42 protein-coding genes (1 of these 42 running past the window's edge) are annotated in these 57,671 nt (G+C 72.1%); 26 read left to right on the top strand and 16 right to left on the bottom strand.

Annotation, left to right across the window (positions count from 1 at the left end; translation table 11 throughout):
- Together ACFVYL_RS27475 and ACFVYL_RS27480 are read left to right on the top strand one after the other, a co-directional pair.
- The coding region (locus ACFVYL_RS27475; protein ID WP_389720354.1) for an oligopeptide/dipeptide ABC transporter ATP-binding protein at positions 1-246 on the top strand (246 nt) is incomplete at its 5' end.
- The gene (locus ACFVYL_RS27480) at positions 239-1,435 is read left to right on the top strand and encodes an ABC transporter ATP-binding protein (protein ID WP_389720356.1); all 1,197 of its coding nucleotides are present in this window, start codon (positions 239-241) and stop codon (positions 1,433-1,435) included. The genes ACFVYL_RS27475 and ACFVYL_RS27480, both read left to right, overlap by 8 nt.
- Before the next feature lie 101 nt (positions 1,436-1,536).
- Here ACFVYL_RS27480 and ACFVYL_RS27485 read toward each other — a convergent pair whose 3' ends face one another.
- From ACFVYL_RS27485 to ACFVYL_RS27510, 6 genes are all read right to left on the bottom strand, one after another.
- Positions 1,537-2,214 carry a response regulator gene (locus ACFVYL_RS27485; RefSeq protein WP_389720358.1) on the bottom strand — a complete coding sequence of 226 codons (678 nt, stop codon included), beginning with the start codon at positions 2,212-2,214 and terminating at the stop codon, positions 1,537-1,539.
- 320 nt (positions 2,215-2,534) lie between these two features.
- Positions 2,535-3,872, bottom strand: coding sequence for an MFS transporter (locus tag ACFVYL_RS27490; RefSeq protein ID WP_389720361.1), 1,338 nt, complete (start codon positions 3,870-3,872; stop codon positions 2,535-2,537).
- A complete protein-coding gene (locus tag ACFVYL_RS27495) occupies positions 3,869-5,821 on the bottom strand; it encodes an amino acid adenylation domain-containing protein (RefSeq protein ID WP_389720363.1) in 1,953 nt (650 codons plus the stop codon). Before ACFVYL_RS27495 ends, ACFVYL_RS27490 begins: the two co-directional genes overlap by 4 nt.
- Before the next feature lie 32 nt (positions 5,822-5,853).
- A complete protein-coding gene (locus ACFVYL_RS27500) occupies positions 5,854-6,639 on the bottom strand; it encodes a class I SAM-dependent methyltransferase (protein WP_389720365.1) in 786 nt (261 codons plus the stop codon).
- Complete coding sequence (locus tag ACFVYL_RS27505; RefSeq protein ID WP_389720368.1) at positions 6,636-7,616, bottom strand: thioesterase domain-containing protein; 981 nt, start codon at positions 7,614-7,616, stop codon at positions 6,636-6,638. The genes ACFVYL_RS27500 and ACFVYL_RS27505 overlap by 4 nt, the downstream gene beginning before the upstream one ends.
- Positions 7,617-7,691: 75 nt before the next feature.
- The gene (locus ACFVYL_RS27510) at positions 7,692-8,456 is read right to left on the bottom strand and encodes a sulfotransferase family protein (RefSeq protein ID WP_389720370.1); all 765 of its coding nucleotides are present in this window, start codon (positions 8,454-8,456) and stop codon (positions 7,692-7,694) included.
- A gap of 255 nt (positions 8,457-8,711) precedes the next feature.
- On the opposite strand from ACFVYL_RS27510, the gene ACFVYL_RS27515 reads away from it, so the two are divergent.
- Genes ACFVYL_RS27515 through ACFVYL_RS27545 form a run of 7 tightly spaced genes read left to right on the top strand, consistent with a single transcriptional unit; the run spans position 8,712 to position 21,209 of the window.
- Positions 8,712-12,041, top strand: coding sequence for an amino acid adenylation domain-containing protein (locus tag ACFVYL_RS27515; protein WP_389720371.1), 3,330 nt, complete (start codon positions 8,712-8,714; stop codon positions 12,039-12,041).
- A 41-nt stretch (positions 12,042-12,082) separates the two neighbouring features.
- Complete coding sequence (locus ACFVYL_RS27520; protein WP_389720374.1) at positions 12,083-14,308, top strand: acyl-CoA dehydrogenase family protein; 2,226 nt, start codon at positions 12,083-12,085, stop codon at positions 14,306-14,308.
- A gap of 47 nt (positions 14,309-14,355) precedes the next feature.
- A complete protein-coding gene (locus ACFVYL_RS27525; protein WP_389720376.1) occupies positions 14,356-14,616 on the top strand; it encodes an MbtH family protein in 261 nt (86 codons plus the stop codon).
- On the top strand, positions 14,613-15,422 hold the full coding sequence (locus ACFVYL_RS27530; RefSeq protein ID WP_389720379.1) for a thioesterase II family protein: 810 nt from the start codon (positions 14,613-14,615) through the stop codon (positions 15,420-15,422). Before ACFVYL_RS27525 ends, ACFVYL_RS27530 begins: the two co-directional genes overlap by 4 nt.
- A complete protein-coding gene (locus ACFVYL_RS27535) occupies positions 15,419-18,571 on the top strand; it encodes an amino acid adenylation domain-containing protein (protein ID WP_389720381.1) in 3,153 nt (1,050 codons plus the stop codon). Before ACFVYL_RS27530 ends, ACFVYL_RS27535 begins: the two co-directional genes overlap by 4 nt.
- Complete coding sequence (locus ACFVYL_RS27540) at positions 18,568-20,178, top strand: condensation domain-containing protein (RefSeq protein WP_389720383.1); 1,611 nt, start codon at positions 18,568-18,570, stop codon at positions 20,176-20,178. The genes ACFVYL_RS27535 and ACFVYL_RS27540 overlap by 4 nt, the downstream gene beginning before the upstream one ends.
- A gap of 47 nt (positions 20,179-20,225) precedes the next feature.
- Complete coding sequence (locus ACFVYL_RS27545; protein WP_389720386.1) at positions 20,226-21,209, top strand: aldo/keto reductase; 984 nt, start codon at positions 20,226-20,228, stop codon at positions 21,207-21,209.
- Positions 21,210-21,303: 94 nt separating this feature from the next.
- Here the strand turns inward: ACFVYL_RS27545 and ACFVYL_RS27550 are convergent, their stop codons facing one another.
- A complete protein-coding gene (locus tag ACFVYL_RS27550) occupies positions 21,304-22,467 on the bottom strand; it encodes an argininosuccinate synthase domain-containing protein (RefSeq protein ID WP_389720389.1) in 1,164 nt (387 codons plus the stop codon).
- 347 nt (positions 22,468-22,814) lie between these two features.
- On the opposite strand from ACFVYL_RS27550, the gene ACFVYL_RS27555 reads away from it, so the two are divergent.
- The 4 genes from ACFVYL_RS27555 to ACFVYL_RS27570 are packed head-to-tail and all read left to right on the top strand — an operon-like array spanning position 22,815 to position 28,777.
- Positions 22,815-25,943: an amino acid adenylation domain-containing protein gene (locus ACFVYL_RS27555; protein ID WP_389720391.1), complete on the top strand. Its 3,129-nt coding sequence runs from the start codon at positions 22,815-22,817 to the stop codon at positions 25,941-25,943.
- A gap of 4 nt (positions 25,944-25,947) precedes the next feature.
- Complete coding sequence (gene cysC / locus ACFVYL_RS27560; RefSeq protein ID WP_389720393.1) at positions 25,948-26,493, top strand: adenylyl-sulfate kinase; 546 nt, start codon at positions 25,948-25,950, stop codon at positions 26,491-26,493.
- A 26-nt stretch (positions 26,494-26,519) separates the two neighbouring features.
- A complete protein-coding gene (cysD, locus tag ACFVYL_RS27565) occupies positions 26,520-27,428 on the top strand; it encodes a sulfate adenylyltransferase subunit CysD (RefSeq protein ID WP_389720396.1) in 909 nt (302 codons plus the stop codon).
- 2 nt (positions 27,429-27,430) lie between these two features.
- Positions 27,431-28,777 (top strand): sulfate adenylyltransferase subunit 1, encoded by a 1,347-nt coding sequence (locus ACFVYL_RS27570; RefSeq protein ID WP_389720399.1) that lies wholly within the window; start codon positions 27,431-27,433, stop codon positions 28,775-28,777.
- Positions 28,778-28,822: 45 nt separating this feature from the next.
- Here the strand turns inward: ACFVYL_RS27570 and ACFVYL_RS27575 are convergent, their stop codons facing one another.
- On the bottom strand, positions 28,823-29,239 hold the full coding sequence (locus tag ACFVYL_RS27575) for a Fur family transcriptional regulator (protein WP_389720402.1): 417 nt from the start codon (positions 29,237-29,239) through the stop codon (positions 28,823-28,825).
- A 325-nt stretch (positions 29,240-29,564) separates the two neighbouring features.
- On the opposite strand from ACFVYL_RS27575, the gene katG reads away from it, so the two are divergent.
- Positions 29,565-31,790 (top strand): catalase/peroxidase HPI, encoded by a 2,226-nt coding sequence (gene katG / locus ACFVYL_RS27580; protein ID WP_389720405.1) that lies wholly within the window; start codon positions 29,565-29,567, stop codon positions 31,788-31,790.
- Positions 31,791-31,926: 136 nt separating this feature from the next.
- Here katG and ACFVYL_RS27585 read toward each other — a convergent pair whose 3' ends face one another.
- The 3 genes from ACFVYL_RS27585 to ACFVYL_RS27595 all read right to left on the bottom strand — a co-directional run bounded on the left by ACFVYL_RS27585 (position 31,927) and on the right by ACFVYL_RS27595 (position 35,984).
- Positions 31,927-33,171: a VWA-like domain-containing protein gene (locus tag ACFVYL_RS27585; protein ID WP_389720408.1), complete on the bottom strand. Its 1,245-nt coding sequence runs from the start codon at positions 33,169-33,171 to the stop codon at positions 31,927-31,929.
- On the bottom strand, positions 33,168-34,424 hold the full coding sequence (locus tag ACFVYL_RS27590) for an AAA family ATPase (RefSeq protein ID WP_389720411.1): 1,257 nt from the start codon (positions 34,422-34,424) through the stop codon (positions 33,168-33,170). Before ACFVYL_RS27590 ends, ACFVYL_RS27585 begins: the two co-directional genes overlap by 4 nt.
- 99 nt (positions 34,425-34,523) lie before the next feature.
- A complete protein-coding gene (locus tag ACFVYL_RS27595; protein WP_389720413.1) occupies positions 34,524-35,984 on the bottom strand; it encodes a hypothetical protein in 1,461 nt (486 codons plus the stop codon).
- A gap of 295 nt (positions 35,985-36,279) precedes the next feature.
- Between ACFVYL_RS27595 and ACFVYL_RS27600 the strand changes: the two genes are divergently transcribed.
- The 3 genes from ACFVYL_RS27600 to ACFVYL_RS27610 all read left to right on the top strand — a co-directional run bounded on the left by ACFVYL_RS27600 (position 36,280) and on the right by ACFVYL_RS27610 (position 42,318).
- Positions 36,280-37,644, top strand: coding sequence for an FAD-dependent oxidoreductase (locus ACFVYL_RS27600; protein ID WP_389720415.1), 1,365 nt, complete (start codon positions 36,280-36,282; stop codon positions 37,642-37,644).
- A gap of 542 nt (positions 37,645-38,186) precedes the next feature.
- A complete protein-coding gene (locus ACFVYL_RS27605; RefSeq protein WP_389720417.1) occupies positions 38,187-41,369 on the top strand; it encodes a BTAD domain-containing putative transcriptional regulator in 3,183 nt (1,060 codons plus the stop codon).
- Between the two features lie 286 nt (positions 41,370-41,655).
- The gene (locus tag ACFVYL_RS27610; protein ID WP_389720419.1) at positions 41,656-42,318 is read left to right on the top strand and encodes a M15 family metallopeptidase; all 663 of its coding nucleotides are present in this window, start codon (positions 41,656-41,658) and stop codon (positions 42,316-42,318) included.
- A 23-nt stretch (positions 42,319-42,341) separates the two neighbouring features.
- Here the strand turns inward: ACFVYL_RS27610 and ACFVYL_RS27615 are convergent, their stop codons facing one another.
- Positions 42,342-43,037, bottom strand: a complete 696-nt coding sequence (locus tag ACFVYL_RS27615) for a type 1 glutamine amidotransferase domain-containing protein (RefSeq protein ID WP_389720422.1) — start codon at positions 43,035-43,037, stop codon at positions 42,342-42,344.
- A gap of 180 nt (positions 43,038-43,217) precedes the next feature.
- Here ACFVYL_RS27615 and ACFVYL_RS27620 point away from each other — a divergent pair, with 180 nt between their 5' ends.
- Positions 43,218-44,192 (top strand): DNA-binding protein, encoded by a 975-nt coding sequence (locus ACFVYL_RS27620; protein ID WP_389720424.1) that lies wholly within the window; start codon positions 43,218-43,220, stop codon positions 44,190-44,192.
- Here the strand turns inward: ACFVYL_RS27620 and ACFVYL_RS27625 are convergent.
- Complete coding sequence (locus ACFVYL_RS27625) at positions 44,155-44,733, bottom strand: TetR/AcrR family transcriptional regulator (protein WP_389720427.1); 579 nt, start codon at positions 44,731-44,733, stop codon at positions 44,155-44,157. The genes ACFVYL_RS27620 and ACFVYL_RS27625 overlap by 38 nt on opposite strands.
- Before the next feature lie 243 nt (positions 44,734-44,976).
- Here ACFVYL_RS27625 and ACFVYL_RS27630 point away from each other — a divergent pair, with 243 nt between their 5' ends.
- From ACFVYL_RS27630 to ACFVYL_RS27650, 5 genes are read left to right on the top strand one after another with little or no spacing between them, the layout of a single operon-like run.
- Positions 44,977-45,519 (top strand): 2Fe-2S iron-sulfur cluster-binding protein, encoded by a 543-nt coding sequence (locus ACFVYL_RS27630; protein WP_389720430.1) that lies wholly within the window; start codon positions 44,977-44,979, stop codon positions 45,517-45,519.
- Positions 45,516-46,508: an FAD binding domain-containing protein gene (locus tag ACFVYL_RS27635; protein ID WP_389720433.1), complete on the top strand. Its 993-nt coding sequence runs from the start codon at positions 45,516-45,518 to the stop codon at positions 46,506-46,508. The genes ACFVYL_RS27630 and ACFVYL_RS27635 overlap by 4 nt, the downstream gene beginning before the upstream one ends.
- On the top strand, positions 46,505-48,643 hold the full coding sequence (locus tag ACFVYL_RS27640) for a xanthine dehydrogenase family protein molybdopterin-binding subunit (protein WP_389720435.1): 2,139 nt from the start codon (positions 46,505-46,507) through the stop codon (positions 48,641-48,643). The genes ACFVYL_RS27635 and ACFVYL_RS27640 overlap by 4 nt, the downstream gene beginning before the upstream one ends.
- Complete coding sequence (locus tag ACFVYL_RS27645; RefSeq protein WP_389720438.1) at positions 48,636-49,799, top strand: XdhC family protein; 1,164 nt, start codon at positions 48,636-48,638, stop codon at positions 49,797-49,799. The genes ACFVYL_RS27640 and ACFVYL_RS27645 overlap by 8 nt, the downstream gene beginning before the upstream one ends.
- 33 nt (positions 49,800-49,832) lie before the next feature.
- Positions 49,833-50,207: a VOC family protein gene (locus ACFVYL_RS27650; RefSeq protein WP_389720441.1), complete on the top strand. Its 375-nt coding sequence runs from the start codon at positions 49,833-49,835 to the stop codon at positions 50,205-50,207.
- Positions 50,208-50,228: 21 nt separating this feature from the next.
- On the opposite strand, the gene ACFVYL_RS27655 is transcribed toward ACFVYL_RS27650, so the two are convergent.
- Complete coding sequence (locus ACFVYL_RS27655) at positions 50,229-50,693, bottom strand: GNAT family N-acetyltransferase (RefSeq protein WP_389720444.1); 465 nt, start codon at positions 50,691-50,693, stop codon at positions 50,229-50,231.
- A gap of 183 nt (positions 50,694-50,876) precedes the next feature.
- Between ACFVYL_RS27655 and ACFVYL_RS27660 the strand changes: the two genes are divergently transcribed.
- From ACFVYL_RS27660 to ACFVYL_RS27670, 3 genes are all read left to right on the top strand, one after another.
- Positions 50,877-51,770: an MEDS domain-containing protein gene (locus ACFVYL_RS27660; RefSeq protein ID WP_389720447.1), complete on the top strand. Its 894-nt coding sequence runs from the start codon at positions 50,877-50,879 to the stop codon at positions 51,768-51,770.
- The gene (locus ACFVYL_RS27665) at positions 51,767-52,738 is read left to right on the top strand and encodes an anti-sigma factor RsbA family regulatory protein (RefSeq protein WP_389720450.1); all 972 of its coding nucleotides are present in this window, start codon (positions 51,767-51,769) and stop codon (positions 52,736-52,738) included. Before ACFVYL_RS27660 ends, ACFVYL_RS27665 begins: the two co-directional genes overlap by 4 nt.
- Before the next feature lie 87 nt (positions 52,739-52,825).
- A complete protein-coding gene (locus ACFVYL_RS27670; RefSeq protein ID WP_389720452.1) occupies positions 52,826-54,073 on the top strand; it encodes a carboxylesterase family protein in 1,248 nt (415 codons plus the stop codon).
- A 3-nt stretch (positions 54,074-54,076) separates the two neighbouring features.
- On the opposite strand, the gene ACFVYL_RS27675 is transcribed toward ACFVYL_RS27670, so the two are convergent.
- Together ACFVYL_RS27675 and ACFVYL_RS27680 are read right to left on the bottom strand one after the other, a co-directional pair.
- Complete coding sequence (locus tag ACFVYL_RS27675) at positions 54,077-55,630, bottom strand: FAD-dependent oxidoreductase (RefSeq protein WP_389720455.1); 1,554 nt, start codon at positions 55,628-55,630, stop codon at positions 54,077-54,079.
- 173 nt (positions 55,631-55,803) lie between these two features.
- Positions 55,804-57,671 carry the 3' portion of a CocE/NonD family hydrolase gene (locus ACFVYL_RS27680; RefSeq protein WP_389720457.1) on the bottom strand. It continues 181 nt past the right edge of the window, so only the last 1,868 of its 2,049 coding nucleotides appear in the window; its start codon lies beyond the right edge, outside the window; it ends in the stop codon at positions 55,804-55,806.

Raw genomic sequence — 57,671 nt, forward strand, 5'->3', positions numbered from 1 at the left:
CGGGGCCTGCTGGACTCCATCCCGCGCCTGGACCAGAAGGGCCACGAGCTCTATGCGATCAAGGGGCTGCCGCCCAACCTGCTGAAGGTGCCCGGTGGCTGTGCGTTCAACCCGCGCTGTCCCAAGGCGCAGGACATCTGCCGCACTAAGGTCCCCGCGCTGGTGCCGGTGAGCGAGCCCGACGGCAGTGACCTGCCGGGCCGCGGCAGCGCGTGCCACTTCTGGAAGGAGACGATCCATGGCTGAGCCGGCCAAGGTCGCAAAGACGGCGAAACCCTCCACCGCCCCGGCGGGCAAGGAGGTGGTGGATGCCACCCCCAACGTCTCCGCGGTGGAGACGGTGGACGCGGCCAGCGAGACCGCCGCGGTCGCCGCGATCGAGGCGCCCGTCGAGCGCGGCGAGCCGATCCTGCAGGTCCGCAACCTGGTCAAGCACTTCCCGCTGACCCAGGGCGTGCTGTTCAAAAAGCAGGTCGGCGCGGTCAAGGCGGTCGACGGGATCTCCTTCGACCTCTACCAGGGCGAGACGCTGGGCATCGTGGGCGAGTCGGGCTGTGGCAAGTCCACCGTCGCCAAGCTCCTGATGACGCTGGAGCGGGCCACGGCCGGCGAGGTGTTCTACAAGGGCCAGGACATCACCAAGCTGTCGGGGCGCGCGCTGAAGGCGGTGCGCCGCAACATCCAGATGGTCTTCCAGGACCCCTACACCTCGCTCAACCCCCGTATGACGGTGGGTGACATCATCGGCGAGCCGTACGAGATCCACCCCGAGGTCGCGCCGAAGGGCTCGCGCCGCCAGAAGGTCCAGGACCTCCTGGACGTGGTGGGCCTCAACCCGGAGTACATCAACCGCTATCCGCACCAGTTCTCCGGCGGTCAGCGCCAGCGCATCGGCATCGCCCGCGGCCTGGCCCTCAACCCCGAGATCATCATCTGCGACGAACCGGTCTCGGCCCTGGACGTCTCCGTCCAGGCCCAGGTCATCAACCTGATGGAACAGCTGCAGGACGAGTTCAACCTCTCCTACCTCTTCATCGCCCACGACCTGTCCATCGTCCGGCACATCTCCGACCGCGTCGGCGTGATGTACCTGGGCAAGATGGCCGAGATCGGCTCCGACGAGCAGATCTACGAACACCCCACCCACCCCTACACCCAGGCCCTGCTCTCCGCGGTCCCGGTACCCGACCCCCAGGCCCGCGAAGGCCGCGAACGCATCATCCTCACCGGCGACGTCCCCTCCCCCGCCAACCCACCCTCCGGCTGCCGCTTCCGCACCCGCTGCTGGAAAGCCCAGGACAAATGCGCCCAGGAAATCCCGCTGCTCGCGGTCCCCGAGCGCTTCAAGGGCCAGGACACCCCGGCCGCCCACGAATCGGCCTGCCACTTCGCCGAGGAGAAAGCGGTACTGGTCGGCGAGCAGCGAGTCGAGTAGGGGAGAACGGCTAGTACGGCAGAGGGACATGAGGCTCCGTCGAACCGCTGAGGGTCGGCCGGTCAATCGCCGATGGATGAACCGGCCGAACAGCCGAGGGATCAGCCGTCGGCTGTCGCCATCTGCATCACCCCTGAGCGGTAGGCGAACGAGACCAATTGGGCCCGATCCCTGAGCTCGAGCTTGTTCCGCAGCCGGTACACGTGCGTGCGTACCGTGGCGATGCCGATGGCGAGATCCACCGCGACCTGTTCCGTCGACCTGCCGCGCGCGATGAGCGAAAGGACCTGACGCTCCCGCGGAGTCAGGGCGGCCGCCACGGGTTGCAGACTTCCTTCCGGGCGGCTGTCCTGCCGGCGGAACCAGCCGACGAGACGCTCGGCGACCCGAGGCGCCAGCATCATTTGTCCCCGCGCCGCGGCGTGTACTGCCGAAACCATTTCCGCATGGTCGACCTCTTTGACCAGAAGTCCGGTCACGCCTGCGTGCAGCAGGGCGGAGATGACGTCGTCGCTGTCGTCCATGGTGAAGGCGACAATGCGCGGAGCAGGGGAGATGTCCTCCTTGCGGAGCCTTTTGATCATTTCAAGGCCGGAAAGGCCGTCCAGCGCGAGGCTGGTGATGATGACGTGCGGACGGCGTGTCCTGGCAATCATCATCGCGTGGATCCCGGAATCCGTGGAATCGATGACGCGAATGTCTTCTTCGGGCGCCAGAATCGCACTGATTCCGTTTCGCACAATGGGCAGTTGATCGCAGATGAGTACGTCGATCGGCATGGTCCCCGTTTCGCTTCCCGTGTCTGGGGACATGAGAAGGCGTACGGTATTGATGCCGAAATCACGCACGCATGCTCGTACGGCGTCCGGGCAGACAACTGCCTCTGGACGCGACGGCGTACGGCTTGATTTCCCCCCGGTTGGTCTTCCCCGTCCCGCATCCGCCTCAGCTCGTGACCGAGGCGGTTTGGTTGGTGTAGACCCTGCCGACTCTCGCTGTGCAGGTCAAGGCTTGAGTTTCCCTGCACCGTGTGCTTTTGAGGCCGCTCAAGCGGAATTCCTCGAAGCTTCGAGGCTGTTGTGATCATCAAGTCACCACGTCAGGACGGAGAACTGGCCTCGGTCTGGGGCCGGAACTCGACGGGCTCGCTGTCCGATTCCTGATCCTCGTGTACCGCTTCCAGATTGCGGGCATCTCGGACCACGAACAACAGTGCGGGCGTAAGGAACATCCACATGGCTCCCATAATGAGTACGGTCGTCGTGGACGTCAGACCGCCGGCGGGGCCGACGAGGGCCTGACCCACGGGCAGCAGCCCGATGCTGCCCAGCCACTCGTACGAACTGACCCTGCTCATCGAGCCGATGGGGACGTTCTGCTGCATCGCGGTCAGCGAGAAGACGTTGAACATCGAGAGGCCGATGTTGCTGATGATCGCGGCGACGGCGATCACGGGCACCGGCGCGAGCAGCGCGATGGCCAGGAGCTGCAGACCGTAGAGACCGAGCGGCATGAAGGACGCGCGCATGATGAAGCGCGGCCGCATGCGGAGCGCGATCACGCCGCCCAGGACCGAACCGAGCCCGGTGCAGGCGCTGATGATCGCCCAGGCGGACGCGCCGCCGAGGTCGTCACGGGCCAGGGCGGGGCCGAACACCTGCCAGGCGGGCAGCACGAGGAGATGGAAGGAGGCGGCCCACGCCACCATGGTCCACAGCCACGTCCGGGACTTGAACTCGCCCCAGCCCAGCTTGAGGTCGTTGATGATCGACGAAGCCTTCTCCGTCTCCTCCTTGTCCGTGGCGGACACGGGCGCGAGACGGATGAGGTACAGGGCGGCCGCGCTGACGGCGAAGGTCGCCGCGTCGAAGATCAGAGCGGCGCCGGGGGAGAACACCACGACCAGGACACCGGCGATGGCCGGGCCGACGGTGTACGCCGTGTTCTCGCTGAGCCCCATCAGCCCGTTCGCTCTTTGCAGTTGCGCGGGCTTGACGACCTCGGGCAGCAGGCCCGTGGCGGCCGGATGGAAGAAGGCTCCCGCGGTGCCCGCGATGAACTGCAGCGCGACCATCGAAGGCAGTGAGGCGGTTCCCGTGAGCAGCATGACGCCCTGCGCCAACTGGGACAGGAAGCAGGCCGCGTCACACAGGAGCATCAGGCGCCGACGGGACATGCGGTCGGCGATCACTCCCCCGAGCAGGAGCAGCAGCACGGTGGGTATCACCCGCGCGGCGAGCACCAGGCCGAGGGCCGTGACGGAGTCGGTCAGCTCAAGGACGGCGAAGGCGAGGGCGACCGGCACGATCGCGTCGCCGATGATCGAACTCGTCTGGCCTATGTAGAGAAGCCTGAACTCGCGCAGGCCGACCAGTTCGCGCAGTTCCCCCCTGCGGGCCTTTCGTCGTTTCGTCGGCCCGTCTGCGGAACTGTTCATGTCGTCCTTTCGTGAGTGGGTGCCTGCGCGGCCGAACCGTCCGGCTCTGTTTCCTGCGCGGCCAGGAGGGCGTCCAGTCGATCGGGGTCCATCGCCGCCATCAGCTCCGCGGTCACGGCCTGCGCGAGCTGCGCGACCGTGGGCCCTTCGAGGAGTACGCGAACTTGCAGTCGCACACCGAAGTCACGCCGCACCCTTGCCATCAGGCGGATGGCGAGCAGCGAGTCCCCGCCGACGTCGAAGAAGTCGTCGTGGATGCCGACGCGCCGACGGGAAAGCACTTGGGCGAAGGTGTCCGCGATGCCCTCCTCGATGTCGTCGCGCGGCTCGTCGGCCGGCTCGGCATCGTCCCATGTTCGTACCGCCGGCGGGAGTTGAGCGGGGTCGAGCTTTCCGTTCGGGGTGGTGGGGAGGGCGGTGAGAGGGGTGATGGTGGCGGGGACCATGTGCGGCGGCAAGTGCTGCGCGAGGTGGCCGTGGAGGGCTTTGAGAGTGACCGAGGTGGCCGGGACGCCCGAGGCCAGGACCGTGTAGGCAGCGAGCTGAGGGTGCGTGGGGTCGCTGCGGTCGAGCGTGACCGCGGCGGCGTGGATGCCCGGGTGCGCGAGGAGGGTCCGCTCGATCTCGCCGGGTTCGATGCGGAAACCGCGGAGCTTGATCTGGTGATCGCTGCGGCCGTGGTGGTGGAGCCTGCCGTCGGGGGTGCGGTGGGCCAGGTCGCCGGTGCGGTAGAGGCGCCCGCCGGACCCGTGGGGGTCGGGCAGGAAGCGGTTGGCGGTCAGGTCGGGGCGGTTGAGGTAGCCCTTCGTGACGCCGGGCCCGGAGACGTACATCTCGGCGATCGCGTCGTCGGCGACGGGACGGAGCTGCTCGTCCAGGAGGTGGACGGTCAGGTCCGGCAGCGGAGTGCCGATGGGAGTGCCGTGGGGCCGTGGATCGCTCAGGTCGGCCCGGGTGAGGCGGTGATGGGTGACATGCACGGTGGTCTCGGTGATGCCGTACATGTTGACCAGGAAGGGGGCGTCGGTGCCGTAGTGGGCGGCCCAGTCGGCGAGTTGGGCGGGCTGGAGGGCCTCACCGCCGAAGACGATGTGCCGCAGGCCCGTGGGGCCGTATCCGGCGCGGGCCGCCGCGCGGGCCAGGTGCGCGAACGCGGTGGGGGTCTGCGAGAGCATGGTGACCTGCTGCTCGCCGATCAGGCGCCACATGGCGTCCGGGTCGCGGGTGGTGGCGTAGGGCACGACGTGGACGCGGCCGCCGTGCAGCAGCGCGCCGTAGATCTCCCACACCGAGAAGTCGAACGCGGCCGAGTGGAACATCGTCCACACATCGGACTCGTCGAAGCCGAAGAGGTCCTTCGACGTGGAGAAGAGCCGCAGCAGGTTGTCGTGGCTGACCGCCACCCCCTTGGGGCGGCCCGTGGAGCCCGAGGTGTAGATGACGTACGCGGTGTCCAGCGCCGATACCGGCGTCCACCCGCCGTCGGCGCCCTCCGTGCCGTCATCGGGGGCGGTCGTGCCGTCATCGGGGGCGGCCGCGCCGTCGAGGTCGACGAACGCGCCTGCGACCCCGGCGAACGTCTCCGCAAGGCGTCCCGGAGCCGCCACCGCCACACATCCGGCGTCCGCCACCGTCATCCGCAGCCGCTCACTCGGATAGCCCGGGTCCAGGGGCACATAGCCCGCCCCCGTCCGCAGCGCCGCCACGAGCGCGACGATCAGGTCCACACCGCGGTCCGTGCACACCGCCACCAGGGAGCCGCGCCCCACGCCCGCCGCCCGCAGGCGCCGGGCAAGCGCCTGCGACCTGCGGTCCAACTCCGCGTACGACAACGACTGCGCGCCGTCGGAGACCGCTGTGCGCTCCGGCCACCGGCCCACCACTTCCGCCAGCACCCCGCACACGCCCGTGGCGCTCTGCCCTGCCGGATTCTCGGACGCGTTCAACACGGCTGTTCCCCTTTTTCTGACGGTTGGGTCGTTCACTCGGAAGCGGTGGCGACCCAGACGAAGTCCTCGGATTCCGGCGCGTAAGGGCTGCGCTCGTAGTCCCCGTACTCGTGCTCGATGCGGAAGCCCGCCTGCTCCAGCAACGTGCGGATCTCCGGCGGGAACCGATAGATGTTCTTGCGGATGTCGTGGCGGCGTTCCAGGACGAGGCCCTGCTCGTCGAGGATTTCGCTCACCCGTCGACGCGTGATGCTCTGCTTCTCGAAGTCGAAGGTGCTGTAGTCCCACAGCGCGATCCGGCGGCCCGTACGCGGGTGACGGATCTCGTCGACGAAAAGCTGACGATTGTGGTAATTGGTGAAGTCCGCTTCCTGGAAGACCGGGACTCCTGCGACGAAACGCGCCCCCGGCAGCATGTGCCGGCGAATGGTGGTCAGAGCCGCCAGCCAGTCCTCGTCGGTTTCCAGGTGGAACATGGTCTGACCGCCCGCGAGGACGAGGTTGAACCGCTCACCGAGGTCGAAGTCGCGCAGGTCGCCTTCAACCAGCCGGACCCGCTCCTCGGGCACGCCGGACTCCGACAGATTGACCCGTCCCTGCTCCAGCATCGACGGGGAGCGGTCCACGCCCACCGCGCGGTCCACGTGTTCCATGCAGGGCAGCAATACCCGGCCCGTGCCGCAGCCGATTTCGAGCAGCGGGCCGCCGAATTCCTTGGCCTCGGTCAGCAGGAAGGGCAGATCGAAGCTGTTCAGATCGGCCCAGAGAACGTCGTAGATTTCCGCTTCGTGGAGGTAGTCGTCCTTGATCCCGGTCACCGGTACTCCTGAGTTTCGTTGACGGTGTGAAGCAGAATGCGGGCGATGTCGTGCACGGTCTTCCCGGTCAGCAGGCTGAAGTGGTCGCCGGGGAGGGGATGCCGCCGCAGCGGAACCCCCGTGCACAGGAGCTGCCAGGTGTCAGGACGGACGTCCGAGGCGTCGGCGTGGAACAGCGTCACCTGGCCGTGATGGGCGCCCGGCGTGTGCCGCTGCATGGCCTTGGTGGCATGGGCGAACACCGTGTACCGGCTCCGGAGTTCCGCGGTGCCGAGGCCGAGGCCGAGCCCCTGATCCTCCAGGCCGCGGGCCGCCCGCTCCAGCGCCTCGGGCACCGGTGCGTGCCAGACGGCGTCCGGCAGCGGGACACCGTCGGTCTCGGCACCGCTCGAACCGAGCAGGTCCTCGACGAACGCCCGCAGCGTCTGGGCCCGGGACCACGGGCCGGTCGCGGCCGGCCACGGCGCGCTGTCGATGAGCGCGACCGGGACGGTCCGCCCGGTCGCGGCGGCGTGGCGGCGCGCCATTTCGTGCGCGACCAGGCCACCGAAGGACCAGCCGCCGAGCAGTGCGGGGTGCGCCGCTCCACGCTCGCCGAGCAGGTCCACATAGTGCTGGGCCAACTCGGGGACGGTCGGCGGGTGTTCGCCGGAGAGGGTCTCGTCGGCGGCGACCGCCCAGACCGGATGCGGTCCGTCGAGGAGCCGGGCGAGCATCCCGTAGCAGAAGACCCCGCCACCGATGGGATGGATGAGCACGATCGGATCGGTGCGCCCGATCGCGCCCTCCCGCAGGACGATCACGCCGCCCGACGAAGTGACCGCCCGGGACGGCGAAGTGGCCGCCCCGCCCGGCGAAGTGGCCGTCCCGGACGGCGAGGTGGCCGCGCCCGACGGCCGGGCCTGCTCCCGCTCCCGGAGCATGCGCAGATACAGCTCGCGCTGGGCCGGGGACAGCGCCTTGATGCGCTCGTCCACGGAAGGCGTACTACCGTCTCGCGTCACTGATCCACTTTCGTTCGCCCCGGCTCTCCTGTCCCCCTTCGCGTGCCGCTACGGCTGCGCGGGCGCCTCTTGGGGCCGCAGGCGCCGCTCGTACAGGTAGGTGTAGAAGGGGAGTTCTTCCCGGTGGTAGTCGGCGAGCAGCGGGTTGCTCTCGACCGTGTCCGCGTACTTCCTGGTGCTTTTGACGAAGCCGTCGGTGGCGCTGGCGTCCTGGTGCCAGCGCGCCGTCAGCTTCCACTCCGCGGGCATGCCGGGGGACCAGGAGAGCGTGGTGGGGTCGAACGGCAGCCCGACCCGCTCGCAGTACGCGCGCACGGTCGCCTCCGGCCGTTCGATGAGGTCGTCGGAGTCGACCACGACGGGCTCGGCTCCCTGAGCCTTAGCCACCGCCACGTAGATCTCCTGCAGCCGGGCGAACCCGACCTCCTCGCGGCGCAGTTCGGGATTGAGCGCGTAGTGCGAAGCGATGACCTCGGCAGGGTCTCGGATGATGAAGGTGTGGCACACCTCGCGCAGGAATTGCTGATCCCCGAGCACGCCCGGGTAGTGGAAATCGGTGGTGTCCTTGAAGAACAGTCTCGATTTCGCTCCCATATCCCCGATGGCGGCGATGAGTTCGGCCTCGGAGTGCACCACCCGGTCTCCGACCTCCGCGGAACCGAAGTCCGCGAGACGGGAAAAGGGCTCGTGCAGGGCGAGCACGTCGTCCCGCCCCATCATCATGCGCAGGAACGCGGTCGAGCGGGAGCGGGGCGCACTCCACAAGGCGATGACCTGCGCCCCCGAACCTCCGCCGCGCAGCGAGTCGTTCATGTCCGGCTCCTCTTGTTGACGGCACGGTCACCGTGGTGCGCCGCTGCACATGGGTCAGCCGCGGCCAGCAAGCAGACTAATCCAGAGGCCGGATCGCGGAATAGCGAATGGCTTTACGCGGTCGTTCATCGCTGGGCCACAGTGGGGTAAGCGTCACGCTTACCCGGAACAAGCGCCGATGGTGAGGACAGTCCCCGGAGCCTCTCTTTATCGTTCCGAATCGGTACCCGAAGTCCGGCCGAATGGAGATCTGCCATGAGCGAGCTGGTCAAGAGACTGGCCAAACTGCCCGAGAGCCGCCGGGCAGAGTTCCTCGCGCAGCTCCGCTCGGGAGCCGAGGTCCGGCGAAGCCAGGAACTGACTGCCAGGGACACACAGGAGCCAGCGCCGCTGTCCCCTGCGCAGGAGACCCTCTGGTTCATCGACCGGCTCGCACCCGGCCGGGCCACGTACAACGTCGCCAGCACCTTCCGCATCAGGGGGGCCCTCGACGTCCCCGCCCTTCGCCGGGCGCTGCGGACCGTGGTCGGCCGCCACGAGACCCTGCGCACGTCGCTGGTCGACACGCACTCCGGCCTGGTGCAGCGCGTGCTGCCCGTGGACGACCCCCGGGCCGGGGCCCCGCTCACGGTGCGGGACTTCTCCGCCGCCCCGGAGGGTGCCGAGGCGGCCCGGAGCTTCGCCACCGAGCTGGCCCGCACCCCCTTCGACCTCACCGAAGCGCCCCTGTGGCGGGCGGAGCTCGCGCTCATCGGCGAGGAGGACCACCTCTTCGTCTTCGTGGTCCACCACGTCGTCTTCGACGGCTGGTCGGCCGGCGTCTTCGCGGACGAACTCTCGGCCGCCTATACGGCCGAAGACCTGGCCCCCCTCACCGTCCAGTACGGCGACTACGCGGACTGGCAGCGGCGCCGCCTCACCGGCGACACCTACGAAGAGCTGACCGCGTACTGGCGCGACCGGCTCACCGGCGCCCCCACCCTGGAACTTCCCACCGACCGGGCCCGGCCCCCGGAGACGACCTACGACGGCACCTACCTGCGCCGGGTCCTCGCCCCGGGCTTGGTGGGGCCCGTGGCGCGGCTCGCCCGCTCCTGCGGCGTCACCCCCTACGTCGTTCACCTCTCGGCCTTCCTGCTGCTCATGCACCGCTACAGCGGCCAGGACGACGTCGTCATCGGTACGCCCACGGCCAACCGCGACCAGGTCGAGGCCGAGCGGATGATCGGCTTCTTCGTCAACATGCTGCCGCTGCGCGCCGACCTGTCGGGCGCCCCGAGCTTCCGCGAGCTCGTCGAACGCGTCGGCGCGCTGGTGCGCGAGGACTTCGCGCACGGCGAGCTGCCCTTCGAGAAGATCGTGGAGGTGGCGCGGCCCCGCCGCGACCCCTCGCGTTCCCCGCTGTTCCAGGTCGTGTTCGCCTTCCACAACACCGTCGACAAGGGCCTTGGACTGCCGGGGCTCGACGTCCGCCAGGAGTACCTCGACGCCGGCACCTCCCGCTTCGACCTGAGCTGGAACGTCACCGAGCGCCCCGAAGGCAGCACCGTGGAGGCCGAGTTCAACACCGACCTCCTCGACCCCGAGACCGTCGAGGGGCTGCTCTCCCACTACGAGCGCGCCCTCACCGCGGTCCTCGCCGACCCCGGTCTGACGCTCTCCAGGACTCCGCTGCTCACGTCGGTGGCCCGCAAGGAGCTGGTGACGAAGTGGCGCGGCCCCGCCCTCGCCGTGCCCGACCTCTCGGTCCCGGCGCGGTTCGAGGAGCGGGTACGGGCCACCCCGCACGCCGTGGCCCTGGTCGTCGGCACGGAACGGCTCACCTACGACGAGCTCAACCAGCGGGCGAACCGGCTGGCCCGGGTGTTGCGGGCACGCGGCGCGGCGCCCGGTGAGCGGGTGGCGCTGTGCCTGCGCCGTACGCCCGACCTGATCGCTGGTGTCCTCGCGGTGCTCAAGTCCGGTGCCGCGTACGTGCCGGTCGACCCCGGCTATCCGTCGGCCCGGATGGCCTCCATCCTCGACGACGCCGCGCCCGTCGCCGTGCTCGCCCACGAGGAGTGTGCCAAGAGCCTGCCCGGCGGTCATGACGTGCTCGTCCTTGAGCGGCTTGCGGACGAGCTGGCCGTTCAGGGCGGCGACGATCCGGCGTACGAGGTCTCCCCTTCGGACGTCGCGTACGTCCTGTACACCTCCGGCACGACCGGGCGGCCCAAGGGCGTGCTCATCGAGCACCACTCGGTGACCGGCTTCGTCGAGGCCATGCGGTACCTCTTCGAGATCACCCCCGACGACCATGTACTGGGCTACGCCTCGGCGAACTTCGACGTCTCCGTCGGCGAGATGTTCAACGCGCTGCTCACCGGCGCGCAGTTGCACCTGGTGCCGGACGACGTGCGGCTGGACGTGGGCCTGCTGCAGGAGCTGCTGGAGAAGGAGCGCATCTCCCTCGTCGATCTGCCGCCCGCGGTCCTGGCCCTCCTCGACCCCGACCGCCTGCCCGGCCTGCGCATCGTCTTCGTCGGCGGTGAGGCCTTCCCCGGCGAGCTGGTGAACCGCTGGAACCGGGACGGCCACCGCTTCTTCAACGGCTACGGGCCGACGGAGTGCACGGTCACCATGGTCGTCCACGAGTGCCCCGGACACTGGGACGCCTCCCCGCCCATCGGTCTGCCCATCGCCAACCATGTCGCGCACGTCCTGGACGAGCACCTGGAGCCGGTGCCCTACGGCGTGATCGGCGAACTGCTCGTGGGCGGCGAGGGACTGACGCGCGGATACCTCGGCGCGCCCGAGCTCACACGCGAGAAGGTGATCGCCGACCCGTTCGACAGCACCGCGGACGGCCGCCTCTACCACACCGGTGACCTGGTGCGCAGGCGCCGTGACGGCAGCCTCGTCTTCGTCGGGCGCAAGGACCAGCAGGTGAAGATCCGCGGCCTGCGCATCGAACTCGGCGATGTGGAAGCCGCGTTGGCGACCTGCCCCGGCGTCAGCCAGGTGGCCGTCGTGCCGTGGGCGGACCCGCACGGCGAGCGGCACCTGGTGGCCTACACCGCCTCCACGGGCGCCACCGTGGAAGCGGCGGAGCTGCGGACCCACGCGGCCGCCCGGCTGCCCGGCTACATGGTGCCGTCCTTCTTCGTCACGCTGGAGGCGCTGCCACTCACGGTCAGCGGCAAGGTCGACCAGCGGGCCCTGCCGGATCCGGATCCGGACCACCTCGCCGCACGGGAGACCAGCGGCGCCCTTCCCCGCACGGAGACCGAGCGCATCCTCGCCGAGGAGATCTTCGCCAAGGCCCTGCGGCAGGAGCGGGTCGGCGTGCACGACGACTTCTTCGTGATCGGGGGCAACAGCCTCCAGGCCGCGTCGCTGATGTCGCTGCTCTCCGAGCGCTTCCAGGTACGGGTCGCCCTCGCGGAGTTCTTCCGCTCGCCCACGGTGGCCCACCTCGCGGAGACCGTCGACCGGCTGCGCGCCCGGGCCGACGGCAGCGACGACCTGCTCGCCCTGATCGAGGCCATGTCCGACGAGGACGCGACCCGCCTCATGGACGAGAACGCCGGGGACAGGCAGAGCTGACCCGGTGACACGGACCGTACGAGCGAGAAGAGACCAGCACCATGCACTTCGGCTTCACTCGGGACCAGGAAGCGTTCCGCGGCCGCGTACGCGAGGAGCTCGGCGCCGGGGACATCCGAGCTGAGCTGGACCGGCTCCTGGCCGACACCGGCCGGGAACCGGACGTCCGCCCGCTGTACCGGGCACTCGGCCGCCGGCGCCTGCTGGCCGCCAACTGGCCCGAGGAGTACGGAGGCCAGGGCGCCACGCTGACCGAGGCCTCGATCGTCGCCGAGGAACTGGCCCGCGCGGGCGTGCCGGACACGCTGCACGTCAACACCGTGCAGATCGTCGGGATGTTCCTGCTGCACGCCGGATCCGAACAGCTCAAGGCGCGTTACCTGCCCGCCGTCGGCGAGGGGCGGAGCTTCGCGAGCGTGCTGTACACGGAGCCGGAGGCCGGGTCCGACCTGGCCGGGCTGCGCACCACGGCGGTACGCGACGGCGACGATTTCGTCATCAGCGGCGTGAAGGCGTACAACCTCAAGAGCGACATCACCGATGTCGCCCTGTGCGCCGCGCGGACGGGCGACCCCGACGGGCGCTACCAGGGCATCACCCTCTTCATGGTCGCCATGGACGCCCCCGGCGTGCGCCGGGAGACGATCGCGGGGATCGCCGACGAGCAGTTCCACCGGGTGGTGCTCGACGAGGTACGCGTGCCCGCCGCCGACGTCGTCGGCGAGGTCGGCCAGGGATGGCAGCTGCTGACCCAGGCGCTCGCCGTGGAACGCACCGGTCTCGACTACTCGCTCAAGGCCGAGTCGTGGTACGCGGCCGTGGTCGCCGGCGGGCTCGAAGCGGCGGAACTGGAGCGCGGCGGCCGCTTCGGCGCAGAGGTCGAGGCCGCGCGGCTGCACACCTGGTGGGTGCTCGGGCAGCTCGACCGGGGGCTCGACGAGGCCGACACCACCAGCGCGGCCGTGGCCAAGTACGTCACCAGTGAACTGGCCCGTGAGGTGGCCGCGTGGGCGAACACCCTCCCGCCGTCCTCCCCGCCGGCCGCCGCGACCTCGACCCTGGAGGCCGCGTACCGGGAGGCGCCCGGTCTGACCTTCTCGGCCGGCACCTCCGAGATGATGCTCCAGATCGTCGCCGCGGGTGAAGGCGGCGGCACAGGGGCCGCCTCGGAAGCGGTGGAGGACACCCTGACCCGCCACCTGCGGCAGGCGATCCGCACCCGCTTCGCTTCGGTGGCGGCGCGCAAACTCGGGGTGGACGCCGTCCACGGCGCCCCGGCGGTGGACGGCGCGTCCTGCCCGAGCTGGCCCGCCCTCGTCGAGATCGGCGCGCCCGGATTCGAGGTGCCCGCGGACGCGGGCGGACTCGGACTGGGGCTGCCCGGCTCCCTGGTGGTGTGCGAGGAACTCGGACGCGCCGCCCTGGGCGGTCCGTACCGCGCCACGGCACTCACCGCCGACGTGGTGGGTCTCTGCGCCGCCGACGGCGCGCACGAGGCCGTACTGAACGGCTTGAGTTCGGGTGAACTCACCGTGTCCGCCGACGCGTTCGGAGCTGGGAAGCCGCTCGCGGCGCAGCCGGCCGACGGGGGCTGGACCGTCTCACTCAAGGCCGTCGACGGTACGCGTGCCGGTGCGCACGAGCCGGACACCACGCACCGACTGCTCTTCCTGGAGACCGCGGACGGCGTGGTCGTGGCCCTGCTCCCCACGGACGACGTGGGTGCTCACGGCGACGTGTTCGTCCCGCACGGCTGCGCGCTCGGCCGGCCGTCACCGGCGCGGTGGCCGGAGCTGACGGCCCGCGCCCGCATCCGGCAGGCCGCCTACCTGCTCGGCCTGGCCGAGGGCGCGCACGCCGCGGCCCGCGCGCACACGCTGCGCCGCGAGCAGTTCGGCTCCGTCCTCCACGACTTCCAGGGCGTCTCCTTCGCGCTGGCGCGCGCGGCGACCCGGGTGGAGACGGTGCGCCTGGCGGTGCTCCGGGCGGGCGAGCTCGCGGACGAGGACCGGCCCGCCGCCCGCGCCGCGCTGGACGCGCTGGCGCTGGCCGCGGAGACGGCGGCCGACGTCACGGCGACCGCCGTGCACGTGTGCGGGGTGCGCGGTCTGACGGCGGAGCTGCCGGTGCAGCGTCACTACCGGCTGGCCCGTACGGAGACCGTCCGCATGGGGGCGCCCGCCGGGCTGTTCCGCGAGGCAGGACGGCTGCGGCTGTCCGGCGGGGACGACCTGGAGCTGCTGACCGCACCGACCGGAACGCCATGACCGAGCACCACCGAACCAGAACACGACCGAGAACCGAGGAGACGTCCATGGCCGCATCCGAACAGCCCGAGGCCGCGGAGCAGGAGAGCGAGCTCCAGTACCGCGTGGTCGCCAACGACGAGGAGCAGTTCTCCATCTGGCCGCTGGGCCGCGAAGTGCCCGCGGGCTGGCGCGACATGGGGGTCAGCGGGCCGGAGGCGCGGTGCCTGGAGCACATCGCCGAGGTGTGGACCGACCTGCGGCCGCTGAGCCTGCGCCAGGACATGGCGGCCGGCACCTCCGCGCCCTCGTCGGCGCTGCCCCGATGACCACGGACACCACGGTGGACCGGTGGCTCTCGGGCGAGCGGCTGCCGCAGGCCCGGGCCCGGCTGATCGCCTTCCCGCACGCCGGGGGAGCGGCCAGTGCTTACCGCCAGTGGTCGACGTGGGCGGGCCCGGACCTGGAGCTGCGCGCGGTGCAGTACCCGGGCCGCGCCGGGCGGTTCACGGAACCGGCACACACCCGGTGCGAGCCCCTGGCGCACGACATAGCCGCCCGCCTCCAGGCGTTCACGGACCTTCCGCTGGTCCTCTTCGGCCACAGCATGGGCGCCCTGGTGGCGTTCGAGGTGGCGGTGGAGCTGGAGCGGACCTACGGCATCCGGCCCGCCCACCTCGTCGTGTCCGGGGCTCCGGCCCCCTCCGTGCCCTCCCGCACCACCGCGATGCGCTCCGACGTCCCCGACGAGACGCTGGTCGCCGCGATGCGCGCCCTGGGCGGCAGCAAGGAGGAAGTGCTCGCCGACCCGGAACTGCTGCCCCTGATCCTGCCGGTGATGCGCGCGGACCTGGCGATCGGCGAGAGCTACCGGCCGCGCGCCCGGACGCGGATCGGCGCTCCCGTCACCGTCATGTCGGGCGTCGACGACGCCTCCGCCACGGCCGCGGACATCCGGGGCTGGCAGGAATACACCACCGGAGAGTTCCAGCAGCTCTCCTTCCCCGGCGATCACTTCTATCTGCACGCCGAGCAGGCGCAGCAGGTCTTCGGCCGCGTACGCGACCTGGTCGGGCAGTGCGCGGCCGACGGAACGCGGCGGCCGGACGGACGATGGAGCGAGCACACCCAGTGACGTACGCGGAACCGCTGGTCCACCAGCTCTTCGAGGCTCAGGCCGCCGCCGCGCCGGACGCCGTGGCCGTGGTCCACGGCGCGGTCTCGGTGAGTTACCGGCAACTGGACGAGCGCGCCGACGCGCTGGCGCGGCACCTGCGCGCGCGGTGCGCCGGCACGGTGGACGAGGGTCCCGCCGCAGAGCCGGTGGTCGCCGTCCGGATGCCGCGCGGCCCTGAGCTCGTCACGGCGCTGCTCGCCGCCGCCAAGGCAGGGGCCGCCTATCTGCCGCTCGATCCCGGACTCCCCGCGGACCGCACGCGGTATCTGCTGCGGTCCGCGGGGGCACGGCTGCTGCTCACCGACGGGCGGCGCGTGCCGGACGCCTGCGCCGCGGCCGTCGCCGGGGACCTGCCCGTGCTTGACGTGTGCGCCGCGCCGGAGAACGGCGCGGGCGCGGGTGCGGGCGGCGCCGTACGCGACGACCCGCGACGCCTCGCCTACCTCATCCACACCTCCGGCTCCACCGGCCTCCCCAAGCCCGTGGCCGTCGAGCACCGCTCCCTCGCGAACCACGCGCAGGCCATCCGCGCGCTCTTCGGGCTGTCCCGGACGGACCGCGTGCTCCAGTTCACCAACCCCGGGTTCGACGTACTCGGCGAGGAGGTCTACCCGACTCTGGCCGCGGGCGGCACCCTCGTCGTCCTGGACGACACCGCGCTGCCGCCCGCCGCGATGGAGGACTTCCTCCGTACGCACCAGGTGACGGTCGCCAACCTCCCGACGCCGTACTGGGCACAGTGGTGCGCCGACCTCGACCGGACACCGCGCCCCCTGCCGCAGAGCCTGCGGCTCCTCGTCGTCGGCAGCGACACCACGCACACCCGCACCCTTGCCGCCTGGCGCAGGCACAGCGCCGTACCCGTGATCAACGCCTACGGGCTCACCGAGACCACGATCACGGCCACCGCCGCGGTCTATCCGGACCGTGCCCCGCTCCCCGGCGGCAGTACGCTGCCCATCGGCACGGCACTCGACGGCGTCGAGGCGTACGTCCTCGACCACGCGATGGTGCCCTGCGCTCCCGGTGAGACCGGTGAGCTGTACATCGGCGGACGTGCGGTGGCGCGTGGCTATCAGGGCAGGGCCGACCTCACCGCCCGGCGTTTCGTGCCGGACCCGTTCGCCGGGAGCCCCGGCGGCCGCCTGTACCGCACCGGCGACCTGGCGCGCCGGGACGCGGACGGCGCGATCGAGTTCCTGGGCCGCGACGACCACCAGGTGAAGATCCGCGGCCACCGCGTCGAGCCGGCCGAGGCCGAAGCGGCACTCGCGCAGGACGCCCTGGTACGGGAGTGCGCCGTGGTGGCCATGACCGCGGAGTCCGGGCACACCCAACTCGTCGCCTACATCGTCGGGGACGCCGATCCGCAGCGGCTGCGCGCACTCGCCGCCCGGTCCCTGCCCGACTACGCGATCCCCTCGGCGTATGTCGCACTGCCCGCCCTGCCGGTCACCGCCCAGGGAAAGCTGGACCGCAAAGCCCTGCCCGCGCCCGCACCTGAGGAGCGCCACACCCCCTACGTCCGCCCGGTGGGGCCGGACGAGGAACGCCTCGCGGCACTGTGGAGCGAGGTGCTCGGCGTGCGCCGCGTGGGGCGGACCGACGAGTTCATCGGGCTCGGCGGCGACTCCCTGCACATGGCACGGGTGCTTGGCCGGATGGCGCAGGAGTACGGAACGCGGGTGACCGCACGCGAGTTCCTGGCGGCCGGCACGGTCAAGGACCTCGCCGTCCTGGTCCGCGGCGGCGCCCCCGTACCGCCCCCGGCGCGGGAAACCGCCCCTGCGGACGCGGTCTCGCCCGGCGAGCAACGCCTGTGGATCCTCGGGCAGTTCAGGCAGGCGGCCGGCACCGCGTACAACGTGCCGAGCGCGCTGCGGCTGCACGGCGACCTCGACGTCGCCGCCCTCCGGCTCGCCCTGGGGGACGTCGTCGAGCGCCACGAGCGGCTGCGGACCTCCTTCCACTTCCGGGACGGCCGCCTGACGGCCCAGATAGCGCGGGACGTGACGGTGCCTTTGCCGGTCATCGACCTGAGCGCGGGCGACCAGGGCGCGGCCGCCCCGCTCGTACGGGCCGAGCAGCTCGCGCGGCAGCCGTTCGACCTGGCGAGCGCCCCGCTGCTGCGCGCCGCGCTCATCCGGGTGGCACCCGACGACCACCTGCTCGTCGTGGTCACCCACCACATCGTCTCGGACGGGGTGAGCAGCGACGTGCTCGACCGGGACCTCGCAGCGGCCTACGCGGCGCGGCTGGCCGGCGGGACGTCGCCGTGGCGGGAACCCTCCACCGGATACCGCGACTTCATCCGCACGCAGCACGACCTGGACGGCTCCGCCTCGGCGGACGCCCTCGTCGCACACGTGGTGGAACGGCTGCGCGGAGCGCCCACGGTGCTGGAACTCCCGGCCGACCACCCACGGCCCAAGGCCATGAGCTACCGCGGCCACCGCCTCTCGCGGAACACTCCGGACGGCCTCCTCGCCGCGGTCACCCGGCTCGCCCGCGAGGAAGGAACCACCCCGTACTGCGTGGTCCTGACCGCGCTCGGCGCCGCGCTGCGTGAACTCTGCGGGCAGGACGACCTGTTGATCGGCTCGCCCGCGGCGGGCCGGCCGGGGCCGGACTTCGAGGACGTCCTCGGGTTCTTCGTGAACACGGTCGTCCTGCGGCTCGACTTCCGGGGCACCCGCTCCTTCCGCGACGCGCTGCGCCTGGCACACGGGCAGGTGCTCGACGCCATCGAGCACGAGTACGTCCCCTTCGACCGGCTGGTGCAGGAACTCGTCACCGAACGGGTGCTGTCCGTGCCGCCGCTCGTCCAGGCGGCCCTCGCCTACCAGGGGCCGCGCCGCCCCGAGGCCCGCCTCGCGGGACTGCGGGCGACGCCGGTACCGCTGCACAACGGCAGCGCGAAGTTCGATCTCACACTGGAGATCGAGGAAGTGGCCGGGGAGATAGTGGCCACCGTCGAGTACAGCACCGACCTCTTCGCGCGCGGCACGGTGGAGGACCTGCTCGACCGCTGGACAGCGGTGATTTCAGAGGCAGTCGCACGGCCGGATGCGGTCCTGTGCGGCGCAAGGGGAGGGGCGAGGACATGACGGACACAGGTGTGCTGGGGACGCCGGCGGGAGCGGGGCCGGGGTTCGAGCGGCTGCGCGAGGTGTGGTCGCAGGTGCTGGGGCGTGACTCCATCGCGGCGGACGACAACTTCTTCTCCCTCGGCGGGGACTCGATCACGGCGATCCGGCTGGTGGCGCAGGCGCGCTCGGCGGGCCTCGACATCAGCGTGGAAGAGGTGTTCCTCCATCCCACGCTCGGTGAACTCGCCCGCGAGGCCGCGGGGCTCGGCGACGATCCCGTGGCCGAGCAGCCCTCGACGGGTGCCACGCTCACGACGACGCTCGCCGACCTCGACCCGGCACTCGTGCCCGCGGGCGTGGCGGCCGCCTACCCGCTCTCCTCGCTCCAGCTGGGCATCCTGTACCACTGCGAACTCAGCGACGACCCGGCGCTCTACCACGACCTGACCCGGGTGCGCGTGAGCGGCCCGTGGGACGAGGGGGCGCTGCGGGACGCCGTGGCGGCGCTCGTCGACCGGCACGAGATGCTCCGCACCTCCTTCGAACTCGCCGAGTTCCGCGAGCCCCTGCAGCTGGTCCACGGCACGGCCACGGTCCCCCTGGAGACGCAGGACCTGAGCGGACTCACCGACGAGGAGCAGCAGAGGGCCCTGGACGACTGGTGGGAGCGGGAATCCGCGACCGCCTTCGACGAGACGAAGGCCCCGCTGCTCCGCATCCACGTGGGTGTCCTCTCCCAGGACTCCTTCCACCTCTCCCTGTCGGTGCATCACATCCTCCTCGACGGCTGGAGCTTCGCCCGCCTCGCGACCGAGATCCTGGTCGAGTACGAGCGGCGGCTCGGGTACGACGGCCCGGGACTCGAACCGATGCCGCAGGTCCGCTACCGCGACTTCGTGGCGGCCGAGCAGAGCGCCATCCGGAACGCCGCGTCGCGCACGTACTGGGGCGAGCTCCTCAAGGGCATGGAGCCGCTGTCCCTTCCGGTGGCCTCCGGTGCGGACGAGCCCGGAGCCGCCGAGCTGGTGCGGGAGCTGCCCGACGAACTCGCCGCGCGGGTACAGGAGTTCTCGGCGGCTCTGGGAGTACCGGCCAAGAGCGTCTTCCTGGCCGCGCACCTCTGGGCGATGGGCGAGCTCTGCGGAGCCGAGGACGTGGTGACCGGGCTGTGCGGGAACGGCCGCCCCGAGTCGGAGGGGGCGGACCTGGTGCTCGGTGTGTTCCTCAACGTGCTGCCAGTGCGCGTACGTCTGGAGCACGGCAACTGGACGGAGCTGGTCCAGGCCGCGTTCGAGGCGGAGCGCGAGCATCTCGCCCACCGCGGTTACCCGTTGGCCCGGATCCAGAAGGACCTGGGGCACGCCCCCTTCGAGGCGATGTTCAATTACACGGACTTCCACGTCTTCGACAAGGTCGACTCGCTGCGCCGCATCAGCACCGACCGGTGGAGCTTCGCCGACCGCACGAACTTCCCGGTGCTCGTCGAGGTGAACCGGCTCCCGCAGCGGAAGACCTACGAGCTGAGCATCCGGGTGGACCCCGCACAGGCGTCGGGGACCCTCGCGCCGAGGATCGGGGAGTCGATGGTGCGGGCCCTGTCCGCCATCGTGCGCAAGGCGGACTGACATCAATGCGGCAGTGAATCAGTGACAAGCGGAAACGAGGTTGAATCGTGGAGTACCGACGCTTCGGCAGGCTCGGGTGGCAGGTCAGCGAAGTCGGCTATGGGATGTGGGGAATAGCCGGAGGTGAAGGCGGCTGGTCAGGCGCCGACGACGCCACGGGCCAGGAGGCTCTGGAGGAGAGCATTCGGGGCGGCTGCAACTTCTTCGACACCGCGTGGATTTACGGGCGCGGCCACAGTGAGGAATTGCTCGGAAAACTGCTTGAGCAGCACCCGGAAGAACGGCTCTACATCGCCACGAAGATCCCGCCGAAGGACCGTAAGTGGCCGTCGACGCGGGACTCCAGGCTCGCCGATGTATTTCCCGAGGACCACATCATCGAATACACCCGCAAGAGCCTTCAGGGGCTCGGCACGGAATCGATCGACCTGCTGCAGTTCCATGTGTGGGAGGACAGCTGGGCCGACGACCGGAGCTGGCAGGACCCCATCCGCCGGCTGAAGGACGAGGGAGCCGTCAAGGGCGTGGGCATCAGCGTCAACCGCTGGGAGCCGACCAACGTCCTGAAGACGCTCGACACCGGGCTCGTCGACTCGGTTCAGGTGATCTACAACATCTTCGACCAAGCGCCGGAGGACGAGCTGTTCGCCGCCTGCCAGGAGCGGGACATCGCCGTCATCGCCCGGGTCCCCTTCGACGAGGGCACCCTGACCGGCACCCTCACGCACGAGACGACCTGGCCCGAGGACGACTGGCGCAGCTCGTACTTCGTGCCGGAGAACCTGCACGCCAGCGTCGACCACGCGGACGAGCTCAAGAAGGTCGTGCCCGCGGACATGACGATGCCCGAGCTTGCGCTGCGGTTCATCCTGCAGCACCCGGCAGTGAGCACCGTGATCCCGGGCATGCGCAGCGTCCGCCACGTCGCGGCGAACCTCGGGGTGAGCGGAGCGGAGCCGCTGTCGGCGGAGCTGTACGCCGAGCTGCGCCGCCACCGCTGGGACCGTACGCCGACGGCCTGGTCCCAGTGACGGCCCGGCCCCGGTAGGGGCAGCCGAAGAAAGCCGGGGGCGGGGAGGTGAACTCCCCGCCCCCGGCTTTTCGGGCGGTCCGGCCGGTGAGGTGCTAGCCCGCCTGCGTGATCCAGTGGTGGCCGCCGTGCGTGAAGCGGGTCTGGCGCGCCGTCCCGGGCGCGTCCGCGAGGTCGAGCAACCGCTGGACCTGGACGTTCCCCCGGTACAGCGTCGCCTCCACGGTCCCGCTCACGCCGGCCGCGAGGAGGTCGGCGCCGCCCGCCGCCGCCCGTCCGGACGCGTCGTGGAAGCGCCCCTCGTACACGGCGGTGCCGAGCGTGGCGGACAGCTGGCGCAGCAGCGCCGCCGAGGGCTTGTCGAGGCACGCCTGGTACAGCGCGTCGAGGCAGGGGCCGAGGACGTCGAGCCCCGGCGCCTCGTACACGCCACGGCACTTGGTCCCGTTCACCCGGTTCTCGACCACGGTGCGCAGCGATATCCCGTGCCGGGCGCCGAGGGCGTTGGCCCGCTCCATCGCTTCGAGCGGGGTGACCGCGGTGCCGTCCACCGCGACGGGACGTCCGCCCTCGAAGCGGACGGTGAACGTCTCGGGCTCGGCGGCCGCGTCCTGCGGCCACACCGTCATCAGCGGCTCCACCGACGCGGGCGCGGTGGTCAGGGACTCCAGCGCGTCGCTCTCGTGCGAGAAGCCGGCGAGCCCGCCGTCGACCGAGTACGCCACCCAGTCCGTGAGCTCCTTGGCGTAGCCCAGGCCGGACAGGTAGGTGCTCATGTCCGTGCGGGTCGGGAACCGCTCCAGCATCCACGCCCTGGTCCACGGCGTGAACACCGTGAGGTCGGGCGTGAAGCGTGCCGCGTAACGGGCGAACCTGGACTGGTCGTTGCCGCCGCCCACGCAGCCGTGGGCGAGCACGTCGCACCCGTCGGCGCGCAGGACCGGGCCGAGCCCGCCGACCAGGACCGCACGCGAGGCGCCGGTGGTGTTCCAGTAACCGCCCTCGTAGGTCGCCTGGTACGTCACGAGGTCGAGCGCGGTGCCGGCCATCTCGGCGCGGAGGTCGACGGCCTTGGACTTCAGGCCGTACTGGGAGAGGCGTGCGGCGAGTTCCCCTGCGGGCAGCGGCGCCTGCTGGCCGATGTCGGCGACGTAGCAGGTCACGTCGACATCATTTTCCGCCAGCCACGCGGCGACGGCGGTGCTGGAAAGCCCGCCCGAGGTGAACAGGCCCACGCGCAGGCCCTTGAGTTGTTTCAAATCCATCTGCGTATTACCCCCGGGACCGTGCGTCGACATAGTGGATACCGAATTTCATGACGGACCGAGCCGTGACATTAGTATCCCCGTTCTCACCGCGTCAACGCTCACTCCACCTGCGACGGGCAGGTCGCCAACGGAGCCACGACTGTAATTGCGATGCTTACGGACGTGGTAATCACGCAGCGGTATCGCTGCTGCTGGCGGCGGCCTTACCTTGTTCCGGAATATTAGGGGAATCACGATTCGTTTTCCCGGTTCGGAACTTCCGGTTCAGTCCGAACAAGTCCGAACAGTCGGGGCACAGTAGGCCGCCCACGAAGCGGCCCGTCAAGGGGGCGTCCGGTATGTCCGAGCGGTATCGAGTCGGGTCACGCAGTGACGTCGCGGAGCCATCCGCCGACGATCCGGGAGACCGCACCGTCCTGCAGCTGTTCGAGGCCAGGGCGGCCGCGACGCCGCAGGCGCCCGCCGTCACCCACGGTTCGCTGACGCTCTCCTACCGGGACCTCGACGAGCGGGCCAACGCCCTCGCCCGGCAGCTCGCCGAACTCGGCGTCGGCCGCGGCGACTTCGTTCCGCTCGTCGTCGACGGGGGAGCGGAGCTGCCCCTCGCGATGATCGCGGCGATGAAGCTCGCTGCGCCGTTCGTCCCGGTCGACGACTCGGGCCCCGCGGACCGCCTCGTCCGGATGATCGAGACCCTCGACGCCAAGGTGGTGCTGACCTCCGGGGGCGGTCGCCGGCCCCCGCTCGCCGTCCCCGTCCTGCCGGTGCGGCCCGCGGAACCGGCGCGCGACGTCGCGCCGCCGCCCGTGCCCCCGGCCACCTTGAACGACATCGTCTACGGCTTCTACACCTCCGGTTCCACCGGCCTGCCCAAGTGCACGCTCAACGTGCACCGGGGTCTGCTCAACCGCTTCGCCTACATGAGCCGCCGGCTCAGCAGCCGCGTGGACGAGGTCGTGCTGCAGAACAGCAGGCACCAATTCGACTCGTCCCTCTGGCAGTTGCTGTGGCCCCTCACCACAGGTAGCCAGGTCGTGATACCCGAGCGCTCGGGCATCCTCGACCTCGAGGCGACGGTGGACGTCATCCACCGGCACGCCGTCACCACCACCGACTTCGTGCCCTCGATCTTCAACACGCTGGTGGAGCTGCTCACCACGGAACCCGGCCTGATCCACCGCCTCGGCTCCCTGCGCCGACTGCTCATCGGCGGCGAGGAGATGACCGCGGACGCCGTCCGCACCTTCCGGTCCTATCTCCCGGACGTGGACATCATCAACACCTACGGCCCGACCGAGGCGTCGATCGGCAGCGTCTTCCACACCGTGAGCGACGCCGACCGCGATCCCATGCCTATCGGCCGCCCCATCGACAACACCTACGCGGTGATCGTGAACGACCGCGCGGAGCTCGTGGAGAACGGGGAGACCGGCGAGATCTGGATCGGCGGCGAGTGCCTCGGCCTCGGGTACGTGAAGGACCCCCGCAAGACCGCGGCCGTGTTCGTGCCCAACCCCTTCCCGGAGATCCCGGGCGACCGGCTGTACCGCACGGGTGACCTCGGCTACCGGCGGCCGGACGGGCTCCTGCAGTTCGTCGGGCGCCTCGACCACCAGGTCAAGATCGGCGGCGTGCGCATCGAGCTGTCGGAGGTCGAGGCGGGGCTGCTGAGCCACCCGCAGGTGCGGGAAGCCAAGGTGATCGTGCACGAGGAGGGCGACAGCCGGGCGCTCGTCGCCTTCGTGACCGTGCGCTCCGCCGAACTCGGCACCGCCCTGCTCAGGGAGCACGCCGCCGCGAGCCTGCCGCCCGCGCTGACACCGCGCCGCTTCGTCGTCCTGGACGCCATGCCGCTCACCCCCAACGGCAAGGCCGACCGCAAGGCGCTCAAACAGCTTGCCCAGTCCGGCCCGGGACCGGACCGGACCGACCTGCCGGAGCCGACCGTCCCCGGCGGCACGGCAGGGGCGGAGCACGCCCCGGAGTCCGTCGAGGTCGTGGTCCGCGCCACCTGGCTGGGCTTCCTGCCCGTCGGACAGGTCGACCCGGGCGCCGACTTCTTCGAGCTGGGCGGTGACTCGCTCGGTGCTCAGCGCCTCGCCGTGGCCCTGAGCGAGCGGTTCGGCACCCGCGTGTCGGTTCGGGACGTGTACGAGCGCCCGACCGTGGCCCGGCAGGTCGCCCTCCTGACCGGACACGACGCCCCCCGGCCGGCGCCGGACGGCGCCGCCGACGAGGCCGCGGCCCGCGAGCTCAGGGAACTCCTCAACGCCGACGCGGCGTTGCCCGAGGACATCGTCCCGCCGTCCGTCGTCACCGCGCCCGCGTCCCCGTGCGACGTGCTGCTGACCGGCGCCACCGGCTTCATCGGCGGTCAGCTGCTGCACGACCTGCTGGTGAATACGGAGGCGGTCGTGCACTGCCTGGTACGGGCGGACGACGCGGCGACCGCCCGGCAGCGGGTCGTCGCGAACCTGCGGGAGTACCGCCTCTGGGACGAGACCCACGCGGACCGGATCGAGGGAGTGCCGGGAGACCTGCGCCTGCCCCGACTCGGACTCGGCGATGCGGAGTTCACCACCCTGGCCGAGCGCGTCGACACGGTCGTCCACAACGGCGCGATGGTCAACCTCGCCCGCGGCTACCACGCCCACCGGGGCGCCAACGTCCACGGCACCGTGGAGATCCTCCGCCTCGCCACCACCCACCGCGCCAAGCAGCTGCACTTCGTCTCGACCCTGGGAGTGTTTCCCACCGGGGAGGACGGCGCCGGGGTCATCCCCGAGGGCCCCGTGTCGGCCGACGCGGTGCCCGCCGACGGATACAGCCAGTCGAAGTGGGTCGCCGAACGGCTGCTCGCCGAGGCCGCCGAGCGAGGACTGCCCGTCACCGTCCACCGCTTCGGCGAAGTCACCCCGCACTCCGTCACCGGTGTCCCCAGCCGCTGGGGACTGCACGACCTGCTCGTCAAGGCCTGTCTGCAGACGGGGATGTGGTTCTCCAGCCCCATCGTCACCGACTACACGCCGGTGGACCACGTCAGCGCGCTGGTGGTCGCCGCCGCCTGCCGGGGCGAGCGCGGGTGGCTGCACGAGGTACAGCCCCACGCCGTGGGCTTCGACGCGCTGATGGCCGTGTTCCAGGAGGTCTTCCGCCTCACCGAAGTTCCGTACCCGGTGTTCTGGGAAGAGGTGCGGCGGCAGTCCGCCGCGTCGCCGGACAACAGCGACCTCGTACGGATCCTCGCGCTGCTGCCGCCGCCCGAGGACGACGACACGGGCTCCGGCGACGGCGACGGGGGACTGCGGGTGAAGGAGAGCCTCGCGGGACTCTTCCGGCAGGACCCGGCGGCGGTGGGCAGGGAGCGGGCCGAGCGGCTGGCGGCCGAGGCCGGTCTGTCGTGGCCGCCCGTCGGGCACGACGTGTTCCGGCGGTACGCCGCCTTCTACCAGTCGATCGGCTGGTAGCCCCATGCCCACTACCGATGGTGGCGGGACCGTATGGCTGACGGGTCTGCCGAGCGCCGGGAAGACCACGATCGCCCACGCGCTGGCCGGGCGCCTGCGAGGTGAGGACCACCGCGTCGAGGTGCTCGACGGGGACGAGATCCGCGAGTTCCTCTCGGCGGGCCTCGGCTTCAGCCGCGAGGACCGGCACACCAACGTGCAGCGGATCGGGTTCGTCGCCGAACTGCTCGCCTCCCACGGCGTGAAGGTACTCGTACCGGTGATCGCGCCCTACGCGGACAGCCGGGACGCGGTGCGCGAACGGCACCGGCGCGAGGGCACCGTATATCTGGAGGTGCATGTCGCCACTCCGGTGGAGGTCTGTTCCGAACGCGATGTGAAGGGCCTGTACGCCAAGCAGGCCGCGGGGGAGATCGCCGGTCTGACCGGGGTCGACGACCCCTACGAGGAGCCCGAGTCGCCGGATCTGCGGATCGAGTCGCAGCGGCAGACCGAGCAGGAGTCCGCAGCCGCGCTGTACGCGCTGCTCGTCGAAAGGGGTCTGGCATGACGATCAGCGTGTCTTCGCTGCCACACATGACCGAAAGCCCGTACGTGCTGAGCCACTTGGACGCCCTGGAGTCCGAGGCGGTGCACATCTTCCGTGAGGTGGCGGGGGAGTTCGAGAACCCGGTGATCCTCTTCTCCGGTGGCAAGGACTCGATCGTCATGCTGCACCTGGCGCTGAAGGCGTTCGCCCCGGCGGCGGTCCCCTTCTCGCTGCTGCATGTCGACACCGGGCACAACTTCCCCGAGGCGATCGACTACCGCGACCGGGTCGTGGAGCGGCACGGGCTGCGGCTGCATGTGGCCTCGGTGCAGGAGTACATCGACGCGGGCACGTTGCGCGAGCGGCCCGACGGGACCCGTAATCCGCTGCAGACCGTGCCGCTCACGGAGAAGATCCAGAGCGAGCGGTTCGACGCGGTCTTCGGCGGCGGGCGCCGGGACGAGGAGAAGGCGCGCGCCAAGGAGCGGGTGTTCTCGCTGCGCGACGAGTTCTCGCAGTGGGACCCGCGCCGCCAGCGCCCCGAGCTGTGGCAGCTCTACAACGGCCGCCACGCCCCCGGCGAGCACGTGCGTGTCTTCCCGCTCTCCAACTGGACCGAGCTGGATGTCTGGCAGTACATCGCCCGCGAGGACATCGAGCTGCCGCAGATCTACTTCGCGCACGAGCGAGAGGTGTTCCGGCGGGCGGGGATGTGGCTGACCGCCGGGGAGTGGGGCGGGCCGCGCGCCGACGAGCCGGTCGAGACACGGCTGGTGCGCTACCGGACCGTCGGTGACATGTCCTGCACCGGCGCCGTCGACTCCGATGCGACGGGCCTGGAGCAGGTCATCGCCGAGATCGCCGCGTCCCGGCTGACCGAACGAGGCGCGACCCGCGCCGACGACAAGCTGTCCGAGGCCGCGATGGAAGACCGCAAGCGCGAGGGGTACTTCTAAACATGACCACCAGCACCAGCACCGGTACAAGCACTAGCACCGGCCCCGGAACAAGCACCGGGACCGACGCCAGCACCCGCACGGACGACGGCGCCGCTTCCGCGGCCGGAACACTCCGCCTCGCCACGGCCGGTTCGGTCGACGACGGCAAGTCGACCTTGGTGGGGCGCCTCCTTCACGACTCCAAGTCGATCCTTTCCGATCAGCTGGAGGCCGTCGAGCGGGCCTCGCGCAGCCGCGGCGCCGCCGAAACCGACCTGGCCCTCCTGACCGACGGCCTGCGTGCCGAGCGGGAACAGGGCATCACCATCGACGTGGCCTACCGCTACTTCGCCACCGCCCGGCGCCGGTTCATCCTCGCCGACACCCCCGGGCACGTGCAGTACACGCGCAACATGGTCACCGGCGCCTCCACCGCCGAACTGACCGTCATCCTGGTCGACGCCCGCAACGGAGTGGTCGAGCAGACCCGCCGCCACGCCGCCGTCGCCGCCCTGCTGCGCGTCCCGCACGTGGTCCTCGCCGTGAACAAGATGGACCTCGTCGACTACGCCGAGCCCGTCTTCGCGAAGATCGCCGAGGAGTTCACCGCGTACGCCGCCGAGCTCGGCATACCGGAGGTCACCGCCATCCCCGTCTCCGCCCTCGCGGGCGACAACGTGGTCGACCCGTCCGCGCACATGGACTGGTACTGCGGCCCGACGGTCCTGGAGCACCTGGAGACCGTTCCGGTCGGTCACGACCCGGACGGCTGCCAGGCCCGCTTCCCCGTGCAGTACGTCATCCGCCCGCAGACCGCCGAACACCCCGACTACCGCGGCTACGCGGGCCAGATCGCCGTCGGCACCTTCCGCGTCGGCGAGTCCGTCACCGTCCTGCCCTCCGGACGCACCTCCACCGTCAAGGGCATCGACCTGCTCGGCACCCCCGTCGACGTCGCGTGGTCACCCCAGTCGGTCACCATCCTTCTCGAAGACGACATCGACGTCTCCCGCGGCGACCTCCTGGTGCCCTCCGACGGCATCCCCGCCCTCGGCCAGGACGTCGAGGCCACGGTCTGCCACGTCGCCGACACGCCCCTCACGGTCGGCCAGCGGGTCCTGCTCAAGCACACCACCCGCACCGTCAAGGCCATCGTCAAGGAGATCCCGTCGCGGCTGACCCTGGAGGATCTCTCCCAGTACCCCGCCCCCGGCCGGCTCGTCGCCAACGACATCGGCCGGGTCAGGGTCCGCACCGCCGAACCGATCGCCCTGGACTCCTACGCCGACTCCCGGCGCACCGGATCCTTCCTCCTGATCGACCCCGCCGACGGCACCACTCTCGCCGCCGGGATGCGCACCGCGTAGCCGGGATGCGCACCGCGTAACCGAAGGCCGGGTCCCGGCGAAGGGTCAGGCGCCGGCGCAGTCGGGGCACCGGCCCCGGAAGGTCACCTCGGCCGCGGAGACGGTGAAGCCGTACCGCTCGGAGGGCGGCAGGTCGGTGAGCGGGTCGCCCTCGGGGTGGACGTCGCGGATGGCGCCGCAGCCCGAGCACACCAAGTGCTGGTGGGGGTGGTGGGCGTTCGGGTCGTAGCGTTTGGCACGGCCGTCCGTGGCCACTTCGGCGACTTCGCCGAGCGCGACCAGTTCGCCGAGGGTGTTGTAGACGGTGGCGCGCGAGATCTCCGGCAGCCGGAGCGTGGCCTGGACGAGCACCTCGTCGGCGGTCAGGTGGACGTGTTCACCGGCGAGCACCTCGGCGACGACGCGACGCTGGGCGGTCATCCGCCAGCCGCGGCCACGAAGTCGATGCAGCAGGTCACTCATGACCACCAGCCCTCACTGTGCATAGTCCCGACGATTGGATACGCGTGCGCCTGTCCGTCGTATTGACTTGTCTGCCGTATTGACTTGTCTGGCATATTGACTTGGATTTGGTCCATCGTAGGATCGGTTCCGGCTGACAGCCAAGGGTCAGGGCAACAGCAGGGAACTACACGTGACTTCAGGAGACGGGTCCTCCCGGCCCGGCATCCGGATCCGCGGCTCGCAGACCGCACGCCCGCGCGCGGTCGGTCGGACCTGTGCCCCCGACTGTTCCACCACCCTCAGCTCTTGAGCACCGTGATCCGCCCCCTCCGGAAGGATTCCCATGACTGAGAACCACGACGCGATCGTCACCGACCCCAAGCCGGAGGAGACAGGGAGCGGTTGCCCGGTCGCGCGCGCGGCACACCCGACGCAGGGCGGCGGGAACCGGCAGTGGTGGCCGGAACGGCTCAACCTGAAGATCCTCGCCAAGAACCCCGCCGTGGCCAACCCGCTCGGCGAGGAGTTCGACTACGCCAAGGCGTTCGAGTCCCTGGACCTCCCGGCCGTGAAGCGGGACATCGCCGAGGTCCTCACGACCTCGCAGGACTGGTGGCCCGCCGACTTCGGCAACTACGGCCCGTTCATGATCCGCATGGCCTGGCACAGCGCGGGCACCTACCGGATCAGCGACGGCCGCGGCGGCGCCGGCGCCGGCCAGCAGCGCTTCGCCCCGCTCAACAGCTGGCCGGACAACGCCAGCCTCGACAAGGCCCGCCGGCTGCTGTGGCCGGTCAAGAAGAAGTACGGGCAGTCCCTCTCGTGGGCCGACCTCCTGGTCCTCACCGGCAACGTCGCCCTGGAGCAGATGGGCTTCGAGACCTTCGGCTTCGGCGGCGGCCGCGCCGACGTGTGGGAGCCCGACGAGGACGTCTACTGGGGTCCGGAGACCACCTGGCTCGGCGACGAGCGCTACACCGGCGACCGTGAGCTGGAGAACCCTCTCGGCGCTGTCCAGATGGGTCTGATCTACGTCAACCCCGAGGGCCCGAACGGCACTCCGGACCCGATCGCCGCGGCCCGCGACATCCGTGAGACCTTCCGCCGGATGGCGATGAACGACGAGGAGACGGTCGCCCTGATCGCGGGCGGTCACACCTTCGGCAAGACCCACGGCGCGGGCCCGGCCGACGCGGTCGGCGACGACCCCGAGGCCGCCCCGATGGAGCAGATGGGACTGGGCTGGCGGAGCACGCACGGCACCGGCGTCGGCGCCGACGCGATCACCAGCGGTCTCGAGGGCATCTGGACCGACACCCCCACCGCGTGGGACAACAGCTTCTTCGAGATCCTCTTCGGCTACGAGTGGGAGCTGTTCAAGAGCCCCGCGGGCGCCTTCCAGTGGCGGCCGAAGGACGGCGCGGGAGCGGGCACCGTGCCCGACGCGTTCGACGCGTCGAAGACCCACGCCCCGACGATGCTGACGACCGACCTCTCGCTGCGCCTCGACCCGGTCTACGAGCCGATCTCGCGCCGCTTCAAGGACGACCCGCAGGCGTTCGCGGACGCCTTCGCCCGGGCCTGGTTCAAGCTGACCCACCGTGACATGGGCCCGGTCGTGCGCTACCTCGGCCCGGAGGTCCCGAGCGAGACGCAGCTGTGGCAGGACCCGCTGCCCGAGGCGACGTACGAAGGCATCGGCGCCGAGGAGACCGCCGCTCTCAAGGCGCAGATCCTCGACTCGGACCTGTCGGTGTCCCAGCTGGTGTCCACCGCGTGGGCCGCGGCCTCGTCCTTCCGCGGCAGCGACAAGCGCGGCGGTGCCAACGGCGCGCGCATCCGCCTGGAGCCGCAGCGCGGCTGGGAGGTCAACAACCCCGACCAGCTGGCGACCGTCCTGAGCACCCTGGAGACCATCCAGGAGTCCTTCAACTCGGCCCGCACCGACGGCAAGCAGGTCTCGCTCGCGGACCTGATCGTGCTCGGCGGCGGCGCGGCCGTCGAGCAGGCCGCCAAGGACGCGGGCTTCGCCGTCGAGGTGCCCTTCACGCCGGGCCGCGTCGACGCGTCGCAGGAGCAGACCGACGTGGAGTCGTTCGCGGCGATCGAGCCCGCGGCGGACGGTTTCCGCAACTACGTCGGCAAGGGCAACCGGCTGCCCGCCGAGTACCTGCTGCTCGACAAGGCGAACCTGCTGACCCTGAGCGCCCCGGAGATGACCGTGCTCGTGGGCGGCCTGCGGGTCCTGGGCGCCAACCACCAGGGCTCGAAGCTCGGCGTCCTCACCACGAGCCCCGGCACGCTGACCAACGACTTCTTCGTGAACCTGCTCGACCTGGGCACGACGTGGAAGTCGACGTCCGAGGCCCAGGACACCTTCGAGGGCCGCGACGCCGCGGGCGAGGTCAAGTGGACCGGCAGCCGCGCCGACCTGGTCTTCGGTTCGAACTCCGAACTGCGCGCGCTCGCCGAGGTGTACGCGAGTGACGACGCGAAGGAGAAGTTCGTGACCGACTTCGTCGCGGCGTGGGCCAAGGTCATGGACCTCGACCGGTTCGACGTCGCCTGATCCGGTTCGACGTCGCCCGATCCGGTTCCCGTCCGGCTGATCCGGGCCGCCTGTTCCGGTTCGCCGCCGTCCGCTCCGTCCGTACGTCAAGGCCGGTGCCCACCCGGGCCGGCCCGGACGTACGGCGGACGGGCGGCTACCCGATGTCCACCACCCGGGCCCAGGCGGGCGGCAGGTCCGGCGTGTAGTCGGGATCGTCCTCGTCCGCCCGCCCGCCACCGCGCCAGCGCGGGAACAGACCCACCACGGTCCGGCACGGCGGCTGCGTGCTCGGCCACGGCGTCTGGCCGTCGGTCAGGGCCACGATGACATCGGGCCGGGGCCGCGTCCGCAGCGCCCTGCTGAAGCCCGCACGCAGATCCGTGCCTCCCCCGCCCACCAGCGGAACCCCCGCGCTACGGCACAGGGAGTGGACCACCGGGGCCGCCGCGTCGCACGGCAGCACGGTGACCAGGTCGCGACGGCCGCCCACGGCCCGGGAGACGGCCGCCACTTCGAGGAGCGCGCTGCCCAGTTCGGCGTCGCTGACCGAACCGGACGTGTCGATCACGACGCAGACCCGGGGCGGCCTGCGCCGCAGGCTTGGCAGCACGACGCCGGGCAACCCGGCCGAACGGCGCCCCGGCCTGCCGTACGTGTAGTCCTCGCCCGCACCGGCACCCGAGGCCGCCGAGCGGACCGCCGACCCCAGCAACTCCCGCCACGGCTGCGGCGGATGGAACGCCTCCGCCGCCCACCGCCGCCACCCCCTGGGCGCGCTGCCCGGCCGGGCGGTGATGCCCTGCGCCACCCGGAACCGGACCGCGTCCCGCTCCTGTTCGCTGAGCCCGTGTGCGCCCTCCGGCCCCCGGTCCCACTCGCGCGGGCGTCCGTCGGCGCCGCTGCCGCAGTCCAGCCAGGCCATGCTCTGGGTGCGCGGTCCGAGCCGGAACTGGCGCAGGTAGTCCTCCATCAGCTCGCCGTCGGTGAGCCCCAACGTCTCGGGCAGGACGGCCCCTTCGGGCTGGACGAGGCCGTCACCGAACGCGTCGTCGTTGATCTCGCAGTCCGCGGCGATGTTCATCCGCAAGCGCTCCGCGGGTCCGGTGAGCCCGCGCTCCCGCGCGACGCGGTCGCTGCGGCCGTGGTGGTCGCGCAGCAGGTGGGAGACCTCGTGCACCCACACCCCGGCGAGCTCCTCCACAGGCGTCCGGTCCACAAAGACCGGCGAGACATAGCAGCGCCAGTGCCGGTCGACGGCCATCGTCGGCACCTGCCGTGACGCCACGGTGTGCAGTGCGAACAGCGCCGTGGCCAGGTAGGGCCGGGCGCGGGCCGCATGCAGGCGGGCGGCGAAGAGCTTGTCGAAGTCCAGTGCCCGCGCCGCGTCCGGGGCCGTCATCGGCCGGACCTGGCGGCGGCGCGGGCCGCCGCGCGGTCGGCCCGCCGGGACAGGGACACCGTGCCCGCAAGGCGTTCGATCGAGGCGGGGACGTCCCAGTCCGCGCGCCGCAGCGTGGCCAGCGTGGTCGCGGGTACGACGACGAGGTCCGGAGCGCCGGTCTCCACGGCCCGGACCAGCAGCGTCCATGCCGCGTCCCAGCGGGCCTTGTCCGGGCGGTTGCGGACCGCTTCCACCACGGCGTCGAGCACGGCCTGGCGCAGATCGCCGCGCTCGGGCAGGTCGGCGGCGGCCGGGTCGGCGAGGAGTTCCTCGGGGCCGGGCAGGTCCATCCGGTCGAGACCGGCCAGGAGTTCCAGCCCCGGTCCGTCTCCCACGGTTCCCCTGACGAGCAGGGAGAGCACGTCGCGTGAGGAGCCCGCGGCGGTCGCGAAGGCGGTCAGATGCAGGGCCATCTCCCAGCTCCGGGGTGAGGGCCAGGCCCCGCCGCGCCGCGCTTCGCTGCCGGGCAGCTGATGGACGAGTTTCGGCCGGGCCGCGAGCAGCCCGCAGACACCGCGACGGGCAAACTCCACGGCCTCGGGCAGTTTCCGCGGGTCGAGCCGGGGGAGCGTCGCCCGGGGCCAGGTGCCGCCGAGACCGCGTACGACCACGTCGTGGTCGTGGGTCCACCGCAGATGGACGAAGCGGTTGGCGAGCGGTGGGCTCAGCTCCCAGCCGTCGGCCGCCGACGAGCGCGGGTTGGCGGCGGCCACGATCCGTACACCGGGCGGGAGTTGCAGGGCGCCGATACGCCGTTCGAGGACCAGCCGGAGCAGCGCGGCCTGGACGGCGGGAGGCGCGGTGGACAGCTCGTCCAGGAACAGCAGCCCGCGGCCGGCCCGCACCAGGCGTACGGCCCAGTCCGGCGGCGCCATCGGCACGCCGTGCTCCGCGGGGTCGTCCCCGACGACGGGCAGGCCGGAGAAGTCGGACGGTTCGTGCACGCTGGCGATGACCGTGGTCAGGGGCAGGTCGAGGGCGGTGGCGAGCTGGGTGAGGGCCGCGGTCTTCCCGATGCCCGGTTCACCCCACAGGAGTACGGGCAGGTCGGCGGCCACCGCGAGGGTCAGGGCCTCCAGCTGGTCGTCCGGGCGCGGCTCGGTGGTCGAATCGCGCAGGAGCTCCAACAGGGCGCCTGCTACGTCGAGTTGGGCGGGCATCTCCTGGTCGGTGGGCGTGGCGGTGGCGGGGGAGGGGGTGTGTACGGGCATGAGTGATCACCTTTCGGTCTGTGATGGGTGGGTGAGGGGTGGGCGGCAGGACGCGGGGCCGGGAGGCCGGTTCCTGGGTCGCCGAAAACGTCTCCGAGGTCAGCGGAGGGTCGTGCGATGCCGGTGCGGCCGTCGTCCTCGCCGGTCCGCGTGGTCGGGGCCGAGGGCCGGGCTGGTGGCGGGGTCGATCAGGCCCGCCCGGTAGAGGCCGTAGGTGACGCGCCGGTGCGCGGCCGTCTCCAGTTCGTCCCGCAGCGGGCCGTCGCGCAGCAGCGCCTCGGGGCCGATGAGGTTCTCGACGACGGCCAGGGCGCCGTCGATGTCACCGTGGTCGAGGCGTTCCCGGACGCCGGTGAGGCAGTCCGGGCGGCGGTGCGCCTCGTCGATGGCCCGCAGGCAGGGGAGCGGAGTGCCGGTCAGCGCGACCAGCAGTTCCTCCCTGTGGATCTCGACCGGGTCGTGGTCCAGCGGGATCAACCCCCCGTCGACCAGGGCGATGCGGTGCTGCGCGCCCCGGCACTCGATGAGGCGCGGCTGCCCGGTCCGAGCTGTGGCCGACGGCTTCTGGGCGGGGGAGAACCCCGGCACCAGTGCCGACGCGACCAGCGGGTGCAGCCGGTCGGGCTCGATGGCACCGGTGCGGAGCAGGTGCAGGTCGGGCGGTACCCAGGTCGCCGCGTCGGGGAGCACCGGCAGGGTGGACACGTCGACTCCGGCCGGTGCTTCCGCGATCCGGACGCGGGGCGCTCCGGCGCCGTCGCGATCCCCGCCGGGCTCCAGGACCATCCGCCGCCCGGAGCCGAGCCGCACCAGGACGGGTCCACGCGGCCGGCCGTCGGCGCGCAGGAGGAGGTCCGCCTCGGGGGCCCAACGGCCGACCGCACAGGGGAGGCGGTGCGGCAGGGGGTGGTCGTCGGGGGCCGGCTGATCGGCCCCGGACCGGACCCGCAGCTCCTGCGCCCTGCGCACATCCCACAGGTGGCGATGCAGGTCGAGACGGAAGCGCCGGTGGGGGTGCGGATGCGGGTGGCCTGCGGTGCCGGGATCGGCAGGGGAGCCGTCCCACACCGCGAGGCTGATCCGTTGTCCGGCGTCCGCCCAGGCGGGCGGGGTGCGGACGACGAGATGCAGGGGGCGTGGGCGACGGCGCCCCCCATCGTGATCCACGGTCTCGTACCGGGCCAGCGCGATGGTCAGGCCCGGCCGGAGCAGCCCGTCGGGGGCGATCCTGGGCATGTGCCAGCGCAGCAGGTCGGGTGCCAGATGGCGGAGGTCGGACCGGAGTCGGGTGGCGACGGCCCGGCCGTGGGAACGGGCCACCGTGCGCAGGCCGAAGTCGACGTCGACGTGCGCGGCGGCGCATGCGCCCGCCCAGTCGCCGACATGACGGCGTGCGGTCGCCGTCTCGATCATGGAGGGCGGCACAGCGAACTCTCGCACGCGCGGCCAGAAGGACCCGGAGGGTGACGGAGGCCCGAGGGGCGGCCATGAAGACCCGAGGGGCGGCCACGAAGGCCTGAGGGGGAGGTGGGAATCCTCGTTCGCGATCTGAGTGAGCATCAGCACTCACCTTGCGCGGACGGGGCCCCCAATCTGCTGTCAGAATGAGTGATCATCGAGACGATCGTAACGCTCGGGCCGCGATCTGTCAGCTGCCTTGTGTCACCTGCCTTGTGTCACCGTCGGGCGCCCTCCGGTGGATGCCCGGGGCACCCTCGGGGTGCTCTCCGGGCATGCTTACACTCATAAGGCAGCCTTATGGGGTCATAAGGATGACCCGCCTACTTACTAAGGCTTGCCTTAGTTTAGGCTTTCCCTCGAGTCACTCCATTCACCGCTCGAAGGGAACCTGAACATGTCTCGCCCTCTGCGGGTAGCCATTGTCGGAGCCGGCCCCGCCGGGATCTACGCCGCCGACGCGCTGCTCAAGTCCGCAGAGGCGGTCGAGCCGGGCGTGTCGATCGACCTCTTCGAGCGGATGCCGGCACCCTTCGGCCTGATCCGTTACGGCGTCGCCCCGGACCACCCGCGGATCAAGGGCATCATCACCGCCCTGCACCAGGTGCTCGACAAGCCTCAGATCCGCCTCTTCGGCAACGTCGACTACCCGCGCGACATCAGCCTGGACGACCTGCGCGCCTTCTACGACGCGGTGATCTTCTCCACGGGCGCGACGGCCGACCGCGAGCTCGGCATACCGGGCATCGACCTCGACGGCTCGTACGGCGCCGCGGACTTCGTGTCCTGGTACGACGGGCACCCGGACGTGCCGCGGACCTGGCCGCTGGAGGCGGAGAAGGTCGCCGTCCTCGGTGTCGGCAACGTCGCGCTCGACGTGGCGCGCATCCTCGCCAAGACCGCGGAGGAGCTGCTGCCGACCGAGATCCCGGCCAACGTCCACGAGGGCCTCAAGGCCAACAAGGCGCTGGAGGTCCACGTCTTCGGGCGCCGTGGCCCCGCGCAGGCCAAGTTCAGCCCGATGGAGCTGCGCGAGCTGGACCACTCGCCGAACATCGAGGTCATCGTCGACCCCGAGGACATCGACTACGACGACGGTTCGATCGCGACCCGGCGCGGCAACAAGCAGGCCGACATGGTCGCCAAGACCCTGGAGAACTGGGCCATCCGCGACGTCGGTGACCGGCCCCACAAGCTGTTCCTGCACTTCTTCGAGTCGCCGGTCGAGATCCTCGGCGAGGACGGCCGGGTCGTCGGCCTGCGCACCGAGCGCACCGCCCTGGACGGCACCGGCAACGTCAAGGGCACCGGCGAGTTCAAGGACTGGGACCTCGGAGCGGTCTACCGCGCGGTGGGCTACCTCTCCGACGAACTGCCCAAGCTGCCCTGGGACGTCGCGTCCGGCACGGTCCCCGACCGGGCGGGCCGTGTGATCGAGGAGAGCGGCGAGCACCTGCAGTCGACGTACGTCACCGGGTGGATCCGGCGCGGCCCCGTCGGCCTCATCGGCCACACCAAGGGCGACGCCAACGAGACGGTCGCGAGCCTGCTCGACGACCGCGCGAACGGCCGCCTGCACACCCCGGCCTCGCCCGAGCCCGAGGCCGTCGACGCGTTCCTCGGCGAGCGCAACGTCCGCTTCACCACGTGGGAGGGCTGGTACCGCCTCGACGCCGCGGAGAAGTCGCTGGGCGAGCCGCAGGGCCGCGAGCGCGTGAAGATCGTCGAGCGCGAGGACATGCTCAGGGCGAGCGAGGCGTAAGTCTGCGACCCCGGGCGGATCGTCGGCCGAGGCGGCATCAGCCACCTCGGCCGACGCGCTGCTGCCCCCTGGCGCGCCCCGCCCGTCCCGGAGCCGGGTGGCGCGACGGCTCGCGGCGCGGTTACGAGGGCGCTGCGACCGGCCCCGAGGCGGTAGCTGTCTCTGACCTCTGCTCCGCGCGCACCCGCGGTCCGTGCCTCGGCGCCCTCGTCTCCGCCACCCCGCGCGTACCCGCGTCCGGCCCCGCACGCTCCCGCGCTCGACGAGCCGTGCCCCGCACACCTCGGCCCAGGTACCCACCTCCCGGTCCCGCGCTCCCTCGCGCCGCTGCCGCTCGCCCCCCCCGGGAGGCGTAGTCCCGAGTCCGCCGCGAGCCCGGAGCGATCACCCCACCTCCCCGCCCCCGCCCGGGAGGGCACCCCGCCCCGCCGAGCTGGCCTGTTTCCCCTCGCCGCAAAGCGAATTGAGGTCGCGGCGCCGTAGCATGACCAGTCGATCGGGGAGCGGGGGGCGGTGCGGGGCAAGGACCCATGGAGCTGGGCGTGGACACGGACATGCACTTCCGCTTGCTCGGGCCGGTCGAGGCGTGGCGTGCGGGCCGGCGCCTCGCTCTCGGCGGGCCCAAGCCGCGGGCGCTGCTCGCCGCGCTGCTCCTGCAGCCGGGGCGGGTGGTCTCCGCGGAGGCGCTGATCGATGTGCTCTGGGGGGAGAGCCCACCGGACACGGCGAGATCCCTGATCCAGTCGTACGTCTCGGCGCTGCGCCGCGCCCTGCCCGCCGACGTCATCGAGACAAGACCGCCGGGCTATCTGATCCACGCGGACGCCGATCTCGTCGACCGCGCCGCGTTCCTGCGGCTCTCCGCGGCGGGCCGGGAGGCGGCGGCCGCGGGGGAGCACGCCACGGCGGCACGGCTGCTGAGCGAGGCCCTCGCGCTGTGGAGCGGGCCCGCCCTCGGAGGAATCGGCGAGACGCTGCGCGCCACGGCCGATCAGCTGGAAGAGGCCCGGCAGGCGGCTCTGGAGGAACGGATCGCCGCCGACCTCGCGCAGACCGGCCGCGAGACGGAGCTGGTCGGCGAGCTCACCGCCCTCGTCGCCACGCACCCGACCCGGGAGCGATTACGCGCCCAACTGATGCTCTGCCTGTACCGGTTGGGGCGGCAGGCCGACGCGCTCGCGGTCTACGCGGAGGGCCGCGACGTACTCGCCGAGGAACTGGGGCTCGACCCGGGGCCGGTCCTCAGGTCGATGCACGAGGCGATCCTGCGGGCGGACGCGGCGCTGCTGCCCACCGCCCCTGAGGACGCGTCGAGGGCCGCGAGCACCCCGGCCCCCGCGGGACCCACCGGCGAGCCGGGCACCACGCACACCCGCAGCACCGCCCCCGCATCCGAAGGCCCCGCCTCCCACGCCTTCGCCCATGACATCGGCCCGACGGCCGTCGACCGCCCGCCACCCGCCCCCGCCCTCCTGCCGCCCGCCATCGGAGACTTCACCGGCCGCGAGGCGCAGCTGCGCGAGGTGCGGGCCGCGCTCACCGGCCCCGGGCCCCGGCAGGCCGTTCCCGTCGTCGTCATCTCCGGACCCGGCGGCATCGGCAAGTCCGTCCTCGGCGTCACGGCCGCGCACCGGGTCGCCGACGCGTACCCCGACGGACAGCTCTACGCCGAACTCCGGGGCGCCACCGATCCCGTGGCGCCCGGCGAGGTGCTCGGCCGGCTGCTGCGCGCCCTGGGGGCCGAACCCCCGGAGGGAGACGCCGAGCGCAGGGACCTCTTCCGCAGCCTCGTCGCGGGGCGTCGCATCCTGCTCGTCCTCGACGACGCGGGCAGCGAGTCGCAGGTGCGGCCGGTACTGCCGGGGAGCGCCACATGCGGAGTGCTGATCACCGCGCGCGCCCGCCTCGGCGCCCTGCCCTGCACGCACCGCACCGATCTCGACGTGTTCGACACGGAGCCGGGCATCGACCTGCTCGCCCGGGTCGCGGGCGAACGGCGCGTGAGCGACGACCCGGGCGCGGCCCGCCGCATCGTCGAGCTGTGCGGCGGCCTGCCCCTGGCCCTGCGCATCGCAGGGGCCCGCCTCGCGACCCGCAGCCACTGGTCGGCGCGCACGCTCGCCGACCGGCTCGCCGACGAGCGCCACCGCCTGGACGAACTGTCCGTCGGCGATCTGGAGATCCGGGCGGGCCTCGGCCTGAGCTACCGCACCCTCGACGCCCCGGCCCGCACCGCCCTGCGCCGCCTCGGCCTGCTCGCCGCGCCCGATGTCGCGTCCTGGGTCGTCGCCGCGCTCCTTGACGCGCCGGAGGCCGAAGCGGAAGACGTCGTGGAGCAGCTCATCGACGCCCAGTTGCTGCACTGCACGCTCGTGGACCGCGCGGGCCAGCCCCGCTACCGTCCGCACGACCTCGTGCGCGTGTACGCGGCCGAACGCGCCGAGGCCGAGGACACCCCCGCCGAACGCTCCGCGGCCGTCGGCAGGGCACTCGGCGCCGGGCTCTGGCTCACCGGCCGCGTCGCGTCCGCCATCCCGTCCGGCGCCGTCGAACTGCACCGGGGGTTCCTGGACTCGGGCGGCCCGGCGGGCACGGACTCCGGCTCCCTGCGCCGCCTGGTGCGGCCGGTCGGCCCCGAGGCCACGCGGCGGGCGCTCGCCGACCCGGCGGCCTGGTTCGAGGCCGAGGCCGACGCGTTCGCCGCCGCCGTGGAGCGGGCCGCGTCCTTCGATCTGCACACCCTGGCCTGTGAGGCCGCGGCTGCCCTGTGCTCGTCCGCGTACGCGGTCGGCAACCGCTTCGAGGCCTGGTGGCGCAGCCACGATGCCGCCCTGGCCGCCGCCCGGCGGGCCGAGGACCGCTCCGGTGAAGCCCTGCTGCTCATCGGGCTCGGCCAACTCCGTTACGAACAGGACCGGTTCGATGAGTCGCAGGAGTACTTCCGGCAGGCGGCCGGCATCTGCGCCGACCTCGGTGACGCCCGGGGCCGGGCCGCCGCCCTCGCCGGACTCGGCAGCGCCCTGCGCGAGGCGGGACGGCTGCGCGCCGCGCTGGACGTGCTGACCCGGGCCGTCGAGGGCTTCCGCGGGCTCGGCGACGATCCGGGACTCGGCCTCTCCTGCCGTTTCGCGGGCACGGTCCACCTCGAACTCGGCGACCGCAAGGCGGCGTTCACTCTCCTCGACGAGTCGCTGCGGGCCTACCGCAGACTCGGCAGCCGGCGCGGCGAGGCCCTCACGTTGCGATCGCTGAGCCTGGTGCACCGGTCGCTCGGCGCCTACGCCGAGGCCGAGCAGCTCGCCGACCGGGCCGTGGCCCTCCTCGCCGCCATCGGGGACCAGCTGATGTCGGCGTACGCGGTACAGGCCCGTGCCAAATGCCGGATGCGGCTGGGGCGTTCGGCCGAAGCGGCCGCCGAGCTGCGGGACGTCCTGGAGACCTGCCGCGCCCACCACGACCGCTTCGGCGAGGCGCTCGCCCTGCGCACGCTCGGTGAATGCGAGCTCGCCGATGGGCGCGTCGCCGCCGCCGAGCGGCGCCTCACCGCCGCGGCCGACCTCTGGGCGGCCCTGGACCTGCCCCTGGCCCGCGCCCGCACCCTGCGCGATCTCGCCGCGGCGCGGGAGGCGGCGGGGGAGCGGGTGCACGCGCGGGCGTTGCGGACGGAGGCACGGGGCGTCTTCGCGGCGTACGAGGCGCGCGAGCTGACCGAGCCCGGCATCTGAACCCCCGGCACCGACAGCCCGCTTGGCGCGGATTTGCAGAGGAATTACAGCGCGGTGCGGCAGTCTCTTCATGTCGGCGGTTCAGCGGCCGGCAGCAACAGCGGATCTAACGGGGGAGAGGCCACTGTTGCTCTCGCGGCCCATACGACCGATCAGTCGGCCGTATGGGCCGTCTGTCGCGTGGCGCCACCGCACAGGCGGGGACTCCGGGGGCGGGCAGCAGCCCGCCCCCGGTGCCGTGCCCGCCATGTCTGCCAGGACGACTTCCGCCTCGAAGGGGCCGAGCATGCCGCCGATCATCCTCATGAACGACCCCCGGGTCCTCGACATCCCCGTCCACGACTGCGGTGAGCCCCTCATCGACCTGCGCCACCTGCCGTTCGTGGACGTCGACGACCGCCTCGCCGACCCGGCCGGTGCCTACGCCCAGCTGCGCGAGGGCGTCGCCTGGCGGCTCGCCCGCGCCGCCCGGCTGCTGCCCGAAGGTCTGCGCCTGCTCATCACCGAGGGGTACCGGCCGATCGACCTGCAGATCAAGTACTTCGAGGAGTACGCGGCCGAACTCAGACGCGCCCACCCCGACTGGACGGGGGCCCATCTCCACCGGCAGGCGAGCCGCTCACTGTCGCCTCCGGAAGTGGCCCCGCACGTGGCGGGCGCCGCAGTCGACGTCACCCTGCGCACCACGACCGGCACCGAACTCGACCTGGGCACACCGGTGAACGCCAGTCCCGAGGACAGCGGCGGCGCCTGTTACACCGACGCCGACGGCATCTCTCCCACGGCCCGCCGCAATCGCCGCACCCTCACGGCCGCCCTGGCCACCGTGGGCCTCGTCAACTACCCCACGGAGTGGTGGCACTGGTCCTACGGCGACCGGTACTGGGCCCTCGCCACGAGCAGCCCCCGGGCCCACTACGGCGCGGTGACCTTCCACGCCTCGCACTGAGCAACTGAGCAACTGAGCACCGGTCAGGGCAGCTGCTTGAGCAGCTCCGCGGCGAGCGGGGCGGAGGAGGCCGGGTTCTGGCCGGTGACGAGGTTGCGGTCGACGACCACGTGCGGCGCCCAGGGCTCCCCCTCCTGGAAGTCGGCGCCGCCCTGCACCAGACGGTCCTGGAGCAGCCACTTGGCGCGGTCGGCAAGGCCCGCCTGGCTCTCCTCGGCGTTGGTGAAACCCGTGAGGCGGTAGCCCGCGAAGGAGGGGATGCCGTCACTGGACACGGCCGCCAGGAGCGCGGCCGGGGCGTGGCAGACGATGCCGAGCGGCTTGCCCGTCTCCAGGGCACGGGTGAGCAGGCTGCCGGACTCCGCGTCGACGGCGAGGTCCTCCATGGGGCCGTGACCGCCGGGGTAGAAGACGGCGGCGTAGTCGTCGAGCCGCACCTCCGCCAGCTTGACCGGGCCCTGGAGCTCGGCGAACGCCGCGAGCGAGGCCTCGACCCTGTCGGCGCCCTCCTGACCGCCGTTGACCTCCGGGGCGAGGGAGCCGCGGTCGACGGTGGGGACGACACCGCCCGGGGTGGCGACGACGACCTCGTGGCCCGCGGCCTTGAACGCCTCGTACGGCGCGGCGGCCTCCTCGGCCCAGAAGCCGGTCGGGTGCCGGGTGCCGTCGGCCAGCGTCCAGTGGTCCGAGCCGGTGACTACGAACAGGATCTTGGACATGCGGTGCTCTTTCGGGGGACGGGCCCGGCGGGGGCCGGGCGACGATCGGGGTGGACACGCGCCGACGTTCTGGCACCCTGGTCTTCCGGCCATCTGATCTTCTGGCCTTCCGGCGTCCCGAGGCCGGACCGTCCGCGCGGTGCTGCCCTCGAAGGTAGACCTATCGGGCATAACTATCCAATGAGGAAACGAGGGGGAGGCATCGGCCATCGCGTGACGCCCGCGGGCGCCCCACTTCAGTCACCCTCGTCCGTCCCCACGGTCCTCCGCGTCACCCAGCGGCTGCTCGCCATCGACGCCGGGCGCGGCGCGCGTGCCGCCGCGCAGGCGATTCCCGGAGCCGTGCGGTGCGTTCCCGAACTCGGTGCGGCGCCCGCGAGCCTGCGTACTCTCGACAGCGAACTGATCGCCGCCCTGGCCGAGTTGTGCGAGGTCATGGGGTGGATCCTGTTCGACGCGGGGTTTCCCCGCCGGGCCCGGCGCGCGAACGGGCGGGCGCTGGCCCTGGCGGATCTCTGCGGCGACCGGTGGACGGGACGCCTCGTTCTGCTCAACCACAGCATGCTGCAGGCCCACGTCGGCCGTCCCCGGGCCGCCCTGGAGACCGCCGCGCGCGCGGCGGGGGCACGGGCGCTCCCGGCCAGGGTCGGCGCGCTCGTCCTGATCCGGCAGGCCCACGCGATCGCCATGCTGGGCGCGGCCTCCGCTTCCGTGCGACGACTCTCCCGGGCCCGCAGCCTCTTCCTGGACGGCGTGTCCGCGAGCGACCCGCCCTGGGCCTGGTGGATCGACGAGACCGAACTCCTGGGGCACCAGGGGTGGGTCCTGGCGCGGCTGCGCCGCTGGGATCGCGCCATCCCTCTGCTGCGGCAGGCCGCCGCCGCGCCCGGCGGGCCGTCCTACCGCGACCTGTTCACCGCGGAGCTGTTCGCGGCGCTCGCGGGCGCCGGTGCCTGGCGGGACGCCGAAGATCTCATCAGGGACGTCGCCCCCCGAGCGGCCGGCATGGGGTCCGTCCGTGCGACGGAGTCGCTGGGGGCCACGGCGGCCTTGCTGCGTCATCGTGCGGACGCGCCGCCCGCGGTGCGCGACGCAGCGGTCCACCTCCTGGAGACGCTCAGCGCCCCGGCGCGCCGGCCCGCAGTCCGTCCATGACGAGGTCCATGAGGCGCCCGGCCCGGTTCTCCCAGTCGCTGTGCGGATCGATCTGCCAGAGCCCGGCGATGGCGAGCAGGAAATCGTCGGGGGTCACGCCCGGCCGGATCGTCCCGGCCTCCTCGTTCGCCCTGAGCAGGAGCGAGATGGCCTCGGTCAGTGGTCCGGGGCCCACCCCGGCCAGGCTGCCGAGCGTGCTGGTGGCCTTGCGTATCGCGTCGGCGAGACCGGCCTTGGCCATGCCGAACCGGACGAGGCGGTCCATCCACTCCCGCAGGGCCCGGTCGGGGGCGCGGCTCGCCAGCAACTGGCAGGCGGCGTCGCAGACATGCTGGACCTCGTAGCGGTACACCTCCAGGACGAGCGACTCGCGGTTGGGGAAGTTGCGGTAGAACGTGCCCTGCCCGACGCCCGCCTTCTTCGCGATCGCGCTGAGCGGCGCGTCGCTCGACCGCGTCAGCTCCGCAAGCGCCACGTCGAGGATCCGTTCCCGGTTGCGCTGTGCGTCCGAGCGCAGGGGGGCGTTCTTGTGCAGGCCCATCCGCTCTCCTTCCGCCGGTGCGCATCGCGGCCTGGTTGTGCCTTGCTGAGCGGACAACTGTCCGCTAAGTTCGACGACTAACGGACATCTGTCCGCTTAGGGTCACCATAGCGGCAACCGCGGCCGCTGGGGACCCCTGCCGCCGGAGCGGCCGTGTGCCCTCCTCCCTGTACAGCGCCACTTCCTCCCGAACTCCCCGCCGGGACCGCCTCGTTCGATGCGATTCGCGAAAGAAGGCTGCTCATGGCTCCATCGACGTCCAGTGCCGTCACCCTGAACATCAACGGTGAGAAGCACACACTGTCCGTCGACCACCGCACCACGCTGCTCGACGCCCTGCGCGAGCGGCTCGATCTGACCGGTACCAAGAAGGGCTGTGACCAAGGCCAGTGCGGGGCCTGCACAGTGCTCATCGACGGCCGTCGCGCCGTCTCCTGTCTGCAGCTCGCCGTCGCGGCCGAGGGGCGTGAGATCACCACGATCGAGGGTGTCGCGGACGGCGACCGGCTGCACCCCGTGCAGCAGGCCTTCCTCGACCTCGACGGCTACCAGTGCGGCTACTGCACGCCGGGCCAGATCTGTTCCGCCCTCGGCGCGCTCCAGGAACACGCCGACGGCTGGCCGAGCGCCGCCACCACCGACGTGCGGCCCGAGGCGGGCGTGCCGGAACTCACCGCCGACGAGATCCGCGAGCGGATGAGCGGCAACCTGTGCCGCTGCGGCGCGTACGTGTCGATCGTGCAGGCCGTCGCGAAGGCGGCGCGCGCCGAGGAGGAAGCGGTATGAGGGACTTCGGCTATCAGCGGGTGTACGACGTGCCGGGCGCGGTCGCCGTGCTCGGCGCGGACCCCGACGCCCGCTACCTCGGCGGCGGGACCAACCTGGTCGACCTGATGAAGACCGGCGTCGAGCGGCCCGCGCTCCTCGTCGACGTACGCGAACTGCCCCTGGACACCATCGAGGTCACCGAGGACGGCGGGCTGCGCATCGGCGCGACCGTCACCAACGGCGACCTCGCCGCCCACCCCGAAGTGCGACGCCGCTACCCGGCGTTGGCGCAGGCGGTCCTCGCGGGCGCCTCCGGCCAGCTGCGCAACATGGCGACGGTGGGCGGGAACCTCCTCCAGCGCACCCGCTGCGGCTACTTCACCGATCTGACCAAGCCCTGCAACAAGCGCGAACCCGGCACCGGCTGTTCCGCCGTCGAGGGCGAGCACCACAACCACGCGATCCTCGGCGCGACCGAGCACTGCGTGGCCGTCCACCCCTCGGACATGGGCGTGGCCCTCGCCGCCTTCGACGCCGTCGTCCACTACGAATCGGCGGTCGGCGCGGGCGAGTTGCCGCTCCCGGAGTTCTACCTGCCCGTGGGCGACACCCCGCATCTGGAGACCGCGCTGCCGTCCGGCGCGCTGATCACCGGCGTGACCCTGCCGCCCACCCCGGTCGCCGCCTTCTCCCGCTACCGCAAGGTGCGCGAGCGCGCCTCCTACGCCTTCGCCATCGGCTCGATCGCCGCGGCCCTGGACGTGCACGACGGCGTCGTACGGGACGTGCGCATCGGAATCGGTGCGGTCGCGTCCCGGCCGTGGCGGGCCCGGACAGCCGAGGCGGCACTGACCGGCGGCCCCGCGAGCGCCGCCGCGTTCGCCGCCGCGGCCGACGCCGAACTGGCGGCCGCCCGCGCCCTGCCCGGCAACGGCTACAAGGTGACGCTCACCCGCAACCTCGTCGTGGCCCTGCTGACCGAACTCACCGAGGAGGCCGCCCGATGACCACGACCACCGCAACCACCGCGGTGACGGGCGCCGTCGGCACCGCGCACACCCGCGTCGAAGGCCTCGACAAGGTCACCGGCGCCGCCCGCTACGCCGGTGAGATCCCCTTCGCCGACCTCGCCCACGGCTGGCTCGTGCCGTCCACGATCGCCCGCGGCCGGATCCGCTCGATCGAGGCGGAGCCCGTACTCGCCATGCCCGGCGTCCTCGCCGTGCTGCACCACGGGAACGCGCCGCGGGTCGACGCGGACTACGTGGGCATGCTGGGGCTGCCCGACCCCGTCGTCGCGGTCTTCCAGCACGACCGGGTGCACTTCGTGGGCTGGCCGGTGGCGCTGGTCGTCGCCGAGACGTCCGAACAGGCCCGGGAGGCCGCCGAGGCGCTGGTGGTCCACTACGACCAGGAGCCGCACGACGTCGCCTTCTTTGCCGACCGCCCGGGCACGTACACGCCGGACGGCGAGGACAACCGTACGGAGAAGGGCGACCTGGACGCCCAACTCGGCGCGTCCGCCCACGTCGTGGACGCCGAGTACACCACGCCCGAGGAGCACCACAGCGCGATGGAGCCGCACGCGGCGACGGCGCGCTGGGACGGCGGACGCCTGGAGGTCGTCGACTCCAACCAGGGCAGCACCTGGGTCGCGGACGAGCTGGCGAAGCTGTTCTCGCTCGACCTGGCCTCGGTGCGGGTGCTGTCCGAGCACGTCGGCGGCGCCTTCGGGTCCAAGGGGCTGCGGGTGCACCAGGTCCTGGCCGTGATGGCGGCGACCGTGCTCGACCGGCCCGTCCGCGTCGTACTGACCCGCCGTCAGCTCTTCTCGCTCGTCGGCTACCGCAGTCCCACCACGCAGCGCGTCCGGCTCGGCGCCGACCCGGACGGCCGGCTCCGTGCCTTCGACCACCAGGGGCAGAGCCTGTCGTCGACCGTGTACGAGTTCGTCGAGTCGAGCGCCGGATACGGCCGCGCGATGTACGCCGCCGACGCGCACCACACCGTCAACCGTCTCGTACGCCTCGACGTGCCGACCCCGACCTATGTGCGTGCCCCGGGCGAGGCGCCCGGCTCCTTCGCGGTGGAGTCCGCGCTCGACGAACTCGCGGAGAAGTGCGGCATGGACCCCATCGCGCTGCGGGTCCGCAACGAACCGGACGTGGGCCCCGTCTCCGGCCTGCCGTTCGCCAGCCGCAATCTGCTGGCGTGCTACGAGGAGGGCGCCCGCAGGTTCGGCTGGGCGGACCGCGATCCGCGTCCGGGGCTGCGCCGCGACGGGCGCTGGCTGCTCGGCACCGGCACGGCCGCTTCCACCTTCCCGGTGCTCGTCGGCCCGAGCACGGCGGGATTGACGGCGGAGGCCGACGGCACCTTCACCGTGCGCATCACCGCGGCGGACGTCGGCACCGGCGCGCGGACCGCGCTCACCCTGATCGCCGCGGACGCCCTCGACGTGGCACCCGACCGCGTGCACGTGCGGATCGCCGACAGCGACTTCGGCCCCGCCATGATCGCGGGCGGCTCCATGGGCACCCGGTCCTGGGGCTGGGCGATCACCCTCGCGGCGCGCGAGCTGCGGGAGAAGCTGGTCCCCGGCGGGCACATTCCGCCGGAGGGCATCACCGTGCGGTCGGACACCAGCGAGGCCATCGGCGCGCTCACGCAGAAGGAACGGCACTCCTTCGGCGCGCAGTTCGCCGAGGTGGCCGTGGACGTGACCAGCGGAGAGGTGCGGGTGCGGCGCATGCTCGGCATCTTCGCCGCCGGCCGGATCGTCAATCCGCTGACCGCGCGCAGCCAGCTGATCGGCGGCATGATCTGGGGCCTGTCGATGGCGCTGCACGAGGAGGCCGTCAGGGACGCGGCGTCCGGCGCCATCGTGACACCCGACCTCGCGGGCTACCACATCGCCACCAACGCCGACGTGCCGCACATCGAGGCGGACTGGGTGGCCGACCCGGACGCCGACGACCCGGTGGGCATCAAGGGCATCGGCGAGATCGGCATCGTGGGCGCCGCGGCGGCGGTCGCCAACGCGGTCTGGCACGCGACGGGCGTCCGCCACCGGGCGCTCCCCATCCGCCCCGACCGCGTACTGCGGCCGACGGCCCGGCCCGGGGACACCACCCGTGCTTGACATCGCCGAGGACCTGAACCGCTGGGTCGAGGAGGGCCGGGACTTCGCCGTCGCCACGGTCGTGAGCGTCGGGGGCAGCGCGCCGCGCGGCCCCGGCGCCGCGCTGGCCGTCGACGGCGAGGGCACCGTCATCGGCTCGGTCTCCGGCGGCTGCGTGGAGGCGGCGGTCTACGACCTGTGCGTCCAGGCCCTCCAGGAGTGCCGAGCCGTCGTCGAGCGGTTCGGCTACAGCGACGAGGACGCCTTCGCCGTCGGGCTGACCTGCGGCGGGGTCATCGAGGTCCTGGTCGCCCCGGTGGCCGCGGACGCACCGGACAGGGCGGTGTTCGCCGCCGCCCTGTCCGCCGCCGCCCGCGGCGGGGCGGCGGCCCTGACCCGGGTGTTCAGAGGCCCGCCCGAACTCCTCGGCAGACCGCTCCTGGTGACCGGGCCGGACGAGCGGCCGGACGGCACGTACGAAGGAACCCTGGGCGGCCACCCCGAGCTGGACCGCACCGCGGTGGGGGAGAGCCGTGCCCTCCTTGCGGCGGGCCGCACCGGCGAGTTCGTCGTCTCCGAGAGCGGAGCGCACTGCGGGAGCGAGGTGACGGTCCTGGTCGAGTCGAGCACGCCACCACCCCGCATGATCGTCTTCGGGGCCGTCGACTTCGCGGCGGCGCTGGTCCGCGCGGGCAAGTTCCTCGGCTACCACGTGACGGTCTGCGACGCCCGGCCCGTCTTCGCCACCCGGGCCCGCTTCCCGGAGGCCGACGACATCGTGGTCGAGTGGCCGCACCGCTACCTCCGGGAGACCGCCACGGACAGCCGCACCGTCCTGTGCGTCCTCACCCACGACGCCAAGTTCGACGTGCCGCTCCTCGCGGCGGCGCTGCGGCTGCCCGTCGCGTTCGTCGGCGCGATGGGTTCGCGCCGCACGCACGAGGACCGCAACCGCCGGCTGCGCGAGGAGGGCGTCACCGAGGACGAACTGTCCCGGCTCCGCTCGCCGATCGGCCTCGACCTCGGGGCCCGCACGCCCGAGGAGACGGCCCTGTCCATCGCGGCGGAGATCGTCGCGACACGGCAGGGCGGCACGGGGCGGCCCCTGACGGGTACACGGATGCCGATCCACCACGACACCCCTGACTCATCGGTGCGGGCCCGAGCGGTGGCCTGACCGCCTGAGAGCCTGTCTTTGAGAGGATCAGTCATGCAGATCAACGCGCTCATCATCGACGCCACCGACCCCGAGCGGCTCGCCGCGTTCTGGTCCGAACTGCTCGACAGGCCCGTCGTCGGCCGTACGGGTCCGTACGTGTGGCTCCGGCGGGAGAACGGCCTCGGCATGGGGTTCCAGCGGAACGACGGGACGAAGTCGGGCAAGAACCGCCTGCACTTCGACGTCGAGGCCCCCGACCCGGCCGCCGAACAGCGGCGGGTCGAGGCACTCGGCGGGCGCAGGCTGGAGGGGTACGCCGACGGCGGATTCCTCGTGATGGCCGACCCCGAGGGCAATGAGTTCTGCATCCTTCCCGAGGGCCCCTTCGAACTCGACGACGAAGGGCGCACCAACTACCTCAACTGACGGACCGCCCACGCGTGAGCTTCAGTCCAGTTCCAGCGCCCCCACCGTCTGGCCCCCGCTGGTCTCTCCGGTCGGGCGGAACCCGAGCCCCAGATAGAAGGCTTCAGGGCCGTCCGTTCCGGGGTGCCAGGAGACCGTCAGGCGGGTGCCGCCCCGGCGCCGGATCTCGGCGGCCACGGACTCCACCGCGAAGCGTCCGTAGCCCCGCCCCTGCCGGTCGGCCGCGATGTTGAGACGCCAGAGCCCGGAGCGGAAGTCGGTGCCCTTTCCGGTCCAGTCGATCTCGAAGAAGGCCATGAGGAACCCGACGAGCTCGTCGCCGTCGCAGATGAGCCGGGGCCACGCGACGCCCGGGTGCACGTACGCCTCGGCCAGGGACTTCACCACGGGTGACACCAGGTGCTCCTGGTCGGGGCGGACCCGCAGGCCGATGGCGGACTCGAAGGTGTCGGGAGTGACTTCTCGCAACTGGAGTGACGTTCGCATGTTCGAAGCCTATGGAGGGCGGCAAGTGATTTTTGCCGACCGGAACCGCCCTGCTCCTTCCCGCCCGGCCCCATACCGCTCACCAAGGCCGTTCCGGAGGGCCCCGCGGGTGCGTAACGTGTAATCGTCCAGCCACATCGGGTAGCGGTGTGGCGGGCGTTGGGCGGAGGGGGGTGCGTGAGAATGGGTGTGGCTCCTGCCCTGCGGGCCGTGGGGCAGATGCGGCCAGGGGATCACCTCTTCCTCGGCTACCGGACGGAGGAGGAACGCGCGGCGGTCCTTGGCGCCTTCCTCCTGGACGGCCTGGCCTGCGGTCAGCGCGGGCTGCTCCTGACGTCGGCCGAGGAGCCGGCGACCGACCTGCTGGGGTTCCTGCGCGGCGAGGGGTGCGACGTGGCCGGGGCGCTGGACGCCGGCAGGCTGCGGGCGCGCTCCCGGCTGACCGTGCGCGGGGGAGCGCGCGACATCGGCGAACTCGTGTGCCGCGAGGCCGAGTCCGCGACCGCCGACGGATTCCTCGGGCTGCGGGTCGCCCTCGATGTGGCGTCAACCCGGGCCGGCGTACCGGCCGAGGCGTTCTGCGAGGCCGAGCGGCTCCTCGACCCCGCCTTCGCGACGCTGCGCGCACTCGGTCTGTGCCTGTACGACCGTCGCCTCTTCGACCCGCACGAACTGGCCGCGCTCGACGCCCTGCACCACGGCAGGGCGCTCCCCGACGACGTCTGGCAGGACGAACTGCTGCGCATCACCCGGACGTTCGCGCCCCCCGGCCTCGCCCTGTGCGGTGAGATCGACGACAGCAACCTCACTGCGGTGGCCCGCGCCCTGCACGCCGAGACCGAGCGCGCCACCGAGCGGCCGGACGACCCGCACCACACCCGGCTCGACGTGCGCGACCTCACCTTCATCGACGTATGCGCGCTGCGCCTGTTCGTCTACACCGGCCTCGGCCTGTACGCGCTGGGCGGCGCCCTGGTGCTCGACGGCGTCGCCCCTCACCTGCGCAGTGTCATGCGCGTCACCGGCTGGGACCGCACACCCGGCCTGGACATCGGAAAGGGACGCGAAGAGACATGACGCGCACCGGCTTCGTCCATCAGGCGCTGTGCTACGCCTCGGACGAGGAGTTCCTCTCCGGCACGGTGGACTTCGTCCGCGACGGCCTCACGGCGGGCGACGCGGTCCTCGCCGTCGTCGGCCGGGACAACATCACGCTGCTGCGGGACACCCTCGGCCGCGCCGCGCGGGACGTCGACTTCGTCGACGCCCTGGACTGGTACCACTTCCCGTCCCGCACCCTCGGCCGCTACAACGACTACTGCACCGAGCGCGACGAGGGCGGCACGCGGCGCGTCCGCGTCATCGGCGAGCCGGTCTGGACGGGGCGCACGGCCGTCGAGACCCGGGAGTGGATGCGCTACGAGTCGCTGATCAACGTGGCGTTCGCCGACTCGGGCCACTGGGTCGTGTGCCCCTACGACGTCCGCACCCTGCCCGGCGACGTGCTCGCGGCCGCCGCGAGCACCCACCCCGAAGTGACCGTCGCCCCCGACGGCCCGGCCCCCGGCGGCCGGTACACCGCCCCGGCCGACTTCTACGCCCAGTGCGACGAACTGGCGCGGACCTCACCAGGGGTGTCCGAACCGTCCGCGTCGGCCCGCTCGGTCCCCTTCGCCCGGGGCGAGTCGGTGGCGGTGCGCTTCGCCGTCGCCGAGTACGCCCGACGCTGCCAGGTCGCCGAGGACCGCGCACGCGACATGGTCGCCGCCGTGCACGAAGCCGTGGTCAACGCCGTCCGGTTCGGCGGCGGCCGGGGCGTGCTGCGCCTGTGGTGCGACGCCGACTGGATCGTCTGCGAGGTGGCCGACGCGGGGGACGGCAGGCCCGCAGGACCGGCGCTGGACACGGGCTATCCGGGGCACATCCCGCCCGAGCCGGGAGCCGCGAGCGGGCATGGCCTGTGGGTCGTACGGCAGTTGAGCGATCTGGTCACCGAGTGCTTCGGCCCCGAGGGCGCGGTGTTACGGATCCACTTCCGGCGCTGAGCGGCAGCGTGCGCGTCAGTGGCGCCGATCCGTTCGGTGGCGGAGACTTCGCCGAGCAGATGCACGCGCCACGGAAGGTGGGCAAGGATGACCGACTCGACGACGCTCCCTGCGGAAGTGGTCCGCACCGGACCGATTCGTTACGCCACGGCGGAACGTTTCGCCCGGCCGCGCCCGGTGGCGGCGGGCGATCTCCGCCCGTCCAGCGGGGAGATCGCCCCGCAACCCCCCTCCCGGCTCGACGCGGTGATGGGATCGCCGCGCGACGACCACCCGCAGGGCGAGGACTGCCTGAACCTGTCGATCGCCACCCCGGCCCGGGACTCGGGCGCGAGACCGGTGCTCGTGTGGCTGCACGGCGGCGGATTCAGCAGCGGCGCGGGCCTCCTGGACTGGTACGACGGAGGCGCTCTCGCCGCCGAGGGCGACGTGGTCGTCGTCGGCGTCAACTACCGCCTCGGCGCGCTCGGTTACCTCTGCCTGGACGGCGTGAGCGAGGGCAACCTCGGCCTGTACGACCAGGTGGAGGCGTTGCGCTGGGTGCGCACGCACATCGCCGCGTACGGCGGCGACCCGTCGAACGTCACGGTCGTGGGCCAGTCCGCCGGCGGCATCTCGGTCCACCTGCTGATGCAACTGCCCGAGGCGCGCGGCCTCTTCCGCCGTGCCATCCTGCAGAGCGCCCCGATCGACCTCACCGCACGCCCCCACGAGGAGTCCCTCGAACTCGGCAGGATCTTCGCCGACACACTCGCCCGCGACCCGAACACGGCCGACGTCCCCGCGATCCTGGCGGCACAGAACGAGACGGCGCTGACCCACCTGCGCAGGTCGGGCCGGACGATGGAACCCGCGTTCATGCCGGTCGACGGCATCGCCCCGCTCCCCGGCCCGGGGAACGCGGCCGAGGACGCCGAGGACGCCGAGGACAACGTACGGGGCATCGACGTCCTGTACGGCTGGAACGCCGACGACATGATCGTGTTCTGCCGGGACGAGGACGATCCGGTGAAGCGGACCCGCGAGGTGTACGAGGTGCCTCTCGCCCGCTTCGGCGCGCGGCTGGCCCGCGCCGGGGCCCGGGCGCACGCGTACCGCCTCGACTGGCGCCCCGCAGGGTCCCCCCTCGGCGCCGCCCACTGCCTCGAACTGCCCCTGCTCTTCGGCACCCGCGACGCCTGGCGGTCGTCCCCGATGCTGGGGGACACACCTTGGGAGGAGACCGATCGGTTCGGCAGGGCCCTGCGCGCCGCGTGGGTCGCCTTCGCCCGCACGGGCGAGCCCGGCGCCCTGCCGGCGCCGCTGGTCGACGTGCCGGTGCCCGGACTGTCATGAGCGTCAGGAGCCGGGCAGCTCCCGGGCCTCAAGGGGCCGGGTCGCGGGCCCCTGCAGGACCGATCCGTCGGTGGCGAAGCGGGAGCCGTGGCAGGGGCACTCCCACGCCGTCTCCGCCTCGTTGAAAGCGACCAGGCAGCCGAGGTGGGTGCAGCGGGCCGAGACCGCGTGCAGCGCGCCGGACTCGTCCCGGTGGACCGCGCAGCGGCGCCCCTCGACGCGGACCACCGCCCCGGAGCCCGCCGGGATTTCGGCCACGGAGTCGACGTGGGTGGTCCGCAGCCGGTCGCCGATGAAGTGCCGTGCGACCTCGGCCTGTTGGCGGAGGAGGGCGGGCGCCTCCCGCACGGTGCTCCACAGCCGCCGCGGGTCGTAGAGGCCGGCCCAGGGCGACTCGCCCCCGCCGATCAGCCGGGCGAGCAGCTGTCCGGCCAGCACGCCGCCGGTCATGCCCCAGCCGCCGAACCCGGTCGCCACGTAGGTGTGCCGGGCGCCGGGGTGGAAGGCACCGATCATCGGGACGCCGTCGCTCACGTCGTTGTCCTGCGCCGCCCACCGGTAGGCCGTCTCCCCGACGTCGAAGCGCTCCCGCATCCAGGTGTCCAGGGCGCGGAAACCGGCGGCCGCGTCACCCGTGCCCGGGGTGAAGCTCTCGCCCGTGACGATGAGGAGCCGGCCGCCGGCGTCGCCGTACGGCGCGGTGCGCACCGAACGCTTGCCCTCGTCCGGTGTGATGTACATGCCGCCCGGATCCTGGGCCCCCTCGGCCAGCGGCGCCGCGACGACGAGTTCACGCCGGGGGGAGAGGCGGGCGAACAGCAGGGCGCGGTCGAAGACCGGATAGTGGGTGGCGACGACGACGGACCGTGCGGTGACCGTGTGCCCGGACTCGGCGGTCACCTTGCAGGGCGAGCCCTCGTGCAGGCCGGTCACCCGGGTCCGCTCGTGGATGACGCCGCCCCGCGCGCGCAGCTCCCCGGCGAGCGCGAGCAGGTAACCACGGGGATGGAACTGCGCCTGGTCCGCCACGCGCACCGCCCCCGCGACCGGGAACGGCAGCCCGGTCTCCTCCGTGTACACGGCGTCGAGGCCCGCCTCCCGAGCGGCGGCGGCCTCGGCCCGCAACTGGTCGGTGTCCGCGGCACGGGTCGTGTAGGTGTAGGCGGGCGCGCGCTCCAGTCCGCAGTCGATGCCGAGCTCGGAGCAGAGCGCCGCCACGTGTTCCACCGCCTGCTGCTGCGACTCGGCGTAGAGCCGGGCGCCCTCGGGGCCGCGGGTGCGGCGCAGCCGCTCGTACACGAGCGAGTGCAGTGCGGTCACCTTGGCGGTGGTGTGGCCGGTGACGCCGGCTGCGATGCGATCGGCTTCCAGGACGGCGACCGAGCGGCCGTCGCGGGCCAGTTCCCACGCCGTGCTCAGCCCGGCGACGCCGCCGCCCACCACGGCGACGTCCACCTCGATGTCCTCGGCCAGGGGCGGGTGGGATGTCGCCGCGCTGGTCTCCATCCAGTACGACTCCGGGCGGCCCGGCAGCGGGCCTGGCGTGTTCGCGGTCATACGCGGTCCGTGGCGGTGGGCATGGCGGCCTCCGGGGGCTCGGCTCGGAAGTCTCGGTCTCGGGTGGGGTCGAGTCTCCCAGCGGCGGCGCGGCAAACCAGCTCGCCGCGCCGCCGTTCGCAGAGCGTGCGTGCCGTGCGCCGGGGCGCAGGCGGGGGTTCAAAGACAGGCTCTCAGAGTCCGTCGCGCGGCAGGGTCTCGTTCCACGTGCGGGAGAAGACCCGGCGCTCGTCCTCGTAGCCGTCGAGTGTCGCGTCGACGAAGAAGTGGTCCTCGTCGCACTTCAGGACCGTCCGGGTCCGCACGCTCACGTCCCAGTCGCCGCGCCGGAAGCGCATCGTCCAGTCCGATTCACCGCCTACCGAGGTGAAGTCGTCCCCGGTCGCGGTGTACCGCTCGTAGGCCCGGCAGCCGACGTCGAGACCGATCTCCTCGTAGCGCACGGTGCCGCGGTCCTTGACGATCTCGAGGGCCCAGTCGTATCCGATCAGGTCCCGCTTGACCTCCCAGCGCTGGTCCGGCTGCGTGAGCTGGGTGGTGGCGAGCGGCCGCGTGCCCTCAGGGTCGCCGAAGGGGCGCTGCGGCGCGCCGTCCGGCTCCGCGGCCGGGCGCACCGGCAGCCGCAGCGCGCTGGACCCCTCGTACACGCTGAGCAGTACGGGCCGCGGCGGAGGCCAGGCCAGCGGCCAGTAGGAGGTGGACAGGGAGAGCCGGATGCGGTGGCCGGGCGGGAACGACTGGGCGACGCCGTTCAGTTGGAGGGTCGCCCGGTAGCGACGGCCCGGTTCGAGGGGCTCGGGTTCGCCGGTGCCGTCCCTGCGGGTCAGGTTGAGCACGCCGTAGGTGACCCGGGTGGCGCTCCCGTCGGGGGCGATGTCGGAGAGGCGCGCGGCGACCGTGGCCACCGGTTCGCTGACCGACAGGTCGAGCTCCACGGCGGGGGAGCCGAGGATCTCCACGGTCTCGGTCAGCTCGGGGGAGTCGAAGACCAGCGATCCGCCGTCCTCCTCGCGCTGGTCGTAGGGCAGGTCCGGCGGCGCGTTGTAGGACGCCCACTTGCCGGCGAACTGGCCGACGGACAGCGGGGACTGCACGGTCATGGCTTCGCCCTGCGGCGACCCTGCCTCCGCCGTGTCCTCGGCGTTCTTCGGCATGACGATGCGGTGCCGCAGCAGCGGGTGGCTGACCTGCTGGATCTGCGGCGAGGGCCACTCCGGCTCGGCGACCCACCGGCCGGGCCGCTCCTCGTACGACGTCGAAGGCGGCACGCTCTCCTGCATCCAGGCCTGCAGCATCGGGCCGTCCATCACGCCGTTGTCCTCGCCCTTGAGCCAGTGGTCCCACCAGCGCACCACCTCCTGCAGATAGCCGATGGCGGGGCCGGGCTCGCCCAGGTGCGGATACTTGTGCGACCAGGGGCCGATGAGTCCCTTGCGGGGCACGTCCAGATGGCCGAGGAGACGGGTCACGGCGTTGGAGTAGCCGTCCGCCCAGCCGCTGGAGGCGAGGACGGGGCAGCGTACGTCCTGGTAGTTCTCGCAGACCGACGCGTGCCGCCAGTACGCGTCGCGGCGCTGGTGGCGCAGCCACTCCAGGACCCAGGGCCTGGCGTGGTCGAGCCGCTCCCGCCACATGTCCCGCCAGCGGTCGCCGACGACCGCCGGGTCCGGGGGACAGGTGGCGTAGGCGAACATGGTGCCCGCCTCGGCGAGGTTGTCCGACAGCATGGCGCCGCCCATGTAGTGCATGTCGTCGGCGTACCGGTCGTCGGTGAACGAGGAGATGACCACGGCCCGCAGGCTCGGCGGCCGACGGGCCGCGACCTGCAGGGCGGCGAACGCACCCCAGGAGATGCCCATCATGCCGGTCGCCCCGTCGCACCAGGGCTGCTCCGCCAGCCAGGCGAGCACTTCCTCGGCGTCGGTCTGTTCCTGCTCCAGATACTCGTCCGTGAGCAGGCCCTCGGACTCGCCGGTCCCGCGCAGATCCACGCGCACGCACGCGTACCCGTGCCCCGCGATGTAGGGGTGGTGCATCGAGT

The organism is Streptomyces sp. NPDC058308, from assembly GCF_042880275.1.
GTDB lineage: Bacteria > Actinomycetota > Actinomycetes > Streptomycetales > Streptomycetaceae > Streptomyces.

Bases quoted from the DNA above. Each gene is read 5' to 3' on its own strand.
- ACFVYL_RS27670 (WP_389720452.1), top strand. From the start codon at position 52,826: ATGACCGACTCGACGACGCTCCCTGCGGAAGTGGTCCGCACCGGACCG.
- ACFVYL_RS27620 (WP_389720424.1), top strand. From the start codon at position 43,218: ATGAGGAAACGAGGGGGAGGCATCGGCCATCGCGTGACGCCCGCGGGC.
- ACFVYL_RS27630 (WP_389720430.1), top strand. From the start codon at position 44,977: ATGGCTCCATCGACGTCCAGTGCCGTCACCCTGAACATCAACGGTGAG.
- ACFVYL_RS27540 (WP_389720383.1), top strand. From the start codon at position 18,568: ATGACGGACACAGGTGTGCTGGGGACGCCGGCGGGAGCGGGGCCGGGG.
- cysC (WP_389720393.1), top strand. From the start codon at position 25,948: ATGCCCACTACCGATGGTGGCGGGACCGTATGGCTGACGGGTCTGCCG.
- ACFVYL_RS27525 (WP_389720376.1), top strand. From the start codon at position 14,356: ATGGCCGCATCCGAACAGCCCGAGGCCGCGGAGCAGGAGAGCGAGCTC.
- ACFVYL_RS27575 (WP_389720402.1), bottom strand. From the start codon at position 29,239: ATGAGTGACCTGCTGCATCGACTTCGTGGCCGCGGCTGGCGGATGACC.
- ACFVYL_RS27590 (WP_389720411.1), bottom strand. From the start codon at position 34,424: ATGCCCGTACACACCCCCTCCCCCGCCACCGCCACGCCCACCGACCAG.
- cysD (WP_389720396.1), top strand. From the start codon at position 26,520: ATGACCGAAAGCCCGTACGTGCTGAGCCACTTGGACGCCCTGGAGTCC.
- ACFVYL_RS27655 (WP_389720444.1), bottom strand. From the start codon at position 50,693: ATGCGAACGTCACTCCAGTTGCGAGAAGTCACTCCCGACACCTTCGAG.
- ACFVYL_RS27665 (WP_389720450.1), top strand. From the start codon at position 51,767: ATGACGCGCACCGGCTTCGTCCATCAGGCGCTGTGCTACGCCTCGGAC.
- ACFVYL_RS27585 (WP_389720408.1), bottom strand. From the start codon at position 33,171: ATGACGGCCCCGGACGCGGCGCGGGCACTGGACTTCGACAAGCTCTTC.
- ACFVYL_RS27520 (WP_389720374.1), top strand. From the start codon at position 12,083: ATGCACTTCGGCTTCACTCGGGACCAGGAAGCGTTCCGCGGCCGCGTA.
- ACFVYL_RS27480 (WP_389720356.1), top strand. From the start codon at position 239: ATGGCTGAGCCGGCCAAGGTCGCAAAGACGGCGAAACCCTCCACCGCC.
- ACFVYL_RS27635 (WP_389720433.1), top strand. From the start codon at position 45,516: ATGAGGGACTTCGGCTATCAGCGGGTGTACGACGTGCCGGGCGCGGTC.
- ACFVYL_RS27515 (WP_389720371.1), top strand. From the start codon at position 8,712: ATGAGCGAGCTGGTCAAGAGACTGGCCAAACTGCCCGAGAGCCGCCGG.
- ACFVYL_RS27610 (WP_389720419.1), top strand. From the start codon at position 41,656: ATGCCGCCGATCATCCTCATGAACGACCCCCGGGTCCTCGACATCCCC.
- ACFVYL_RS27570 (WP_389720399.1), top strand. From the start codon at position 27,431: ATGACCACCAGCACCAGCACCGGTACAAGCACTAGCACCGGCCCCGGA.
- ACFVYL_RS27625 (WP_389720427.1), bottom strand. From the start codon at position 44,733: ATGGGCCTGCACAAGAACGCCCCCCTGCGCTCGGACGCACAGCGCAAC.
- ACFVYL_RS27640 (WP_389720435.1), top strand. From the start codon at position 46,505: ATGACCACGACCACCGCAACCACCGCGGTGACGGGCGCCGTCGGCACC.
- ACFVYL_RS27600 (WP_389720415.1), top strand. From the start codon at position 36,280: ATGTCTCGCCCTCTGCGGGTAGCCATTGTCGGAGCCGGCCCCGCCGGG.
- ACFVYL_RS27595 (WP_389720413.1), bottom strand. From the start codon at position 35,984: ATGCTCACTCAGATCGCGAACGAGGATTCCCACCTCCCCCTCAGGCCT.
- ACFVYL_RS27530 (WP_389720379.1), top strand. From the start codon at position 14,613: ATGACCACGGACACCACGGTGGACCGGTGGCTCTCGGGCGAGCGGCTG.
- ACFVYL_RS27650 (WP_389720441.1), top strand. From the start codon at position 49,833: ATGCAGATCAACGCGCTCATCATCGACGCCACCGACCCCGAGCGGCTC.
- katG (WP_389720405.1), top strand. From the start codon at position 29,565: ATGACTGAGAACCACGACGCGATCGTCACCGACCCCAAGCCGGAGGAG.
- ACFVYL_RS27660 (WP_389720447.1), top strand. From the start codon at position 50,877: ATGGGTGTGGCTCCTGCCCTGCGGGCCGTGGGGCAGATGCGGCCAGGG.
- ACFVYL_RS27555 (WP_389720391.1), top strand. From the start codon at position 22,815: ATGTCCGAGCGGTATCGAGTCGGGTCACGCAGTGACGTCGCGGAGCCA.
- ACFVYL_RS27490 (WP_389720361.1), bottom strand. From the start codon at position 3,872: ATGAACAGTTCCGCAGACGGGCCGACGAAACGACGAAAGGCCCGCAGG.
- ACFVYL_RS27485 (WP_389720358.1), bottom strand. From the start codon at position 2,214: ATGCCGATCGACGTACTCATCTGCGATCAACTGCCCATTGTGCGAAAC.
- ACFVYL_RS27510 (WP_389720370.1), bottom strand. From the start codon at position 8,456: ATGAACGACTCGCTGCGCGGCGGAGGTTCGGGGGCGCAGGTCATCGCC.
- ACFVYL_RS27615 (WP_389720422.1), bottom strand. From the start codon at position 43,037: ATGTCCAAGATCCTGTTCGTAGTCACCGGCTCGGACCACTGGACGCTG.
- ACFVYL_RS27675 (WP_389720455.1), bottom strand. From the start codon at position 55,630: ATGACCGCGAACACGCCAGGCCCGCTGCCGGGCCGCCCGGAGTCGTAC.